Genomic DNA, 56,156 nt, shown 5'->3' with positions numbered 1-56,156 from the left:
TAAGACAACAACCCCCGAAACGGGGGGAGGGGAAACAGTGCTGAGCTTCATCCTTCGCCGCCTCGGTGTCATGGCGCTGACGATGCTGTGCCTCTCGCTGGTGGTGTTCTTCCTGATCAACCTGGAGCCCAACCTGAAGAAGCTGGCCATCAGCCAGCTCGACATGCGCTCCTCGGCGGAAGACCTCGAAAGCTGGCTGCAGCGGAACGGCTACCGGCAGAACTTCTTCGTACGCTACGGCCAATGGCTCGGCGTGATGCCGAAACAGCCCAACATCGACCCGCAAACGGGGGTGGCGAGCCCCCGCTTCGCCTATTGCCGCGAGCCGGCGGAGGCGCGTTTCTCCGGCGTCCTGCAGGGCGATTTCGGCTGTTCGACCAAGTTCAAGGTGCCGGTGGCGCAGAGGCTCGTCCCGGCGCTCGGAGCGACCGGCATACTGATGTTCTGGGTGATGGCGGTGATGGTGCCGGTGTCGCTCCTGATCGGGGTGCTCGCCGGCATGCGCGAGGGCAGCCGCACGGACCGAAGTCTCTCGATCGCCTCTATCACCACCACGGCGACGCCGGAATACATCTCCGGCGTCATCTTCACCGTCGTCTTCGCCTCATGGCTCGGCTGGCTCAACGGCTCTGCCGCCTCGGCCACCAACCAGGGCGTGACCTTCTACAATTTCACCCTGCCGGTGATGACCATGGCCATCTACGGCATCGGCTACATCGCCCGCATGACGCGGGCCTCGATGGTCGAGGTGATGACGCAGCAATATATCCGCACCGCCCGGCTCAAGGGGTTGGGCTTCAGCGCGGTGGTGGTGAAGCATGCGCTGCGCAACGCGCTGATCGCGCCGTTCACCGTCATCATGCTGCAGTTTCCGTGGCTCTTGACCGGCGTCGTCATCGTCGAGGTGATGTTCCGCTACCAGGGCTTCGGCTTCACGCTGGTGGAGGCGGCGGCCAACAACGACATCGACCTGTTGCTCGCCTGCTCGCTGGTGTCGGTGCTCGTGGTGCTTTCGACGCAGCTCATTTCCGACATCGGCTATGCGCTGCTCAACCCGCGCATTCGCGTGCAGTAGGAGGGACGACGGATGGAATTCGAGACCATCGGCGTCTTCGGCATCGTCATCGGCGTGATCGCGCGCTTCTGGCCGGTGTGGCTGGCGCTCGGCATCATCCTGGCGTTCAGCCTGCGCTACAAGAAAGTGCTCGGCCTCTACGGGCACCTGTTCGACACGGGCGTGGGGATCGCCGGGCTGATGATCTGCCTGTTTTGGCTGTTCACGGCGATCTTCGCCGACGTGATCGCCCCCTTCGACCCGTTGCAGCAGGTGGCGATCCTGAAGAACGCGACCCCCGGCACCGTCGACCCCGGCAGCGGCCTGACGTTCCTTTTCGGCGGCGACAGGCTGGCGCGCGACGTGTTCAGCCGCATGGTGTTCGGCAGCCAGATCGTGCTCGTCATCGCGCCGGCGGCGACGATGTTCGCGCTGATGGTGGGCACGACGCTGGGCCTGCCGGCCGGCTATTACGGCGGGCGGATCGACAATTTTCTGTCTTTCCTCGCCAATCTGGTGCTGGCATTCCCGGTGATCCTGCTCTTCTACCTGCTGGTCACGCCCGGCATCCGCGAGACCGCCATCCCGCAATGGCTCGCGGGCGTCTTCTTCATCTTTCCCGTCATCTTCTTCGGGACGCTGTTCTATACGCGGTTCAAGAGCCGGCCGGGATTGCTCGCCGTGCAGCTTGCGATCACGGCGCTCATCGGCGGCTGGGTCTATATCGGGCTCGTCTTCAATAGGGATCCGCTCGGCATCATCTCTATCCGGCCGAACGAATTGAACATCTTCGTGGCCGTGGTCTTTGCCTCCTCGCCGGGCGTCTTCCGCATCGTGCGGGGGCTGACCATGGACATCAAGACGCGCGACTACGTGGCGGCCGCCCAGACGCGCGGCGAGAACCCCTGGTACATCATGCTGTGGGAGGTGCTGCCGAACGCGCGCGGGCCGCTCATCGTCGATGCGTGCCTGAGGATCGGCTACACGACCATCCTTCTGGGAACGCTCGGCTATTTCGGCCTCGGGCTGGCGCCGGAAAGCCCGGACTGGGGAACGGGCATCAAGGAATCGAGCCGGCTGTTGCGCGCCTATATCCATCCCGCCCTGCCGCCCGTCTTCGCGCTGATGTCGTTCGTGCTGGGGCTCAACCTGCTTGCGGATGCGCTGCGCGAGCAGTCGTTGAAGGATTGAGGGTGACGACGATGATGCGACACCACCACCGCGTCATCCCGGAAGCCGGAGCGATAGCGGAGGCTGTCCGGGACCCATTCTGGAACGTGGAGGGGTCACGGAATGGGTCCCGGACAAGCCTTCGGCTTTCCGGGATGACGGCGGTGGCGCCTGAAACACGAAGGCGCCGCATCGATCAGCGCGGGAGCCAGCCATGAACGAAGCCATCAGCACCAACCGGGTTCAGAACGCCGGCCAACCCATCCTGGAGATCGAGAACCTCTCCATCTCCTTCTTCACCCGCGCCGGCGAGATTCCCGCGGTGATGGACTTCTCCTGCGAGGTGATGCCGGGGGAGGCGATGGGGATCGTCGGCGAGTCGGGCTGCGGCAAGTCCACCGTGGCGCTCGGCATCATGCGCGACCTTTCCAATGTCGGCAAAATCGTCGGCGGCCGCATCAAGTTCAAGGGCCGCGACATGGCGGAGATGAGCGAGGAGGAGCTGCGCCATATCCGCGGCAACGAGATCGCCATGATCTACCAGGAGCCGATGGCGAGCCTGAACCCGGCCATGAAGATCGGCCGGCAGCTCATGGAAGTGCCGCTGATCCACGAGAAGGTGTCGAAGGAGGAGGCATGGAACCGGGCGCTGGAGATGGTGCGCGCGGTGCGCCTGCCCGACCCCGAGCGCATCATGCGCGCCTACCCGCACCAGCTTTCCGGCGGCCAGCAGCAGCGCATCGTCATCGCCATGGCGCTTCTGTCGAAGCCCTCGCTGCTTCTGCTCGACGAGCCGACCACCGCGCTCGACGTGACGGTGGAGGCGGGCATCGTCGAACTGGTGAAGGGGCTGGGCAAGGAATTCGGCACGTCGATGATCTTCGTGTCGCATAATCTCGGGCTGATCCTGGAGACCTGCGACCGCATCACGGTGATGTATTCGGGCGAGGCGGTGGAGACGGGCCGGGTCAAGGACGTGTTCGACCGCATGCGCCATCCTTATACGCAGGGGCTGTTCCGCTCCATTCCCTTGCCCGGCGCGGACAAGAATGCGCAGCCGCTGATCGCCATTCCGGGCCAGTTGCCGCTGCCGCACGAGCGGCCGAGGGGCTGCAATTTCGGCCCGCGCTGCCAGCATTTCGTGGAAGGCGTGTGCGATGCGGCGGAAATCCCCATGATCGCCGTGAAGGAGCACAAGAGCCATCACTCGCGCTGCGTGCGCTTCGAGGAGATCGACTGGAAGAAGCTGCCGGAAGGGGCGAAGACGGCGCGCGAGCCGGTGAAGCCGGGCGCGCCGATGCTGAAGATCGACGACCTGAAGAAATATTATCACGTCGCCGCCAACGCCATCTTCGGCGGGGCGGAGACGCGCACGGTGAAGGCCAACGAGGCTGTCAGCTTCGAGGCGCGCGAATCGGAGACCGTGGCGATCGTCGGCGAATCCGGCTGCGGGAAGTCGACGCTCGCCAAGGTGCTGCTCGGCCTCGAGACGGCGACGGAAGGGACCGTCACGCTGGGCAATACGGAGATCCAGGGAACGCCGGTGGAGGAGCGGGATACGGACACCGTGGCCGGCATCCAGATGGTGTTCCAGAACCCGTTCGACACGCTGAACCCCAGCCACTCGGTGGGCGCGCAGATCATGCGCACGCTCGAAAAGTTCAAGGTGGGGAAGACGGTTGCGGAACGCAGGAGCCGCATGCTGGAGCTGCTCGACCTCGTCAAGCTGCCGCGTGCTTTCGCTTCGCGCATGCCGCGCCAGCTTTCGGGCGGGCAGAAGCAGCGCATCGGCGTGGCGCGCGCCTTTGCCGGCAATGCCAAGGTGGTGGTGGCCGACGAGCCGGTTTCGGCGCTCGACGTTTCGGTGCAGGCGGCGGTGACCGAGCTTCTGATGGACATCCAGCGCAAGAACAAGACGACGATGCTGTTCATCAGCCACGATCTCTCGGTGGTGCGCTATCTGGCCGACAGGGTGGTGGTGATGTATCTCGGCCATATCGTCGAGCAGGGGACGACGGACCAGATCTTCGCGCCGCCCTACCATCCCTATACGGAGGCGCTCTTATCGGCGATCCCCATCGCCGACACCTCCGTGCGCAAGAAGCATATCGTGCTCGAGGGCGACATCCCCTCGGCCATGGACCCGCCGTCCGGCTGCCCCTTCCAGACCCGCTGCCGCTACAAGCACCTGGTGCCGGACAATCTGTGCGAGCGCGAGCTGCCGCCCTTCGCCGACCTCGGCGAGGGCCACCGCAGCCTGTGCTGGCTGGGCGAGGAGGTGCTGAAGACGATGGAGCCGGTCATCAGCTTCGACGAGAAGCGCGGGGAGGGGGCGGCGAAGCCCGCGCGGGCGAAGCCCAAGGCCGGTGTGCGATCCGCTCGCGCCAAGGGCGGGATCAAGCGCAAGGCGAAGGCCGCTCCGGTCGAAACGGCCTCCGCGGTTCCCGGCTTCTCCGCGCCCAAGAAGGTGCAGACGGAAGTCGGCGGCGGACGCCAAGCGGCCTCCGCGCGCGTGAAGCCGGGCTTAACGGGTGCCGACAAGAACCGTCCGCCGAAGATGCGCACGCCGCGCACGCCGGACGATCTGAAGCTGATCTCCGGCGTCGGGCCGAAGCTGGAGGCGATGCTCAACGGCCTCGGCATCTACACCTACGCGCAGATCGCCGCCTGGAAGAAGGCCGAGCGCCAGTGGGTGGACGAGCACCTGAAGCTCAAGGGCCGCATCGAGCGCGAGGACTGGGTGAAGCAGGCGAAGGCGCTGGCGAGGAAGAAGTAGTACCAGCGGCTTGGATGTTTGACCGCTGGTGGCGCGTCGATGTTCCGGCATGGATCCTCGGGTCAAGCCCGAGGACGACGACGGGAGGGGTTGCTTGCGCCAGTCGCCGGCGTTGGAGAATTGCGGCAGACACTTCCACTTCGTCATCCTCGGGCTTGACCCGAGGACCCATGCCGGAACCGCTCCAATAGACAAAACGGTCAAAGCTAACGCGCGTCATCCCGGCCGAACGAAGTGAGGGCCGGGAGCCATTCCGTGACGGAGACGTTTCGGAATAGGTCCCGGACAGCCTCCGCCCTGCGGGCTCCGGCTTCCGGGATGACGCGCGTTGGGATGCCCTGGCCTAATCTCTCCCGCTCTAAGGGCCGTTGAGAAGGGCGCTTGGCGCCCTATCTTTCCCCTTTTTTCCGAGAGAGCCCGGCTGCTCTCACCGCTTCGGCGCGGACAAGGCGAAGGCTGCGCCCTGCGGGTCGAGGCACTGCACGATCCAGCCTCCGCCAGGCACCTCCATGGGCCCCATCAGAAGCTTGCCGCCATTCGTCTTCACGCGCTCGGCGGCCTCGTCGATGGCGGGGACGTTGAAATAGAACTGCCAGAAGGGGACGGGGATCTGCTCGGGCTTGTTCATCATGCCGCCGACCGGCTCGCCGCCGGCCGCGAATAGCTGATAGACCCCCATCTCCCCCATATCCATCGCCTCTCCCTTGGTCCAGCCGAACTGGCCGGAATAGAAGTCGAAGGCCTTTTGCCAGTCTGTCGTGTAGAGCTCGTGCCAGCCGATGTGGCCGGGCGTTCCGGCCGGTACGGGCGGCTGGTCCGGTCCGTCGGGTTGCAGCAGCATGAAGGTCACGCCCTGGGGATCGGCAACGACGGAGAAGCGGCCGACGCCGGGAATGTCCGCCGGCGGACGGTGGACGGTGCCGCCGGCCTCCTTAACGCCCTTTGTTGCCGCATCGGCGTTGTCGGCATGAATGTAGCCAAGCCACGCCGGCTGGCCGCCCGACTGGCGATATTCCTCCGGCAGGTCCATGATCCCGCTGACGCCTCGCTCGCCTGCGTTCATGACGGTGTAGGGCGGCGTGCCGGGCTCGGTCCAGGGCTCGGCGCGCCAGCCCACGACGGCCGTGTAGAAGGCTTCGGCCGCCTTCATGTCGGAGGTCATCAGCTCATACCAGAAGAAGGATTTGGGAGAGGTCGGCATCGTCTTTCTCCTCTGTCGCGGGCGGCATAGCCGCGTGAAGACCGTATGGGATGAACAGTGCCATCATAGGACGATCGAGGAGGGACAACCAGACAGACAATCGCCTGAACGAGGCGGGAAAACTTGATAATATAAGTCTACTTTTTGAAGCAAAATCGACTGCTTGGAAGAAATTTGACCGATTGATAAAAAAACGAAACTGCGTTAGTTTTCCCCAAGAACAAAAAGGGGCCCTAATTAAAAAAGGGGAATGGCATGGTTCAACGCCAATACGAGGACGGCATCGTCCCAGGCCGCCTTTCGCCGGGGGACTACGCGCAGAACTTCGCGGACCTGCATCCGCCGCTCGAAGAGCACGAGGCGCGGGTGGAGGCGGATCGCTGCTACTTCTGCTACGACGCGCCCTGCATGCACGCCTGCCCGACGTCCATCGACATCCCGCTGTTTATCCGCGAGATCGCCACGGGCAACCCGCTCGGCTCGGCCAAGACCATCTTCGACCAGAACATCCTCGGCGGCATGTGCGCACGCGTGTGCCCGACGGAGACCCTGTGCGAGGAGGCCTGCGTGCGCGAGGCGGCGGAGGGTAAGCCGGTGCAGATCGGCCGGTTGCAGCGCTATGCCACCGACGCGGCGATGGGCGAGGGGAGGCAGTTTTATGGGCGGGCGGCGCCCACCGGCAAAAGGGTTGCCGTCGTCGGCGCCGGGCCGGCGGGGCTTGCCTCAGCGCACAGGCTCGCCATGCACGGGCACGATGTGACGGTCTACGAGGCGCGGCCGAAATCCGGCGGGCTCAACGAATACGGGATCGCCGCCTACAAGACGCCGGAGAATTTCGCGCAAGCCGAGGTCGATTATGTGACGGCCATCGGCGGCATCGCCGTCGAACATGGCAAGGCGTTCGGGCGCGACCTTTCGCTTTCCGGCCTTGCCGGGGCGTTCGATGCCGTCTTCCTCGCCATGGGGCTTGGCGGCGTCAACGCGCTCCGCGCCGAGGGGGAGGAGGCCGAGGGCGTGGAGAACGCCGTCGACTACATCGCCAATCTTCGACAGGCTCGGGATATGGCGCAACTTCCAATCGGCCGGCGCGTCGTCGTCATCGGCGGCGGAATGACGGCCATCGACGCGGCCGTGCAGGCGCGGCTCCTGGGCGCGGAGGAGGTGACGATCTGCTATCGCCGCGGGCGCGAGCACATGAACGCCTCCGAATGGGAGCAGGATCTGGCGGCCTCCAAGGGCGTCGCCATCCGCCATTGGCTGCAGCCGAAGCGGGTGCTCGCGGAGGGCGGCAAGGTGGCGGCGGTCGAACTGGAATACACGCAGCTTTCCGGCGGGCGGCTCACCGGCACGGGCGAGACGCTGACCTTGAAAGCCGATCAGGTCTTCAAGGCCATCGGCCAGACCTTCGAGCCGGCCGTTCTGAACGGCAGCGGCGTGGGAATAGCGCTCGAATCCGGCCGCATCAGGGTCGATGGAGAGGGCCGCACATCCATGCCCAAGGTATGGGCGGGCGGCGACTGCATCGCCGGCGGCGACGATCTCACCGTCTCGGCGGTGGCGCAGGGGCGCGACGCGGCCGAGAGCATTCATCGCGCATTGATGGGCTGAGGAGCAAACCCCATGGCTGACATCCGCTCGAATTTCGTCGGCATCAAATCGCCGAACCCGTTCTGGCTGGCCTCCGCGCCGCCCACCGACAAGGCCTACAATGTCGAACGCGCCTTCAGGGAGGGCTGGGGCGGCGTGGTGTGGAAGACGCTGGGCGAGGAGGGGCCGCCGGTCGTCAACGTCAACGGCCCGCGCTACGGCGCCATCTGGGGCGCCGACCGCCGGCTGCTCGGCCTCAACAACATCGAACTCATTACCGACCGCGATCTTTACCTCAATCTCAGGGAGATCAAGCAGGTGAAGAAGAACTGGCCGGACCGGGCGCTGGTCGTCTCGCTGATGGTGCCGTGCGAGGAGGACGCCTGGAAGGCCATCCTGCCGCTGGTAGAGGAGACGGAGGCCGATGGCATCGAACTCAACTTCGGCTGCCCGCACGGCATGAGCGAGCGCGGCATGGGCTCGGCCGTCGGCCAGGTGCCCGAATATGTCGAGATGGTGGTACGCTGGTGCAAGCAATATACGCGCATGCCCGTCATCACCAAGCTGACGCCGAACATCACCGACGTGCGCAAGCCCGCGCGTGCGGCCCACGCAGGCGGCACAGACGCGGTGTCGCTCATCAACACGATCAACTCCATCACGGCGGTCGATCTCGACAATTTCGCCCCGGAGCCGACCATCGACGGCAAGGGCTCGCACGGCGGCTATTGCGGGCCGGCGGTCAAGCCGATCGCGCTCAACATGGTGGCCGAGATCGCCCGCGACGCTGAGACGCGGGGCCTGCCGATCTCCGGCATCGGCGGCGTGACGACGTGGCGCGACGCGGCGGAGTTCCTGGCGCTGGGCGCGGGCAACGTGCAGGTGTGCACGGCTGCCATGACCTACGGCTTCAAAATCGTCCGGGAGATGATCGAGGGGTTGAACAACTGGATGGACGCCAAGGGGCACGCCTCGCTCGACGACGTGATCGGCCGGGCGGTGCCGAACGTGACGGACTGGCAGTACCTCAACCTCAACTACGTGACCAAGGCGAAGATCGACCAGGACCTGTGCATCAAATGCGGGCGCTGCCACATCGCCTGCGAGGACACCTCGCATCAGGCGATCACGGCGATGGTGGACGGCGCGCGGCGCTTCGAGGTGATCGAGGAAGAGTGCGTGGGCTGCAATCTGTGCGTCAACGTGTGCCCGGTGGAGGGCTGCATCGACATGGTGCCGCTTGCGGCGGGAGAGATGGACCGGCGCACGGGCAGAGTGGTGGAGGCCGACTACGCCAACTGGACCACACACCCGAACAACCCGATGAAGGCGGCGGCGGAGTAGGGCCTGTGCCGGCGGAGACGTAGGTGCGTGCCTTCACCCTTGTGGTTCGACAAGCCCGGGAGGCTCAGGATGAGGCAAAGGCGCAACGCCCGCGACTCCCCTCCCCCTTGTGGGGTGAGGGGTGGGGGTCGTGGCGACATGAGCCGGCGTATCCCTGATAGGCGGGGATAGGCCAATCGCCGGCGACGGCACGCGAACGCCTTGACCCCCACCCCTCACCCCTCCCCACAAGGGGGAGGGGAGTCGCGGGCGTTGCGCCTTGCATTCCTATCAGGCGGCCGCCCTGTCCAGCCGCACGAGCACGCCGCCCTTCTTGTCGAGAAAACGGTGCAGGCGGTCGTTGTAGTCGGGCGCCACGACCTCGCGCACCGAGGGACGCGCGGCCAGTGTCTTGCGCCACGCCTGCACCTTCGGAAGGCCGTCGAAGACGCCGAGGTCGGCGATCGTGTCGATGACGTCGAAATAGCGGAAGGCGGGGGCGAAGACGGCGTCGACGATGGTGAAGGCCTCGCCTGCAAAATACGGACCGTCGCCGAGTTCGGCCTCGATGCGCGAGAACTTCTCCTTCAGCGCCGCAACGGCCGCGTCGAAGGCCGCCCGATCGCCCGTCGTCTCGATGGTCCAGATGTCGGAGAGGGCGGCGGAGCCGAACTCCATCCAGGCGCGATGGCGGGCACGGGCGATGGCGTCTTCCGGGTGCAGCCGCGGGGCATACGTCTCGTCCAGGTACTCGACGATGGCCGCGCTCTCGAACAGCACCTCATCGCCCACCTTCAGGAGCGGCACCTTGCCGCGCGGGGAGATTTTCAGGAACCAGTCGGGCTTGTTTTCGAGATCGATGTCGATGCGCTCGAAGGGGACGCTCTTTTCCTTGAGCACGATCGCCGCGCGCTGCACATAGGGGCACAGGTCGAAGGAGACGAGGGTGGGGTTTTGTGGCATTGAATGCTCCTTGGATATGGGTCGGAGTGGAAAGTTGATGCAATTGCATCTATATTGGCGATAAGACGACGAATGTCAATCTCGATGCAATTGCATGAAATAAATTGTTGGTGAACAATGACCGCAAAACCCGATGAAACCACCGTCGCTGCATGGATCGCGCTGGCGCGGGCGGGGCGGCTTAGCATGGCGGGGATCGAGGCGCGGCTGAAGGCGGCGGAGCTGCCGCCGCTTTCCTGGTACGACGCGCTGTGGGAGCTGGAGAAAGCGGGCGAGAAGGGCCTGCGCCCCTTCGAGCTGGAGAAGGCGCTTTTGTTCGAGCAGTACAATCTCTCGCGGCTGGCCGACCGGCTGGCGGCGGCGGGGCTCGTCGAGCGCTGCACCTGCCCGGAGGACCGGCGCGGGCAGGTGCTGAGGATCAGCGCCGAAGGCCGCGCCTTGCGCCGGCGCATATGGGAGACCTATGCGCAGGCCATTCAGGAGGCGGTGGGGGACAAGCTGGCGGGCGGAGAGGCGGAAGCGCTGGCGGCCTTGCTGAAGAAGCTCGGCTGAGGGAGGCAGGCTATCGAGTTTTATTCCTGTCCGACCCACCCTCAATCCCTCCCCACAAGGGGGAGGGGGACGTCAGCGTTGGGCGATTGGCGTTAACCATGGCGCCGGGCACGAAAGCTTCCCTCCCCCTTGAGGGGAGGGATTGAGGGTGGGGGTCAGGCGAAGCCGAACAAAGATGCGTTACCCTTCCCTCTAGGGGAGAGGGACGAAAGCCAAACCGCGCGCTTTTCAAGTGCAACCGCAATCGTAGCCGGCCGTCACCGACCGTCGGTCTTGCGCGCGGTGAAGGAGATGCCGCCCGCAAGCTCGGTGGCGAGCCTGAGTGCCGCCCCCGTCGCCACCACCATCTGCGGCAGGAGCATCCATTCCAGTGTCCAGGCGGCGCCCGAGCGTTCGTTCTCGTGCACCAGCGCGTGGTGCATGCCGGGGAGAAGCGTGGCGTTGAAGCGGGCGAGGGTGAGGAGGGTCTCGGCCTTCACCGGGTTCTGCTTGTGCGGCATGGCGGACGAGCCGCCGCCTTGCGCAAGCTTCACTTCGCCCATCTCGCTCTGCGCCATCAGCGCCACGTCCTGCCCCATCTTGCCGAGGCTTCCGGTGGTGAGCGACAGGAAGGAGGCGAGGTCGGCGATGCCGTCGCGCTCCGAATGCCGGGCACGGGCGACGAGATTGAGGCCGAGTGCCTTGGCAAGGCGTGCGGCAACGGGCGGGCCCTTGTCGCCGAGCTTGTCGAGCGTGCCGGCCGCGCCGCCGAAGGTGAGGACGGCGGCTGACTTGGCGACGCTCTCCAGGCGGGCGCGGTGGCGCATCAGGGGCTCGCGCCAGGAGCGGATTTTCCGCGCAGCAAGGACGGGAATGGCCGCCTGCATGCGCGTGTGCGCCATGACGGGCGTGGCGCCGTCGCGCCTTTCCAGCGCGTCGAGCGCTTCCACCAGACGGTCGAGGCGTGCTGCCACAAGGCCCATCGCCGTCGACAACCTGATGGCAAGGCCGGTATCGATCGCGTCCTGGCTGGTGGCGCCGAAGTGAAAATGCGCAGCGTGCTTGGCGCCAAGCTTCTCTCGCACCTGGGCAATGAGGGCGGGCATCACCACACCGTCGCTCGCGACACCGGTTCGCAGGGCGGAGACGTCCGGGCTGAAGCTCTCCAGCATCCCGGCGATAGCGCGCGCGGACGCGGCCGGGATGACGCCTTCCTCGGCTTGAGCCTCGGCAAGCGCCGCTTCGAAGCGCAGCAGCGCGTCGATCTCGGCCCTGGCCGAGAAGAGCTGCGCCAGCTCCTCGTCGCCCAGGAGGCCGGAGAGGATCGGGTGATCGAAGACTGAGATGGTCATCGGTCTGTCTCCGGTGAGAAGTGCGGCGATGTGGAGCTTATCACAATCACTTCGTCATTCCGGAAGCCGGAGCGATAGCGGAGGCTGTCCGGAACCCATTCCGGGATATCGAGTCACGGAGTGGATTCCGGCCTTCGCTTTGCTCAGCCGGGATGACGGCGCTCCTCCTTCCGGTGCGCCATCGGCGTAGCTACACATCGAAAAACACCGTCTCCTTCTCACCCTGGAGGTGGATGTCGAAAGTGTAGGTGTCGCCATCCCGTGGGGCAACCAGCGTGGCGATGCGGCTTTGGTGCTCCAGGCGGGAAAGCACCGGGTCTTCCGCGTTCGCCTTCTCCTCGTCGGCGAAACACATGCGCGTCTGCAGGCCCAGATTGATGCCGCGGGCGACGATCCACAGCGAGATGTGCGGCGCCTGCGGGCGGCCGTCGGGGAAGGGGACGCGGCCGGGCTTGATGGTCTCGAAGGTGAAGACGCCGGTCTCCACATCGGAAGCCTGCCGCCCCCAGCCGGTGAAGTTGGGGTCGGCTTTCCCGCGCGGCTCCGAGGGCGAATTGTAGAGCCCGTCGGCATCGGCCTGCCAGATCTCGATCAGCGCATCCTTGATGACGGAGCCGGTGCCGTCGAAGATGCGCATCTTCACCGTGATGCGCTCGCCCTTGGTCTTGTCGTCGACCATGCGGGTGCCGAGGTCTTCCGGATAGACGCCGGAAATCTCGCAGATGTTCGGCGTCAGCCCGATATGGACGTACGGCCCTGCCGTCTGGGAGGGGGTCTCCTTCAGTCTTGTCAGCGACTGCGCCATGATCAATTGCCCTCCAGCTTGTTCTCGAACATGGTCGAGCGGCGCCCGCGCAGGACGATGTCGAACTTGTAGGCGCGCGCGTCCATGGGCACCGTCGCCTCCATGTCGAGCGCGGCGATGAGCGTCTCGATGGCGCGCTTGTCGGGGATCGTGCGGACGATGGGGCACTGCCAGATCATCGGGTCGCCCTCGAAATACATCTGCGTGATCAGCCGCTGCACGAAGCCGTGGCCGAAGATTGCGAAGTGGATGTGGGCGGGGCGCCAGTCGTTGATGCCGTTCGGCCAGGGATAGGCGCCGGGCTGGATGGTGAGGAAGGAGTAATTGCCGTCCTCGTCGGTGATCGTGCGCCCGCAGCCGCCGAAATTAGGGTCGAGAGGGGCGAGATAGCCGTCCTTCTTGTGGCGGTAGCGGCCGCCGGCATTGGCCTGCCAGAACTCGACCAGAACATTGGGCACCGGGCGGGCGCGCTCGTCGAGTACCTGGCCGTAGACGATGATGCGCGGGCCGATGGCGCTCTCGCCGGGCCTGGCGTAGTTGAGCGTCAGGTCGTTGTCGAGCTCGCCCAGCATGGCGCGGCCGAAGACCGGGCCGGTGATCTCCGACAGCGTATTGCCGAAGGAGACGGGCGCGCGCTGCGGCGAGCGCACGACGGTGCTCTTGTAGCCCGGCGCGAAGGCCGGCGGGTGCCAGTTTCGCTGGCGCTGGAAAAAGCCGCCCGTCTCGGGTCTTGCGTTCCTCATTTTTCTCCTCCGCCTTCCATCTCGGAAAGTGTCTGTTTGATGATCTTGATGGCGTGGTTTGCAGCCGGCACGCCGGCGTAGATCGCCACGTGCAGCATGGCTTCGCGCAGGTCGTCCGCGGTGGCGCCGGTCTTGCCGGTGGCGCGCACGTGCATGGCGAGCTCTTCGTGATGGCCGAGGGCGGCGAGCAGGGCGATGGTGACCATGGAGCGCTCGCGCTTGGTCCATTCCGGGCGCGACCAGACGTGGCCCCAGGCGGCCTCGGTGATCAACTCCTGGAAGGGCGCGTCGAACTCGGTCTTGCCGGCCTCCGCACGGTCGACCCAATCGTCGCCCAGCACGCTGCGACGCGTCGCCATGCCTTCCTCGTAGCGCTTGGACTTCCCGCTCATTCGTTCCTCCGGGGCCTCTTCAATAGGGCAGGCCGACATAGTTTTCCGCCAGCATGGTCAAGGCGGCGCGCGATTGGAAGAGATAGTCGAGCTCGGCGTGCTGGATCTTCTGGCCGAAGGCGCCTCCGTCGGGGAAGCGGTGCATGGTGCCCGTCATCCACCAGGAGAAGCGCTCCGCCTTCCAGACGCGGGCGAGTGCTTTTCCAGAATAGGCGTCGAGGCCGGCGCTCGATTTCTCGGCGTAATATTCGTGAAGCGCATCAAAGAGATAGCGCACGTCGCTCGCAGCCAGATTCAAGCCCTTGGCGCCCGTCGGCGGCACGATGTGGCCGGCGTCGCCGGCCAGAAACAGGCGGCCGAAGCGCAGGGGCTCGGCGACGAAGGAGCGGATGGGGGCGATGGATTTTTCGATCGAGGCGCCGGTGGTCATGGCTTCAGCCGTCTTGTCGGGCAGGCGGCGGCGGATCTCGTCCCAGAAGCGCTCGTCCGACCAGTCTTCCACCTTCTCGCCCACCGGCACCTGCACATAGTAGCGGCTGCGGGTGTGGGAGCGCATGGAGCACAGGGCGAAGCCGCGCGGATGATTGGCGTAGATCAGCTCGGAGCTCACCGGCGGCACGTCGGCGACGATGCCGAGCCAGCCGAAGGGAAAGGTGCGCTCGAAGGTCTCGATTGCCGCTTCCGGCGCCGATTTGCGCGCGATGCCGTGGTAGCCGTCGCAGCCGGCGATGAAGTCGCAGTCGATGCGGTGCGTCTTGCCGTCCTTCTTATAGGTGACGTAGGGCCGGTCTGTGTCGAAATCCTGCGGAAGGACGTCGGCCGCCTCGTAGACGGAAAGGCCGCCGCTCGCCGCCCGCTTGTCCATCAGATCGTGCGTGACTTCCGTCTGGCCGTAGACCATGACGCGCTTGCCGCCGGTCAGGCCGAAGAGGTCGACGCGGTGGCGGCGCCCGTCGAAGGCGAGGTCGAAGCCGTCATGGGGCAGGCCCTCGGCGCGCATGCGTTTGCCCGCACCCGCCTCCTGCATCATCATGGTCGTGCCTTCCTCCAGTACGCCGGCGCGAATGCGCGAGAGCACATGCTCCTGCGTGGCGCGCTCGAGGATGACGTTGTCGACGCCGGTGTTGGTCAGGAGCTGGCCGAGCAGAAGCCCGGCGGGGCCTGAGCCGATGATGGCGACCTGGGTGCGCATGAAGCTGTCGATCCTCCCGATGACCACACCAAATTGGCGCATGGACGGTGGGCCGGCAATGGACATTTGCCGCGCGCGATTGCATTTTCAGAACATATCAGGGAGGCGAGATGCACAGTAGAAGCGTTCCAAACTATTGGCTTTATCGTGCGAAAACAGGGGAATCGGAAGATTTCTGGCTGCACAGCGAGACGCTTCCCGAGCGCAGCCGGCTGCACGATTGGGAGATATCGCTGCACCGCCACGAGGCGCTGTTCCAGCTTTTCGTGGTCAAGGAGGGGGAGGGCGAGCTTCTGGGCCCCGTCGGGCGCGTGCTGCCGTTCAAAGCGCCTTGCGCCATCTACATCGCGCCGGGTTCGGTGCACGGTTTCCGCTACTCGCACGATGCCGACGGGCTGGTGATCACGGTGCTGGCCGACCGGCTGTCGTCGCTCGGTGCGTCCGATCCATCGATCGCCGCCTATCTGGCGACGACACGGGTAACCGCGCTGGAGCCGAACGAGACGGACTGCGGCCGGCTTGCGGCACTCGCATCGGGCATCCACGAGGAACTGCACGCGGCGCGGCCGGGCGGCGAGATTATTCTCGACGCCATGGTGACGGAGGCTGTGCTGAGGCTCGCGCGCACGGGGGCGAAGACGGACCGCCGGGACGATATCCCGGCCTCGCGCGAACGCGACCGGCAGCGTACGAGCGCGCTGGAGGCGCTCGTCGCCGCGCATTGCCGCGAACACCGGCCGGTCGGCTTCTACGCCCGGAAACTCGGCCTGTCCGCCGGTCACCTCAACCGCCTCGCGCGGCGCGAGACCGGGGCCAGCGTGCAGGAACTCGCCACCCGCCACCTCCTGCGCGCCGCCCGCCGCGACCTCGTCTTCACGCCGACACCGGTGCAGGCCATCGCCTACTCGCTCGGCTTCCAGGACCCGGCCTACTTCAACCGCTTCTTCAAGCGCCGGACGGGCATGACGCCGGGGGCGTTCCGGGAGGCGGAGCGGGGGAAGCTGGTGGGGTGAGGAGGAGGCAGACCTCATCATGCGTCATCCTCCCGGAAAGCCCGAGCGCAGCGGGGGCTTATCCGGGATCCATTCTCGCCTCGCTGAAGCTCCGGCGAAGCGGGCCGGAACGTCGAAGTCACGGAGTGGGTCCCGGACAGCCGCCTTCGCTACGCTCAGGCCGGCTTCCGGGATGACGCGCGCCCTGGTTGCAAGCGTCGGCGCCGCGCTTCGTATCGGCAGCCCTTACAGCGCCTTCTCGGTGATATCATGCGTGTAGGCGCCTTCCGGCTCCTCGGTGATGACCGGGTCGGAGCCGCCGGAGAGGAGCGATTCCACCGTGCGCTGGTAGTCCTCCTCGTCCAGCGTGCCGTCGGAGCCGGCCGTCAGCTTGGCGATCTCGCCCATCATGCGCTTCTGGTGCTCCTCGGTCTGGGCGCCGGTGGCGTCGTTGTCGAGGACGATCATGGCGGCCTCGTCGGGGTTCTCCTCGGCCCATTTCCAGCCCTTCATGGAGGCGCGCACGAAGCGGACCATCTTGTCGGCGAACGCGGGATCCTCGAGGCTTTCTTCGAGCACGTAGAGGCCGTCCTCGAGGGTCGCCACGCCCTGGTCCTCGTATTTGAAGGTGATGAGGTCCTCCTCGGCGATGCCGGCGTCGATCACCTGCCAGTACTCGTTGTAGGTCATGGTGGAGATGCAGTCGGCCTGCTTCTGCAGGAGCGGGTCGACGTTGAAGCCCTGCTTCAAGACCTCGACGCCGTCATCGCCGCCCTCGGTGGGGATGCCGAGATGGCTCATCCACGACAGGAAGGGATACTCGTTGCCGAAGAACCAGACGCCCAGCGTGCGGCCGCGGAAGTCCTCCGGCGTCTCGATGCCGCTCTCCTTGAGGCAGGTGAGCATCATGCCCGAGGACTTGAAGGGCTGGGCGATGTTGACGAGCGGCACGCCGCGCTCGCGGGCGGCGAGTGCCGCCGGCATCCACTCGACGATGACGTCGGCGCCGCCGCCGGCCAGCACCTGCGGCGGGGCGATGTCGGGCCCGCCGGGCTTGATCGTGACGTTCAGATCTTCCTCTTCATAGAAGCCCTGGTCGAGCGCCACGTAGTAGCCGGCGAACTGCGCCTGGGTCACCCATTTGAGCTGTAGCGTGACGTCGTCCGCCGCAAGGGCGGAATATGCAGTGAGCGACATGGCGCCGGCGAGCATGGTTGTCATCAGTCTTTTCATTTCGCTTCCCACTGTGGTTGGGCCGTGCTCCCCACGGCCGTTTAGCTGCCCTATTCTACGCAATTCCGGACGGAAAACCGGTTCCCACCTTTCCTGGAATTGCCCTATCCACCGCGGATGGACGGATGCCAGAACGTGACGGTCCGCTCGATCTGGGCAACAAGGCCGTAGAAGAGCGAACCCGCCAGGGCGGCGACGGCGATCTCCGCCCACACCATGTCGATGTTCATCCGTCCGACTTCTGTGGATATCCTGAAGCCCATGCCGACGATGGGCGTGCCGAAGAACTCCGCCACGATGGCGCCGATCAGCGCCAGGGTGGAGTTGATCTTCAAGGCATTGAAGATGAAGGGGGCGGCCGCCGGCAGGCGCAGCTTGAAGAGCGTCTGCCAGTAGGAGGCCGCATAGGTGCGCATCAGGTCGCGGTCGATGGCCGAGGAGGCCGAAAGGCCCGCCACCGTGTTCACCAGCATCGGGAAGAAGGTCATGACGACGACGACGGCCGCCTTCGAGGGCCAGTCGAAGCCGAACCACATGACCATGATGGGGGCGATGCCGATGATGGGGAGCGCGGAGACGAAATTGCCGAGCGGCAGGAGCCCGCGCTTCAGGAAAGGCGAGCGGTCGATGGCGATCGCCGCCAGGAAGCCCGTGCCGCAGCCCAGCGCATAGCCGATGATCACCGCCTTCAGGAAGGTCTGGCGGAAGTCGGCCCAGAGCGTGGGGACGGAGCCGACGATGCGATCCCAGATCATGGAGGGCGGGGGAAGGAGCACCGTCGGCACGTTGAGCCCGCGCACGAGGCCTTCCCAGACGACCAGCAGCGTGACGCCGAAAATGGCCGGGACGAGGAGGGAGAGGATGCGGCGGGCGAGCGCGGTGCGCGGCTTCATCCGCACCAGCCACTCGTTGAGCGCCCAGGCGCCCGCCCAGAAGATGAGAGCGCCGGCGACCGCCGCGTTCATGGCCGCGCCCCCATGCGCGCCATGACGAGGCGCTGGGCAAGGCCGACGAGGGCGACGAGGATCGCCGCGAGTGCCGCCGCCATGAAGAGGGCCGCCCATATCTGGATCGTCTGGCCGTAATAGGAGCCGGCGAGGAGGCGGGCGCCGAGGCCGGCCACCGCGCCCGTCGGCAATTCGCCGACGATGGCGCCGACGAGGCTGATGGCGACGGCCACCTTCATGGACGTGAAGAGGAACGGCAGGGCGGACGGCCAGCGCAGCCTGAAGAAGGTCTGCGTGCGGCTGGCATTGTAGGTGCGCATAAGGTCGAGCTGGATCGCTTCGGGGCTCCTGAAGCCCTTCACCATGCCGACGACCACGGGGAAGAAGGAGAGATAGGTGGAGATCAGCGCCTTGGGCAGGATGCCAGAGAGGCCGATGGCGTTGAGGACGACGATGATCATCGGCGCTATCGCAAGGATGGGGATCGTCTGGCTGGCGATCACCCAGGGCATGACCGACTTGTCCATGGCCCGGTTGTGGACGATGCCGACAGCGAGAAGCACCCCCAGCGTGGTGCCGATGGCAAAGCCGAGGAGCGTCGAGGAAAGGGTGATCCAGGCGTGGTTCAAAAGGCTGCGGTTGGAGGTGGGGCGGGTCTCGACGGTGGTCTTCCACATCTCGGCCACCACCTGATGCGGCGCCGGCAGCACGGGGCGCTCCTGGGCCATGGTGTCGCGCACGAGGTCGGAGGCCGTCCACTCGGCGCCGGCGCGCTGGTAGAGGCCGATCTGCCAGGGGGCGTTGAGGTAGACGGTGAAGCCGTACCAGATGAGGACGATGGAGGCGACGACGATGGCGATAGGGAGCGCCTTGCCGTCGGTGAGGCGGCGGAGGGTGGCGGGGCTTGCGGTGGGGCTGGCGGCGATGGGGGCGGAGGCGGTCATATCGCATACCTCCAAGGTCTACGCCCCTTGGCGCCCCCCTCTGGCCTGCCGGCCATCTCCCCCACAAGGGGGGAGATCAGCCGTCGCGGCGGCCTCCGCCAATCGCCGACGTTGCAGAACAGGCGCCGGAGCAAGCGGCCGGCTGATCTCCCCCCTTGTGGGGGAGATGGCCGGCAGGCCAGAGGGGGGCGTGCAAGAGCGCCGGCGCCAGCAACGTTTAGCGACAATTCACTCATCCGCATGCCCCGCCCTCAAGCCCTCGCGCACACGATGCGCGATCTCAAGAAACTCCGGCGTCTCGCGGATATCCAGCGGGCGCTCCTTCGGCAGCGTGGATTCGATCACGTCCGTCACGCGGCCGGGCCGCGGCGACATCACCACGATGCGGGTCGAAAGATACACCGCCTCGGGGATCGAGTGCGTGACGAAGCAGATGGTCTTGTTGGTGCGCGCCCATAGCTCCAGCAACTGCTCGTTCAGATGGTCGCGCACGATCTCGTCCAGGGCGCCGAAGGGCTCGTCCATCAGAAGCAGATCGGCGTCGAAGGCGAGCGCGCGGGCGATCGAAGCGCGCTGCTGCATGCCGCCGGAAAGCTGCCACGGGAATTTGCGCTCGAAACCGGAGAGGTTGACGAGGTCGAGCGTGCGCGCCACGCGCTCCTGTCTCTCCCGGCTGGAATAGCCCATGATCTCCAGGGGCAAGGCGACGTTCTTCTCGATCGTGCGCCAGGGAAAGAGACCGGCCGCCTGGAAGACGTAGCCATAGGCCCGCGCCCGGCGGGCGGCCTCCGGCGTGAGCCCGTTGACGCGGATGTCGCCCGCCGTCGGCCGCTCCAGGTCGGCGATGACGCGCAGGAAGGTGGTCTTGCCGCAGCCCGACGGGCCGATGAAGGAGACGAACTCGCCGCGGCCGACCGAAAGATCGACGTTTGCGAGCGCCTGGACCGGGCCGTCGGCGGTGTCGAAGGTGAGGCCCAGACCCCGCGCCTCGACGACGGGCGCCATTGCTTCACGTCCCCCTCCCCCTTGAGGGGAGGGGTTAGGGGTGGGGGTATGGGTCACGACGTTCAATGCACTATCCCCAGCTCTCGAAGTATCTCTTCGATGCAGCCGTCCAAAGTTTCATCCAATTCTCCCGTTCGGAAGCGTAGAACCCTGTAGCTCGCTTGGTGAAGCCATCGATCCCTAGTGGCGTCTGATGCCATCCTTTCTGGCTCGGTATGAAACTGGCCGTCGACTTCAATCACGAGTCTTGCGGAATGAATCGCGAAATCAGCCACGTAGGGGCCAATCGGAACTTGCCGCCTGACGTGGACGCCATAGAGTTTCCTGAATTCTTTCAGTTCGCGCCAGAGACGTTTTTCTCCTTCCGTCGCGTGTCGGCGGAGCTGGCGTGAGCGCTTGATGGCGTTCTTTCTAACGATCGTGGGCATCGCGGCGGTACCCCCACCCCTAACCCCTCCCCTCAAGGGGGAGGGGGATCTGCCTGCGCTTATCATACCCCGCTCGCCGGGATGCCGGCCCGCTCGACCTTGCGCGGTGCAGTCACCTCTTTCCACTTCGACAGCGCCCGGTTGACGGGGGCGTTGGCTTCGCGCGCCACGAACTCGCCATGGCCGGGCTTCGGCCTGACCACCCCGTCCTCGACGACGATCTCGCCGCGCGACAGCACCGTCTTCGGCAGGCCCTTGACGTGCAAGCCTTCGAAGACGTTGTAGTCGATCGCAGACTGCTGGTTCTCGGCGGAGATGGTCTTTTCCGCATTGGGGTCCCACACCACGATATCGGCGTCCGCCCCTTCGACGATGGCGCCCTTCTTCGGGTACATGTTGAGGATCTTGGCGCTGTTGGTCGAGGTGACGGCGACGAACTCGTTCATGGTCAGCCGGCCGGTGTTGACGCCATAGGTCCACAGAACCGGCATCCGGTCCTCAAGGCCGCCCGTGCCGTTGGGGATCTTGGTGAAGTCGCCCACACCGAAGCGCTTCTGCTCGGTGGTGAAGGCGCAGTGGTCGGTGGCCACCACCTGTAGGGAGCCCGCCTGCAGGCCGGCCCAGAGCGAATCCTGGTGCAGCTTGTTGCGGAAGGGGGGCGACATGACGCGGCGGGCGGCGTGGTCCCAGTCGGGGTTCGCGTATTCGCTCTCGTCCAGCACCAGATGCTGGATCAGCGGCTCGCCATAGACGCGCATGCCCTTCTGGCGGGCGCGGCGGATGGCTTCATGCGCCTGCTCGCAGGAGGTGTGCACCACGTAGAGCGGGCTGCCGGCCATGTCGGCGATCATGATAGCGCGGTTGGTGGCCTCGCCCTCCACCTCCGGCGGACGGGAATAGGCGTGCGCCTCCGGGCCGTCGTTGCCGGCGGCCATGAGCTTTGCCTGGAGCCCTGCCACCACGTCGCCGTTTTCGGCGTGGACAAGGGGAAGGGCGCCAAGCTCGGCGCAGCGCTGGAAGGACGCATACATCTCGTCGTCGTCCACCATCAGCGCGCCCTTATAGGCCATGAAGTGCTTGAAGGAGGTGATGCCGCGGTCCACCACCTCGGCCATCTCGTTGAAGACCTCTTCGCTCCACCAGGTGATCGCCATGTGGAAGGAGTAGTCGCAGGTAGCCTTGGTGGACTTGTTGTCCCACATCTGGATCGCCTCGAGCAGCGACTGGCCGGGCGAGGGGAGGCAGAAATCGACCACCATGGTGGTGCCGCCGGAGACGGCAGCGCGCGTGCCGCTCTCGAAATCGTCCGAGGAGTAGGTGCCCATGAAGGGCATCTCCAGATGCGTGTGCGGGTCGATGCCGCCGGGCATGACATAGCAGCCGGTGGCGTCGATCTCGTGGTCGGCGTGAAGGTCCGGGCCGATGCCGACGATCTTGTCGTGCTTGATGAGGACGTCCGCCTTCCACGTGCGGTCGGCTGTGACGATGGTGCCGTTCTTGATGACTTTGGACATTGTTTTTGTTCCCCTTATCGCCCTCGCCGTGGCGTCGGTGCATCAAGCTGGGCAGCCAAGCCCAGATGCACCAGCAATCCGATATCCACGGCGCGCATTTGCAGTTGATCGAGCTGGCCGATTGGACCTCTCACCTTGTCGCGTGGGAACGTCATCAGCTTCTCGACCTGAACTTGCGATTTTTGACGAAGACCGTTCAGGGCATCCGGCCCGATGTCGACCCGCAGGACGCCGTTTTCGTCCGTCAGATCCGTCGTCAGAAAGCAAACAGTGATGCTGCCGATGATCTTTTCCATCCGCGTGTCCTGCACGATAACGGCAGGACGGGGTTTCCCATAATCCCCCTTTGCCGAAACAAGCACCACGCTGCCACGGACCATCAGTCGAGATCGTCCCAGACGTCTTCGAGGAATGCCTCAAGGACCTTGTCCATGTGCGACCTCCGGTCGGACTCGCGAATAGCCTCTCCTTCCCTTTCCAAGGCCTTCCAAAATGCCTCGGAGTCGACGTCCGGCACCCAAATCTCCACCGGCTTGTAACCCTTGGCCAGCAGCTCTTCGCGCTCTTCCTTCGTCAATCCTCTCGGTCGGCCCATGGTGGCCTCCTGTTGAATGCTTTTCAGCCCATTATCCGACCTTATGCACCCTCATTCAACAATCTCCGCCGTCTCCACCACCGCGTGAAACAGCACGTCCGCGCCCGCCTGCGCCCATTCCTTGGAAATCTCCTCCGCCTCGTTGTGCGACAGCCCATCCACGCAGGGGCACATGACCATTGCCGTCGGGGCCACGCGGTTGATCCAGCAGGCGTCGTGGCCGGCGCCGGAGACAATGTTGCGGTGGGAGTAGCCGAGGCGTTCGGCGGCGTCGCGGATCGCCTTCACGCAGGTCTCATTGAAGGCCGGCGGGTCGAACCGGCCGGCGATGGTGCTTTCGAAGCTGCAGCCGAGGGCCTCGCAGATGCCGGGCGCCTTTTCCTCAAACTCGGCCACCATGGCCTCCAGCGTGTTGATCAGGTGGCTGCGGAAATCGATGGTGAAGACCACCTTTTCCGGGATGATGTTGCGCGAGTTGGGGTAGACGTCGATCTGGCCGATGGCGCCGACGGCGTTCGGCTGGTGCTTCATGGCGATCTCGTGCACGAGCTCGGTGATCTGCGCGAGGCCCCGGCCGGCATTCTTGCGCATGGGCATGGGTGTCGAGCCGGTGTGGCTGCCCTTGCCGGTCACGGTGCACTCGATCCAGCGCAGGCCCTGGCCGTGGGTGACGACGCCGATGTCGATCTCTTCCGCCTCGAGGATCGGCCCCTGCTCGATGTGCAGTTCGAAGAAGGCCTTCATCTTGCGGCCGCCCACCGGCTCCTCGCCCTTCCAGCCGATGCGCTCCAGTTCGTCGCCGAAGCGCTTGCCCTCCTTGTCCCGCCGGTCATAGGCCCAGTCGCGGTCGATGACGCCGGCGAAGACGCCGGAGGCGAGCATGGCGGGCGCGAAGCGCGTGCCCTCCTCGTTGGTCCAGTTGGTGACGATGATGGGGTGCTTCGTCTTGATGCCGAGGTCGTTCAAGCTGCGCACGATCTCCAGCCCGCCGAGCACGCCCAGAACGCCGTCGTAACGGCCGCCGGTCGGCTGCGTGTCGAGGTGGGAGCCGACATAGACTGGCAGCGCGTCCGGGTCCGTCCCCTCGCGCCGGGCGAACATGGTGCCCATCTCGTCGACGGCCACGCTCATGCCGGCTTCCTCGCACCAGCGCTTGAAGAGGTGGCGGCCTTCGCCGTCCTCGTCGGTCACGGTCTGCCGGTTGTTGCCGCCGGCGACGCCGGGACCGATCTTGGCCATCTCGTGGATCGCATCCCAAAGACGATCCGCGTTGATCCTCAGGTTTTCGCCCGGTGCAGCCATGTCCGTTCCCCTATTCGATTTCGTTCAGCACGCCGCGCAGGCAGTCGACGATCTCGTCGATCTGGCCCTTCTCGATGATGAGCGGCGGCGAGAGCGCGATGATGTCGCCCGTGGTGCGGATGAGCACGCCCTTCTCGAAGGCCTTCAGGAAGGCGGAGAAGGCGCGCTTGGTCGGCTGGCCGGGGATCGCCTCCAATTCGACGGCGCCGACGAGGCCGATGTTGCGGATGTCGATGACGTGCGGCGCGTCCTTGAGCGAATGGAGCGCGTCTTCCCAGTAGGGGCCGAGCTCGGCGCCGCGGGTAAGAAGGCCCTCCTCCTTGTAGGTCTCCAGCGTGGCGATGCCGGCGGCAGAGGCGATCGGGTTGCCCGAATAGGTGTAGCCGTGGAAGAACTCGATCAGGTGCTCCGGCCCGGCCATGAAGGCGTCATGGATCTCCTTCTTCACGAACACCGCGCCCATCGGGATGACGCCGTTGGTAACGCCCTTGGCGGTGGTCATGATGTCGGGCACGACGTCGAAATAATCGGCCGCAAAAGGCGTGCCGAGGCGGCCGAAGCCGGTGATCACCTCGTCGAAGATCAACAGGATGCCGTGCTTGTCGCAAATCTCGCGCAGGCGCTTCAGGTACCCCTTGGGCGGGATCAGCACGCCCGTCGAGCCGGCCACCGGCTCGACGATGACGGCGGCTATCGTTGAGGCATCGTGCAGCGTGACGATGCGCTCCAATTCGTCCGCCAGGTCCGCGCCGTGCGCAGGCTCGCCGCGGGTGAAGGCGTTCTTGGCCGGCAGGTGGGTGTGCGCCAGGTGGTCGACGCCGGTCAAAAGCGTGCCGAACATCTTGCGGTTGGAAACGATGCCGCCGACGGAGATGCCGCCGAAATTCACCCCGTGATAGCCGCGCTCGCGGCCGATGAGGCGGAAGCGGGAGCCGTCGCCCTTCGCCCGGTGGTAGGCAAGCGCGATCTTCAGCGCCGTGTCGACCGACTCGGAGCCGGAATTGGTGAAGAAGACATGGTCCATGCCTTCCGGCGCCATGTCGACCAGCCGGTTGGCGAACTCGAAGACGATCGGATGGCCCATCTGGAAGGCCGGCGCATAGTCGAGCTCGGCCGCCTGGTGCTGGATCGCTTCGGTGATCCTCGGCCGGCAGTGGCCGGCGTTGACGCACCACAGCCCCGCCGTGCCGTCCAGTATCCTGCGGCCGTCATCGGCTGTATAATGCATGTCCTTCGCCGCCACCAGCATGCGCGGTGCCTGCTTGAACTGCCGGTTCGCCGTGAACGGCATCCAGAATGCACTGAGATCGTTCGGCTTTACGCTAAGCCGGTTGGACATGACCAAGCCTCCGTTATATTCCCCTTGTCCCGGTCAAGCTTGGTATTCTTGGCGAAGGTGTGATACGCAATTTTTGACCGTTTGGACAAACGTTAACACCGCCATTCGGGCGGTCAAGACCATTCTAGGGTTTTCAGCCCACGGCTTGGCGCTCCAGCCTCCGGCGATGCGCTGGGCCAGGGAGGGGCGAGGAAGGCGGGGCCGAGACGATGGATAAGCCGACGAAGCCGAGGAGCACGCGCATCCAGCGCGAGAAGCGCGAACTCATCCTGGAAGCGGCACTGGAGGTCTTCGCCCAGCACGGTTTCCGCGGCGCGACCATCGACCAGATCGCCGAGGCCGCGGGCATGTCGAAGCCCAACCTCCTCTACTACTTCAAGAGCAAGGAGGCGATCTTCGTCACCCTCATCGACCGGCTGATGGAAGCCTGGCTCGCCCCCTTGCGCGAGATGGACGCGGACGGGGACCCGGTCACCGAAATCCGCTCCTACATCCGCCGCAAGATCGAGATGGCCCGCGACTTCCCGCGCGAAAGCCGCCTCTTCGCCAACGAGATCCTGCAAGGCGCCCCGCGCATCCTGCCGCTGCTGGAGGGGGAACTGAAGGAACTGGTGGACGAGAAGGCCGAGATCATCCGCGAATGGATCCGCCAGGGGCGGCTGAAGAAAACCGACCCCCACCACTTCATCTTCGCCATCTGGGCGACGACCCAGCACTATGCGGACTTCGACGTGCAGGTGCGCGCGGTGCTGGGGCCGGACAAGGGCGGGGAGGGAAGGTTCGAGGACGCGGCGACGTTTCTGGAGGGGTTGTTTCTGGGGTGAGGGCGTTTCGTTCGGCGCACGCCGTGCTATGTTTTCGTGAGCCTGGGACCACTGATCATGACGAAGCTGGAAAGAATTGAAAAAGAGATCGAGGCGCTCGACGCGCAGGAATTGCGCCGCTTTCGTGAATGGTTCGAAGCGTTTGATGCCGCGCGCTGGGATTCGCAGATTGAGGCCGATGCGGCCTCCGGTAAGCTGGACGCCCTCGGTGAAAAGGCGATTACCGCCCACCGTGCCGGGCGTACCAGACCGTTGTGACGCATTTTTGCTGCACTCGAATTCTGGGAAGCATATGGAAGCCTGCCGAAGGCGGTCAGCACAATCGCCGAGAGAAATTTCGCGCGCTCAGGAGCGTAGCAGTTTTTCCAATTCAGCGATAAGGCTAAACGAGTTTTCAAAATACTGCTTAAGGATATTCGGTCCTAGCGATTGCGTTCCACCATGAGCTATAGAGTTTCTTATAGCATAGCATGATAAAACACCACTTTTTATTTGATCATTTTTGGCAATAAATTCTTTGAATTTGTGGCCCCAGCTACTGTCGAATTTGTATAGAAGCTCTAAAATCTCCTCGCAGTGATAATTCGTGCCGCGTTTGAAAAATGATTTTAGAAAGGAGTTGACCTGCGGCGCAGACCTGTTGCCTACGCGCTCGGTAATAAGAATCTCAACCGAACGCTCGACCGCACCACAGATCATCACGCATCCAAGCTTGCAGTAGTAGGCTGCGACCTCGGGATCCAAACCCTTGGCTTGCGCTGCGACGACAAGCTTCTCCACCTCGCGGAAACGGCTTTCGATTGCCAAAGACATTTAGGTGCTCGCAAATGCCTCTACAGCCAAACGCTGGCGCGTCTTGACCGACTCCTCGGTGGCCGTAGCGCTGTTTGACGCCTTCATAAAATCATTGTTAAGCAATAGCTTGTCATATTCCGCTCCGACTTTAACTAAGTCGGGATCCTGTCCGCCTGCACGAACACGTTCCGCGATGCCGACCACGACCGCCTCAAAGACAGCAGCGTTCAGCGCGCGGATTGGTCGAAAAGCCGATTTCCCCTTGGCCTTGTTGATAATCTCCATCGAGACTTTGAAAAGCCTTTCCAACTCCTCAAGAATAACTGACGTCACTTTCTTTTCTTCGTCATAGGCAAAGTCGTTTAAGAAATCGCGCATTGGCGCAGAATAGTTGGACCGGTCGTGGATCATCGCTAATGCTCGCAGGACTAGCTCTTGGTCCTTGAGGCGGCTGTTCCTCTTTTCGCCAAAGATTGCCCGCCAGTTGACGTCGTCGTTCAACACACGCACAACGTCAAGCACCGCACTTTCGCTAATACAATTGCGGATTTCCTGCGGTGATAAGCGGATGCCGCCAGAGTTGATACGCTCGAAAACGAAATAGAGGCTCTTGAGCGAGTTTTTAGGCTGGTCCTGTTGAAAGACCGTCGCATGCACAATGGAGTCATCAAGCTTCAATTGCTCATTGGTCTCTAGCTCTTGATAGCTTTTGCCTTCCCACTCCTTTCTTACACCTACGAGGCGAAACGCCTTCTCGAGAAAGACGCCGCTATAGAAGTACTGGAGCGTGCGTAAACGCTGCTGACCATCAACAACAAGGTGTCTTCCGGTCTCAGCCTCTTTATAGAGGAATATCCCCGGCACCGGCAGCCCCATCAGCAGCGATTCGATGAAACGAGAAGCGTGCCTTTGCGACCAGACGAAATTGCGCTGGAACTTCGGGATGAAAAACGCCTCACCTTTCATTCGTTTGACCAGCGTATCAACGGGATAGTCAGCGCCGTAGCTGGTGATGGTAAAGCTGGCGCTGGTCGCTTCTTCCGCGCTCTCGTCGTCCACGCCAGCCTCGAGACCGAGTTTATACTCGTCCTCGATTTCTATCGGCTGGTCGACTTCTGTCTGCTGGTCTTCGGTTGACTGGCTCATATTAGGCGTTCTCTTTGGGACAGGGATAGAGCTGTCTAGGTTGTCGTCTGGTGGTGCGGCAATGCTAGCGAGCAACTCCTAACGAAGCAGGATTAGTTCCCGCAGTCGAGCCCATTTCATCTAAGAACCGGCATGCCTTGTGGTTGTCTGCTTTTTGGGGTCCATGGCTTGTCGTAGGACTTCGCCCGACGAAGGGCGGCTCAGGATCAAAAGGCCGACAATCTACCCACCCTTCGGTCGCCATCGGAGCGGCGTGTCACACGAGGAAGGGCGGGTAGCTTCCGGTAGGCTTCGCGTCACCAATGCCGCCTACCGCCCCTCCCGTATCTCCGTCAGCGTGTTCGTCGGCGTAATCGCCTCCGGGTCCAGCTTCACCTCGATGATCGCCGGCTTGCCGCTCGCCGGCGCGCGTTCGAAGGCTCCCGCAAACTCCTCCGCCCTCTCCACCGTCTCCCCGTGCCCGCCATAAGCGCGGGGGAAAAGCTCGGTTCCCTTGGCAAGGTGATAGGCCAGGAGCCCAATCCATTCGTGGGCGGCTATATCCGCAAGGTACAGCCCAACGGATATCGAAGGTGCCGGGCGCTTCATGTCGGACCGCCGGACGAGATAATCCACGGGATAGGGGGTTGCTGAAAAGCCGGCGGCGCGGAAACAGGCGACTGCCCTTGGCATATGAAAGGCGGATGTGACGAGCAACCATGTCGCCCCTGGCTCGGGCTTTGCCACAACCTTGCTCTCGACTGCATTCTCACAGGTGTTTCGCGAGCGCTCTTCGAGTTCGATCCGCTCCCGCGGAACACCGATTTCAACAAGAAGGTCGCGTGCAAGGGCGGCTTCCGATTTCCCTTGCTCAAGCAACAGGTCGCCGATCCCGCCCGAAATGAGAATCCTGGCATCGGGATGGAGGCGGCTTAATTCGGCCGTTTTCGTGAGCCGCTCGGCTGCATCGGTCAAGGCGACCGTCTGGCGGTCTTGCGAGATGTCGGTATCGATTTGTCCGCCGAGAACGATAATGCCCGTCACGGAACCCTCGATGGCGGGCCGTGGAAACCTGTTTTCCAGCGCGAGCAAGGCGAGGCTTCCGATAGGCGACCATCCAATGACGAGCAGCAGAACGGCCGCCGTGACCAGGAGAAATCCCCCCGCCTTCCTCCAGCGGAACGCAAGGAACACAAGGCCCAGGAGTGCCGTCAGACCAATCAGATTGGATGGGAACGTCAAGGCCGAGAAAAGCTTTGAAAGAACGAAGAACACGTGCGGGTCCGAGGGTACGCTGTCGACAGCTCCGTGAGCGGATCGCGGCATTTCGTTGGAGGACAAATCGCCCGGTCCGATGAGCATGCCAGAGCCGGTGCGACCGGGTAACCTGACCATACGGTCGAGCCGAGTACCCACTCGGGTCGATTTGGTATAAGCCGGAGCAGCGAGCGCCGCTGCCGGTGGGGCCTCGCTCGAAGCGGATCCGGGCCCCTTCCGGTTCGCGTTCTCTCCTTGTTTGTCGCAATTGCGGACGGGAAACCGGTTCCCACTTTTCCTGGAGTTGCTCTACCGCCCCTCTCTAATCTCCGTCAGCGTCTTCGTCGGCGTGATCGCCTCGGCGTCCAGCTTCACCTCGATGATCGCCGGCTTGCCGCTCGCCCGCGCGCGCTCGAAGGCTCCCGCAAACTCCTCCGTCGTCTCCACCGTCTCCCCGTGCCCGCCATAGGCGCGGGCCAGCGCCGCGAAATCGGGGTTATGCAAGTCCGTGGCGGAGACGCGGCCGGGGTAGTTGCGCTCCTGGTGCATGCGGATGGTGCCGTAGGTGCCGTTGTTGACGACGACGACGATGATGGGCAGGCCGTATTGCACGGCGGTGGCGAATTCCTGGCCGTTCATGAGGAAGCAGCCGTCGCCGGCGAAGGCGATCACCTCGCGCTCCGGGAAGAGGTCCTTCGCCGCCACCGCCGCCGGCGTGCCGTAGCCCATGGAGCCCGAGGTGGGTGCCGCCTGGCTGTTGAAGCGGCGGAAGCGGTGGAAGCGGTGCAGCCAGGTGGCGTAGTTGCCGGCGCCGTTGGTGAGGATCGCGTCTTCGGGCAGGTTTTCTTCCAGCCACGCCATGATCGGGCCCATCTTCACCGGGCCGGGGCCGGTGGAAGGCGGGGTCGACCATTCAAGGTAGGATTGGTGCAACTCCTCCGTCAAAGGCGCCCAGGCCGGGCCGGCGGGCGGGGGGAGCTGTGCGAATGCGGCGGCGAAAGACGCGGGAGTGGCGTTGATGGCGAGCGTGGGGCGGTAGACCCGTCCGAGCTCGTGCGGGTCGGGATAGACGTGGACCAGCTTCTGGTCGGGGTAGGGGCTCTTTACCAGCGTGTAGTCGGAAGATGGCATTTCGCCGAAGCGGCAGCCGACGAGAAGCACGAGGTCGGCCTCCTTGATGTACTGGCCGAGCTTGGGATTGATGCCGATGCCGATGTCCCCGGCATAGCAGGAATGCAACTGGTCGCAGAGCGTCTGGCGGCGGAAGGAGCAGCCCGCGGGAAGCGCCCAGCGCTTGAGCGCCGCGCACATCTCTTTCACCGCCTCCTCGCTCCAGCGCGTGCCGCCCAGGATGACGAAGGGCCGCTCGGCGTCGGCCAGAAGCGCCGCCAGCCTTTCCATCTCTTCCGCGCCCGGCCGTGTCTCGACCGGCGTGAAGGGCAGGGCGGCGGGCGCCTCCACCGCGTCGGTCAGCATGTCCTCGGGCAGCGAGACGACCACCGGGCCGGGGCGGCCGGAGGTGGCGACCGCGAAGGCGCGGGTGACAAGCTCGGGGATGCGGGCGGCATCGTCGATCTCCACCACCCACTTCGCCATGGAGCCGTAAAAAGCCTTGTAATCCACCTCCTGGAAGGCTTCGCGCTCCTTGATCCCGCGCGCCACCTGGCCGATGAAGAGGATCATCGGGTTGGAATCCTGCATGGCGATGTGGACGCCGGCCGACGCGTTGGTGGCGCCGGGGCCGCGGGTGACGAATGAGATGCCGGGCCGGCCGGTGAGCCGGCCGTGGCAGTCCGCCATCATCGCCGCGCCGCCTTCCTGGCGGCAGACGATGGTGCGGATATCGGAATCGTGGAGCGCGTCGAGCACGGCGAGATAGCTTTCGCCCGGCACGCAATAGAGCCGGTCGACGCCGTTCGCCTCAAGTGCCTCGACGATAAGCTGTCCGCCCGTCTTCATGGCTTCCTCTCTTCCAGTTCGCGCAGGATTTCTTGGCTGTGCTCCCCCAGCCGCGGGGAAGGCCGGTCGTAGACAAGCGGCGTTCCCGACAGGCGCATGGGCGCGCGCACCGAGGGCAGGGTATTGCCGTGCCCGTCGTCAAGGTCGATGTGCATGCCGCGCGCAATGGTCTGCGGGTCGGCGAACATCTCCTCGATGGTGTTGATCGGGCTTGCCGGCACGCCGGCCGCGTCGAGCTTTTCGAGCAGCGCCTCGCGGGCGAATGTCTTCAGCCTCGGTGCGATCTCGCCGCGCAGGCGCTCGCGGTTGGCGACGCGCGCCGCGTTGGTCGAAAAATCCGTATCGCCCGTCAGATGTTCCGCGCCGATGACCGCGCAGAAGCGGGCGAACTGCGCGTCGTTGCCGACCGCAAGGACGAAATGGCCGTCCGCCACCTCGAACACTTCGTAGGGGCAAATGTTGGGGTGGGCGTTGCCCATGCGGGTCGGCGCGTTGCCGGAGACCAGGTAGTTCAGGTTCTGGTTGGCGAGCACGGAGATCTGCGCATCGAAGAGCGCCATGTCGATGAACTGGCCTTCGCCCGTCCGCTCGGCGTGGCGGAGCGCGGCCTGGATGGCGATGACGGCGTAGAGGCCCGTGAAGATGTCGGAGACGGCCACGCCCACCTTCTGCGGCTCGCCGTCGGCGGGGCCGGTGATCGACATCAGCCCAGACATGCCCTGGATGATGAAGTCGTAGCCGGCGCGCGGGGCATAGGGCCCGTCCTGGCCGAAGCCGGTGATGGAGCAGTAGACGAGGCGCGGGTTGAGCGCCTTCAGGCTGTCGTAGTCGAGGCCGTATTTCTTCAGGCCGCCGAGCTTGAAGTTCTCGATCAGCACATCCGCCGAGGCGATGAGCTTCAGGAGCGTGGCGCGGTCGTCCGCTTCCGCGAAATCGAGCGCGATGGAGCGCTTTCCCCGGTTGGTGGCGTGGTAATAGGCGGCCGAAAGGTTCTCGCCGTCCCTGCCCGTCACGAAGGGCGGGCCCCAGCGGCGCGTATCGTCGCCGCCGTTCGGGTTTTCCACCTTGATGACGTCGGCGCCGAGATCGGCGAGCTGTTGCCCGGCCCAGGGGCCGGCAAGGATGCGCGCCAGTTCGACGACGCGAATGCCTTTGAGCGGGGGTTCGGCCATGAAAGGGGATGCTCCTGTGACGACGACCGGTGCCTAGCAGAACTTGCCACGCCCTGGAAGGCATGTCGGAGTCGAGCGGCAATCTGCGGCGGATGTCGGGGCGGTTTGCCGGAAAAGCGGCGCCCCTTCGTGCCCCCCTCTGTCCTGCCGGACATCTCCCCCACATGGGGGGAGATCATCCCTTCATTGATATCTCGCCTCTTCTGCAGCGTTGGAAGATTGGCGGAAGCGACGATGACAGCCAATCTCCCCCCTCGTGGGGGGATGTCCGGCAGGACAGAGGGGGGCGCGAAGCGGCGCGGCGGTAAATCGCAAACTAGGCTGGAGCAACAGCCCGACCCACCCAGCGCGCGAAATCCTCCATGATGATCTCCCGGTTCAACTCGTTGAGCGATTCGTGCCGGGTTTCGGGATAAATGCTTGTTTCCAGATTCGAAAAGCCGGCTCGCCGGAGGCGCCGTTCGAGCCTTTTCAGTGCTATGCCACCGGCGGTGGCGGGGTCGGCGGCGCCGCCGACGAGTTGGATGGGCAAGGGTTTGGGAATTGAAGCGAGCGCCCGGTCGTCGGCGGCCATCAGGTTGAAGTCGAAGACCCCGCGCCACATGCCCACCGTGGCGTCCCAGCCGCAGAGCGGGTCGGCGATGTATTTTTCCACTTCTCCTGAGTCCCGCGACAGCCAGTCGAAGGGCGTGCGGGCATCGGGAAAGGCCTTCGCCCAGGCGCGGAAAGTGAGGCGCGGCATGAGGCGGGAGGGCACGTCGGAGCCAAGCCGGAAGCGCTCCCAGGCGAGTAGGAGCTTTGCCGCGCGCGCCTCCGGCCGGCTGGCGAGCGGCATGTTCCACAGAGCGGCGGCGGCTATGCGATCGGCGTGGCGCATGAGGAAGGTAAGCGCGATCATGGCGCCCATGGAGTGGCCGAAGAGGATGACGGGCAGGCCGGGATAGTCGGCAGCGATGCGTTCGTTAACGGCCAGAACGTCGGCAAGCACCTTGTCCGCCGCTGGCTCCGGCCCGAAGGAGCCGAGCGGCGCTCCCGGCGCCTTCGTGCGGCCATGGCCACGGTGATCGTGCGCGTAAGCTGCGAAGCCGCGGCCGGCGAGGAAGGCGGCGAAGCGGGCGTAGCGGGCGGCGTGTTCGGCAAGACCGTGGTTGATCTGGACGATACCCCGCGGCTCGCCCTCGGGCCGCTGGACGTAGAGGCGGAGGGCGGCACCCGTCGGTGTCTCCAGCGTCGTCGCGGCGTCGAATTGTATCCCCATCCCCTTGGCCCCTTCGCCGCGTTTCCCGCATTGCCCCGCGGCCGCGTTTCGCCTAAATACGCGGGCGAATTCATCTTTCCCAACCCACACCTTAACGGAGCGCGACGGCCCTCATGGCACGCCAATTCATCTACCACATGGCCGGCCTCAGCAAGGCCTACGGAGCCAAGAAGGTTCTCGAAAACGTCCACCTTTCCTTCTATCCAGATGCCAAGATCGGCATCCTCGGGCCGAACGGCGCCGGCAAGTCGACCGTGCTCAGGATAATGGCCGGCCTCGACACGGAGTTCACCGGCGAAGCGTGGCTGGCCGAGGGGGCGACGTGCGGATACCTGCCGCAGGAGCCGCAGCTCGACCCGGCGCTCGACGTGATGGGCAACGTCATGGAGGGCGTGGCGGCCAAGAAGGCCATCCTCGACCGCTACAACGAACTGATGATGAACTATTCGGACGAGACGGCCGACGAGGCGGCCGAGCTCCAGGACAAGATCGACAGCCAGAACCTGTGGGACCTCGATTCCCAGGTGGAGATGGCGATGGAGGCCTTGCGCTGCCCGCCGGGCAATGCCTCGGTCGACAACCTGTCGGGCGGCGAGAAGCGGCGCGTGGCGCTGTGCCAGCTCCTCCTGCGCCAGCCGGACCTCTTACTCCTCGACGAGCCGACCAACCATCTGGACGCCGAGACGACGGCGTGGCTCGAAAAGCACCTGCGCGAATATCCGGGCGCCGTCCTCATCATCACCCACGACCGCTACTTCCTCGACAACGTGACGGGCTGGATCCTCGAGCTCGACCGCGGGCGCGGCATTCCCTACGAGGGCAACTACACGGCCTATCTTGAGGCCAAGGCCAAGCGCATGGCGCAGGAGGGCCGCGAGGAGGCCACCCGCCTCAAGGCGCTGTCGCGCGAGCGCGAGTGGATCGCCGCCAGCCCCAAGGCGCGGCAGGCCAAGTCCAAGGCGCGCATCAGGGCCTATGACGAACTGGTGCAGTCGGCCTCCGAGCGGCGGCCGGGCGACGCGCAGATCATCATTCCGGCCGGCGAGCGGCTGGGCAATCAGGTGATCGAGGCCGAGGGGCTTTCCAAGGGCTATGGCGATCACCTTCTGATCGACGGCCTCTCCTTCAAGCTGCCGCCCGGCGGCATCGTCGGCGTGATCGGCCCCAACGGCGCCGGCAAGACGACGCTGTTCCGCATGCTGACGGGGCAGGAGGCACCCGACGGCGGCGAAATCCGCATCGGCGACACGGTCAAGCTCGGCTATGTCGACCAGAGCCGCGACACGCTCAACCCCGAAAAGACCGTGTGGGAGGAGATTTCCGGCGGCAACGACATCATCAAGCTCGGCAGGCACGAGGTGAACAGCAGAGCCTACTGTTCCTCGTTCAACTTCAAGGGCGGCGACCAGCAGCAGAAGGTGGGCACGCTTTCCGGCGGCCAGAGGAACCGCGTGCATATGGCCAAGCTCCTGAAGGAGGGCGGCAACGTCATCCTGCTCGACGAGCCGACCAACGACCTCGACACCGAGACGCTGGCGGCCCTCGAGGACGCGCTGGAAAACTTCGCCGGCTGCGCCGTCATCATCTCGCACGACCGCATGTTCCTCGACCGCCTGGCAACGCATATCCTTGCCTTCGAGGGCGATAGCCACGTGGAATGGTTCGAAGGCAACTTCGAGGACTACGAGGCCGACAAGGTGCGCCGGCTGGGGCCGGAAAGCGTCAACCCGAAGCGGGTGACGTATAAGCCCTTGACCCGGTAGGCGCTGCGGGGCGGGCGTCGCCCGCCCGCTTCGGCGTCTTCCGGTCAGAATAACGCCGTATTCGCATTCCCTTAGTTATTCTTTCATAGTATCGATTGCCCCGGGAGGAAGCGGGGACTGCCGCCTCGTCGGCTCCGCGCGTGAAGATGTAACGCAAGAAGGCAGGCCGAAACCATGCTACGGCGGACGAGCGAGCGCGAGGCGACGGATTTCGCGGTGATGACTGCGCGCAGGACGTTCAGCCGCGTGGCGATCGGCGGCATCGGCGTCGAAATCCCTCCGGCCTCCATTTCCAACGAAGAACTGGTCGACACCTACAATACCTGGGTGGAGGCGGAGAACGCCAAGCGGGCGATGCGCGGCGAGGAGCCGTTGCCGCGCTCGGATGCCGATTTCATCGTCCAGGCCTCGGGCATCCGCCGCCGCCATGTCTACGAGCGCGAGGGCATCCTCGATCCGAACCGCATGGCGCCGCACATTCCCGCACGCGGCGACGACGAATTGTCGGTGATGGCCGAGTTCGGCCTCAAGGCGGCCCAAAAGGCGCTCGCCCATGCCGAGGTGTCCCCAGGCGACGTCGACCTCGTCATCTGTTCCGCCGCGCACCACCAGCGGCCCTATCCGGCTGTCGGCATCGAGATCCAGCAGGCGCTGGGGACGCAAGGCGCGGCCTTCGACATGGGGCTCGGCTGCTCCTCGGCGCTGGCCGGGCTGCATGTGGCGACAAACCTTGTGCGCACCGGCGCGCACCGGCGGGTGCTGGTGATCACGCCGGAGCTGATCACCGGGCTCCTGAACTTCCGCGACCGGCAGACCCACTTCATCTTCGGCGATGCATCCGTCGCCGTGCTCGTCGAGGGCATGGAGGAGGGGGAAGAGCGGCCGGGCCGCTTCGAGATCGTCGACACGCGCAGCTGGACCCAGTTCTCCAACAACATCCGCACCAATTTCGGCTTCCTTGCCCGCCTCTCGCAGGACAACCCTTCCGTGCTCGAGATGGAAGGCAACATGATCAAGCAGGTGGGCAACAAGGTCTTCAAGGAAGTGACGGTGGCCGGTCATCAGTTCATCGTCGACTTCCTGGCCGAGCACGGCCACACCCCGCGCACCATCCGCCGCTTCTGGCTGCACCAGGCCAACGCCCGCATGAACGCCATGATCCTCAAGCTCGCCTTCGGCAAGGAAGTGGGCCAGGACCGGGCGCCGACCGTGCTCGAACGCCTCGGCAACACGGCCGCCGCCGGCGCCATCGTGGCGCTCAAGGAAAACCACGAGGACATGCACGCCGGCGATTTCGGCCTCCTGTGCGCCTTCGGGGCGGGCTACTCCATCGGCGGTGCGCTGCTCAGGATGATGTGAGAGATCGCTTGGGAATTCTACTGCGGCGGACACCTGTCGCGGCGAATTCCCGAACAGTCTCTGAGGGCGCTCAGGCGAGGGCGCGCAGGTCGAAATCGGCGTGGATGACCTCGAAGGGCACTTCCACCTTGCCGTCCTCGGTGCGTTCCACCAGGCCCCACTCGATCAGGGTCGTGACATCCTCGTGCACGCGCTTGACGTCGCGCTCCAGCGCGCGCGCCAGGCCGCGGATGGAGGAAGGCCCGATACCCTGCAGGCGCTCGATCAGCTCCCAGCGCTTCGGCGTGATGACCGAGAAGAGCTGCGCCGGCGAACTGAAGGTGAGGGTGAGAAGAGGATCGGCGGGCTTGCCGCTGTGCCAGGTTTCCACAAATCTCTTGCCCATCTCCTCCATTTCGGCATCGATATCCATTCCGTGCCGGATGCGAATGGCTGCACGCTTCATTTCAGCCTCCTCTTTCGAACCTCGGCGAAAAAGTCCTCCATCAGCTTTTCCGCGGTGGTAAAAACATAGGGATATTCAACACCGTCCAAATGGCAGTGATCCCCTTTTCCCCGCTCATTGTCGAAGCCGACGATCCGCCTGCCGTCACGGCCGAAGAACAAGCGATACTTGTAGAAATGGTTGCTCCCGACCACGGGACGAGGCACTTCCCATATGACCATCTCGATGATCGAGCCGTCCGGAAAGTCATTCTTCTCGCTGCGGACGAGCTTCGCCTTCATGTTGGCATATATGCCATCACCCCGATCTGTTGTCAAATACGCCAACGCCCATGTCGCCCTCATCCTTCTCCGCATCGAGTAGCCGTGTCGCCCGCCAGCCCGTCAGAACGTCGTTGATCCGGTCGACCACGAAGAAGCGCGCCGCGTCGCGGTCGTAGCCTTCGGCCAGAAGATCGTCGTAGTCGCTGTGCTCGTGGCGCACATGGGCGACCGTTGCCAGCCACACGGCGATCGAGGGTGGCAGGGCGCGCAGCTTGCGGTCGCCCGCCAGGGCGCGGATTTTCTCCGTGTCGGAATAGGGCGCCTGGGGCAGGAGCGCCGTCAGCGCCTTGTTCACCGCGCGCTGGCGGGCGGTCGAGACCTTCATTGCGCTCTCTCCTTGCTGCCGAACGATTCGTGCATTCTGCTTTCCCGTCGGCCAAGCCCTATTGAAACGCATCTGCTCTTTGACGTGCCGCGAAGGGTTTCACAAGCGCGCGGGCTTGCCAATTCGATGCAATCCATATAAACATATCTTTATATCTTTGTTGGAGAGGCGCATGCTGACACGCCCGACGATACGGCTGGACGCGATGGTGGATATCCTGAAGGCGGCGGCCGAGCCGAGCAGGCTGCGCATTCTCGTCCTCCTGTCGCACGCGGATCTGACCGTTTCCGACCTGACCGAAATCCTCAACCAGTCGCAGCCGCGCGTCTCGCGCCACCTGAAGCTCTTGCTCGATGCCGATCTCATCGCCCGCTACCAGGAGGGCTCGTGGGCCTTCTTCCGCCTGTCGGAGGCGGATGCGGCACGCGAGTTCGTCGACGGCGTGGTGGCCCGCATCGACCGCGCGGACCCGGTGACGGACCGCGATCTGGAGCGGCTCGAAGCCATCAAGCGGCGCCGGCAGGAGCGGGCGGCTGAGTATTTCGCCAAGAACGCGGCGAGCTGGGACCAGATCCGCTCCCTGCACGTGCCTGATGCCGCCGTCGAGGCGGGGCTGAAGGCGCTGGTGGGGGAGCGCTCGTTCCAGTCCATGGTCGATCTCGGCACCGGCACGGGGCGGCTTCTGGAGCTGTTCGCGCCGCTTTACCGGCGCGGCGTCGGCATCGACCTGTCGCGCGAGATGTTGGCCGTGGCGCGCGCCAATCTGGAGCGCGCCGGCGTGGGCCAAGCGCAGGTGCGCCTCGGCGACATCTATGCGCCGCCGGTGGAGCGCGACGCGCACGATCTCGTCACCATCCACCAGGTTCTGCACTACCTGGAGGACCCGGCGTTGGCGATCCGCGAGGCGGCGCGCCTTCTGCGCCCCGGCGGGCGGCTGCTGATCGTCGACTTCGCGCCGCACGGGCACGAATTCCTGCGCGAGGAGCATGCGCATCTGCGCCTCGGCTTCACCGACCGGCAGATCGCCGAATGGCTGGGCGAGGCCGAACTCGACCTTGAGGAGACGCGCGCTTTCGCGCCCCGGGGCGAGGCTACCGACGGACTGACGGTGAAGCTGTGGCTGGCGCGCGACCGGCGCATCCTGATTGCCGGCAACGAAACAGAAACCAAGGCGCGCGAGGAGATTGCGTGATGTCCCGGTACCGCTTTTCCCGCCGCACGGACAAGGGCGAGAAAATCCGCGTCTCCTTCGAGTTCTTTCCGCCCAAGACGGACGAGATGGAGCGCCGGCTGTGGGAGACCGTGAGGCGGCTGGCGCCGCTCGATCCCGACTTCGTCTCCGTCACCTACGGTGCCGGCGGCACGACGCGGGAGCGCACGGCGCGCACGGTGCGGCGTATCCTGGAGGAGACGGCGCTGACGCCGGCCGCGCACCTGACCTGCGTCGACGCGGACCGCGATGCGGTCGATGCCGTCATCCGCGAGTTCGCCGGGATGGGCGTGAAGCGCTTCGTGGCGCTGCGCGGCGATCCGGCCGAAGGCGTGGGTGCCAACTACCGGCCGCACCCGAACGGCTACACCAACGGGGCGGAGCTGGTGGGGGCGCTTTCGCGCCACGGCGATTTCGACATCTCCGTCTCCGCCTATCCGGAAAAGCATCCCGAAAGCCCGGATTTCGCCACCGACATCGAGATGCTGAAGCGCAAGGTGGACAACGGCGCCACGCGCGCCATCACCCAGTTCTTCTTCGACAACGACGTCTACGAGCGCTATGTCGAGCGGGCGCGGCGCGCCGGCATATACATCCCCATCGTGCCGGGCATCCTGCCGGTGCACAATTTCACGCAGATGACGCGCTTTGCCGGGCAGTGCGGGGCGCATGTGCCGGCGTGGCTGGCCGAGCGCTTCCAGGGGCTGGAAGACGACCCGGCCACGCACCAGCTCGTCGCCGCGGCGGTAACGGCGGAACAGGTGCTCGACCTCGTCGAGCGCGGCGTGGAGGATTTCCACTTCTACACGATGAACCGCGCCGACCTCGTCTTCGCCATCTGCCACATGATCGGCATACGGCCGGTGATGGAGAGGATCGGCGTGCAGCCGGCGGCCGCCTAGATCGTGATGCCTTTTCGTGGAATCGGCGTCACGATCTATCTCTTTGTTTTAGCATGATCTTATCCGAAAACCGGTATCCACTTTTCGGGATCATGCTCTAAGTCGTTGAATCTAGGCATCGGCCCGAAATTTCGATTCCGGTTTTCGGGCCGATGCCGCTGCGCGCAACAGAAAAGGCCGGGTCGCCCCGGCCTTTCCTGAACTGTTTCAGTTTCTTCCCGTCTTTTCTTATTCTGCTGCTTACGGAAGGACCCCCATGATGACTGCGCCGATGAATGCGAAAGCTGCACATATCACGAGCGCGTTTAGTGGCCGTGTCAGTCCCATAAGCGAATGCCTCCTCTGCAGACTGAAGCCGGATTCTACGGTTTCTCACGCGGCATTGCCAAGAGCTTTCTATGCTGCGCTGCAGCAGCTTTGTGAAAAACGCTTCTCCCGACCTTGCATTGCCGCTTGAATTTCCTGCGCAAACGCCTCCCTTCACGTTGTGTTAATAACTTCACAGACGCGCGCTTTGGCGCGGTCTGAGAAGGCGCCCGTCTATGGTGATCAGCCCGAGCCCGATCAAAAGCATGCCGGCGATCTCGAACGTCTCCAGCCTCTCGCCGAGAAACAGGGCGCCGAGCAGGATGGCGCTGACCGGCACGATGAGGGTGACGAGCGAGGCGTTGGTGGCGCCGGCGGACGCGATGATGCGGAAATAGAGGATATAGGCGAAGGAGGTGGCGAGCACGGCGAGCGCGACGACCGCCGCCCAGACATGCGCGCTTGCCGAGAACAGGCCCTCCGGCCCGTGCACCAGCATCACCAGGGGGACCATGACGACGGTCGAGGCGGTGAGCTGGCCCGTCGCCACCACGGGCGGCGGGATGGCGCGGAAGCGGCGGGCGAAGATGAAGGCGAAGCCGTAGGAGACGGCGGCGCCGACGAGGGCGAACTTGGCCCAGATCGGCCCGCCGATGCCGGCAACGAGGCCTGGGCCGATCATCACCGCCGTGCCGGCGATGCCGAAGCCGATGCCGGCAAGCTTGTTCAGGGAGAGTTTCTCGTCCTTGGTCAGCATGTTGGCGAGGATCGCCGTCCAGAACGGGGTGGTGGCGTTGAGCACGGAGGCAAGCCCCGCGCCGAGCTCCGTCTGGCCGAGGAAGATGAGGGAGAAGGGGATGATGTTGTTGAGCGTCGCCATGACGAAGAAGCTGCCGGCCATGGGAAAGGCGAGGCGGAAGCTCGGGCCGCGCAGGGCGAGCCAGAGCTGCAGCACGAGGGCGGCGATCGCCACGCGGAACATGACGAGCGCCAGCGGCGCGATCTCGGCCACCGCGATGCGGGCAAAGAAGAAGGACCCGCCCCAGATGGCGCCGAGCAGGATCAGCAGCGCCCAGTCCTGCAGCGACATCGGGCGGGCGGTCGCAGCGCTGGTCCCGGCGGCCATGGCGTTCTCCCTCGTGAAAGGGCATCCTTAACACCGGCACCATCCGCCACCACCCGTTTTCGACGCTGGCACAACGGCGATCGCCGCCGTGGCACGAGGCTGCGGCGAGGCGTGGGGCGAGTGCACGGGTAACGCGGGTTGCGTTTGGGTGCTGGAAGCCTGGAGATGCCGGCGCCCCTTCGCGCTGGGCTACAAATTCGAGAAAAGCGTCGCCGTGGGCCAGCCGTCCGCCGGCAGGCCAAGGCGCAGCTGCTCCAGGCGTACCGCCTCGCGGGTGTTGAAGCCGAGAATGCCGTCGATGCCGCCGACGTTATAGCCGCGGTCGGCGAGCTTCTGCTGGAGCTGCTTGACGACCTCCGGCGCCAGGCCGGGCTCCGGGCTGCGCGGGTCGAAGGCGGGCGCGCCGTCGAAGCGGGCGGCAAGGTGCGCGGCGGTCAGCGTGTAGACCAGCGACTGGTTCCATTCGAGGTAGATGTCGAAATTGTCGTAGGCCAGGAAGGCGGGCCCCTTATGGCCCATGGGCAGGATGAGGCGGGCGGGAAGGGCGTCGGCCGGCAACGGGCTGCCGTCGCGGCGGGTGACGCCGAACCCAGCCCATTCACCGCGCGGCAGCTTGTTCGTCAGCCCGGCCTCTCCCCAGGGAAGGTCGCCCGGCACGCGCACCTCGTCGAGCCACGGCTCGCCGGCCCTCCAGCCGAGCGCGCCGATGGCCCTTGCCGCCGTCAGGATGGCGTCGGGCGCGCTGCCCTTGAGGTCGACGCGGCCGTCGCCGTCGCCGTCCACGCCCTTTTCAAGGTAGTCGCTCGGCAGCATCTGCAACTGCCCGATTTCCCCCGCCCAGGCGCCGGTGACGTCGGCCGTCACCGCGCCCTGGTCGATGAGCTTCAGAAGGGCGATCAGCTCGGGACGGAAGATCTCCGGCCGCCGGCAGTCGTGGGCCAGCGAGGCGAGTGCGTTGAGGGTGGAGAAGTCGCCCTGCACGGCGCCGAAATCCGTCTCCAGCGCCCAGAAGGAGGCGATGACCGGCCCTGGAACGCCGAATTCCCGCTCGGCGCGGGCAAAGGTGTCGGCGTATCTGTCAAGGTTCCGCCGGCCGTGGGTGAGGCGGTAGTCGTTGATCATGCGGCTGGCGAACTCGCGGAAGGTCTGCGTGAAGACGCCCTGCGCCCGGTCGCTGTTGATCACCCGCTGGTCGAAGGAGGCGCGGCCGAGCGCTGAAAGCCCGGCGGCGCCGACGCCCTGGCTTGCCGCCTCCGCCTCGACGCCGGCGCGCCAGGCGGCGAAATCACCACCGCATTCTTGGGCGGCGGCCGTCGTCGTCATTGAAAGGGCGGCTACGGCCGCGAACAAGGGGCTTCGCAAATACATGCCTTTCTCCCTCCATATGACCACGGGCACCATCAGCTGGTGTAGGCCTTCAACCATTCCCGCCAGGCTTTGGCGCTGCCGTGGAAAACGTTGATGTCGGCGTTTCCCTCGATGCCGGGCAAGACGCCCGTTCCCGTATATTGCCAGAAGGCCCAAGGGTGATTGCCATATTTGTCATCCGGATGACCGGCCACCGAGCGCAGCCAGAAAGGATAGCCCTTGAAGTGCGAGAGGCCGTTTTTGTCAAAGAAATCGACGGATGTGTAGATTATGGGGCGCTTTCCGTAGTGCCGCTCCACCGCGTCGAGGAAAACCTGCATTTCCTTGCGCACTACCTCGGGGCGCGGGCGCAGCTTGCAGGAGGGGGAGCGGTGGTTCCACTCCATATCCAGCACCGGCGGCAGGGCTGACGCATCGCGCGGCACGTGGCGGATGAACCAGCGTGCCTGCTCGATCGCCGGGCCGCAGAAATAGTAGAAATGATAGGCGCCGCGGGCGATGCCGGCGGCCCTTGCGCCCTGCCAGTTCGCGTTGAAGGTCTCGTCGAAGCGGTCGCCGCCTTCCGTCGCCTTGATGAAGGCGAAGGAGATGCCGCTCCGCGCCAGGCGGCTCCAGTCGACCTTGCCCTGGTATTTGGAAACGTCGGTGCCGTGGACGGGATAGGTCCAGGGCGGGCGCTTCTCCCATTCATGGGGATCGTTGTCGGCAAAGCGCAGCCCGCCGCCGCTGAGTGCGGGTGCCGGGGCTGAAGGCGAGGGCGCGAGGTCCGAGAAGTCGTAGCTCACCCGCGAACAGGCCGTCACCGACATGAGCAGCAGCAAAACCGTCAACAGGCGCATTTTTGCGGGAGCCTCCCCGGCGGCGAATCGCTATCGTGCGTGTGTTCCTCCGGGGATAAGCCATGCAGATCGTTCTTTCCATCGTCAAATGGTTCGCGGGCCTTCTCGTCGTTGCGGTTCCGGCGCTGGCGCTGTGGCTGGCGCCGCCGGCGCTTATCCGCGTCGGCGCGAGCTATACCGCCAAGATCGTCTGCTCCAACGTCTTCCTGGCCGGCCGCGAGGCCGAGAGCGTTCTGGCCGAGGACGTGCAGGCGCCGGGCCATCCGCTCCTGAGGCTGATGCAGGTGCGGGTGGACGGGGAAGAAAGGACCGTGCGGACGGGGCTTTTCGGCGTGTTCGGCGAGGGGCTCGCCGTCTTCCGCGACGGCACAGGCTGTGCCGCTGTGCCGGACGGCGACGTTGCGGCGGCACGCGGCGCGGCAATTAAGGCGCCGACGGCGGCCTCCCGTGACGACGCGGCGCCGTGGCCGCAGGGGGAGCGGGCGGATACCGGCGGCTATCCCGAGATCGCCGCCCTTCTCGACGATCCGGCGATCGTCGGTCCCGGACTGCGCGCCGCGGTGGTGGTCAGCGACGGCCGCATCGTCGGCGAGCGTTTGGGCGTGGGCGATGCCGGCCCCGAACGGCGGCTTCTCGGCTGGTCCGTGACCAAGACCGTCAACGCTGCCATCGCCGGCACGCTGGTGGGGGCGGGCAGGCTCTCGGTCGAGGAGAAGAACCTTCTGCCGGAATGGGCCGGCGACCGGCGTTCCGAGATCACCGTCGCCCATCTCCTCGGCCTCGAAAGCGGCCTTGCCTTCAACGAGGATTACGGCGGGGTCAGCGACGTCACGCGCATGCTCTACCTGGAGCCGGACATGGCGCGTTTCGCCGCCGACATGCCTCTGCGCTACCGGCCCGGCGAGCACTTTTCCTATTCCAGCGGGACGAGCGTCATCCTGTCGCGCGTCTGGCAGAACACATTCGCCGACGCGGAGGAGGCGCTCGCATGGCCACGGCGGGCGCTGTTCGATCCCTTGGGCATGGAGACGGCGGTTTTCGAGACCGATGCGCGCGGCACCTTTACCGGCTCCTCCTATCTTTATGCCTCGCCGCGCGACTGGGCGCGCTTCGGCCAGCTTCTCCTGCAGGACGGCGTATGGGAGGGGCAGCGCGTCCTGCCGGAAGGCTGGGCGAAATGGATGCGCACGCCGACGCGGGCCTCCGACGGCGAATACGGCCGCGGTGTGTGGATGCAAGGCCCGCGCGTGACGACGCCGCGGGACAGGCACCAGGACGAGGGTTTCGACCTGCCGGAGGACGCCTACTGGATGATCGGCCATGACGGGCAGACCATCACCATCATCCCCTCGCGCCGCCTGGTGGTGGTACGCATGGGCCTGACGCCGAACGTGCTGGCCTACAAGCCGCAGACGCTGGTGGAGGCGGTGGTGAAGGCGTTGGATGGGAGGGATTAGGGAGTAGTGGTAGAGGTGGAATCAAAAAATCAGAGATGCCGGTACTCGTTGGCGCCCCCCTCTGTCCTGCCGGACATCTCCCCCGCGAGGGGGGAGATTGCGCCGGCCGCTCGCTCAAACGCCTTGCCTGCAACGTTTGCGGTTGGCGAAACCATCCGTGACGGCCAATCTCCCCCCGTGCGGGGGAGATGTCCGGCAGGACAGAGGGGGGCGCGAAGGGGCGCCGAGCTACCCGGAAAACTCACGCCTAGAGGCGACGCCGTCGTCTTTAGCCCGGCACCCTCACCACCGCCTGAACCGCATACCCGCAAAAACGCGAGTCGAACGAAAGGCTTGCGCCGCGCCTCTCGCACTCCGATTCAAGCACCTCGCGCAATGAATCACGCGGCGCCACGTGGAAGGCGGCGAGCCAGTGGGTGAGGCCGGTGCGGAACCAGCCGGGAAGCCGCTCCTGGCGGCCGAAATCGACGATATGCAGCGAGCCGCCGGGGGCGACGCAGTCCAGCGCGGCGGCGATGGTGCGTTCCCAAGGGGGGATCATGGAGAGCGCGTAGGAGAGGAAGACGCGGTCGAAGCGGCGGCTGCCGAAGAGTTTTTCGGCATCGAAGGCGGAGGCGTCGGCCTCGGCGAGCCGCACCTTGCCGGCGATCTTCTCGCGGCGCATCCGCTTTTCGGCGGTCTCCAGCATGACGCGGGAGATGTCGAGGCCGAAGAACCGGGCTTGCGGGTAGCGCTCGGCGGCGAGCGCCAGGTTGCGCCCGGTGCCGCAGCCGAGTTCGAGCACGCTGCCGCCCGGCGGCACGGCAAGGCCGGCGATGAGGCCGTCGCGGCCAAGCAGGTAGAACTTGCGGGTGAGGTCGTAGATGTGGCGCTGACGGCGGTAAACGCCGTCCATCAGCCGCGCATGGGCAGGGCTGTCGGCGACGGCCATCAGGCGTCCTTCCTCACATAGAGGTGGAAGCCGCCATAGATGGCCGAGCGGTCGCGCGCGGAATAATCGCGCGAGCGGGCGAATTCGTAATGCCACTGGTCGAGCAGCGCCTGCGGGACGCGGCCGGGCAGGAGCGTCGGCTGGGCGGCGGTGCGGAAGATGACGCGGGCGCCGGGGGCGGCGGTGCGGGTGATCTCGCTCCATAGCGCGTTCAGCTGCCGGTCGCTCATCCAGTCCTGGGCGTCGAGCAGCACGAAGCGGTCGACGCTCGCCGCGGGCTTTATGGCGAGCAGCTCGATGAAATTGGCGTGGTGGACGGCGACGCGGCCGGCGTTGGCGCGGATGGTCTCGAAGTTGGCGCGCTGGAGATAGGCGGGAAGCGTTGCTTCGCCCTCCTTCGGATAGCCCCGGGCGAAGGCGGCCCAGGCGAAGTAATTGTCCTTCAGCGGGAAGTGGCAGGCGAGCTTTTCCAGCCGCGCGGACAGCACCTCGGCCATGGAGCCGCCGGAGCCCAGAAGCGCGTCATATTGTGCCGGCGGGATGCCGAGGCCGAAGAGCGAGGCCTTGCGCGAGGTGGCCCAGCGCACCAGCGTCTTGTCGAACAGGGGCTTCAGCCGCTCCTCGAAGAAGCGGCGCTGCTCGCGGATGTTTTTCGCGCGCATGATCTCGGAAGGGTCGACGCCGTGCAGGCGGGCGATGCGGTGGCCCGTGGCGATGAAAAAGCCGAGCAGGCCGGTGCGGTAGAAATCGCGGTCGAAAGCGCCGATGCGGCGCCGACCCAAAAGGTCGCGTGTCTCCCAGTAGCGGCGGCTCGTCGCGTCGAGCCTCAGTGCGATGAAGCGGTCGTATGCCTCTTCGTTGGCCGTCTCGCCGGGCCGGCCGAAGAACCGCAGGAGGTCGCCGTAGGCGGGCAGCGCGGCGAAGGCGGCAAGCTTCAGCCGGTTGAGGGCCACGTGGGCGGCGTTGAGGTCGACCACGTCGATGCGGGCGGGCGCGCGCGTCAGATAAGCCAGCATGTTGCAGCCGCCCGAGGCGATGGTGACGACGCGGTGGCCCTCGGCAAGCGCCATCGCCTCCATGTCGACCTCCGGGTCTTCCCAGATCTGCGGGTAGACGAGGCCGGAAAAGAGAAGGGCGAACAGCCGCTCCGAAAGGCCCGCCTTCGTCAAGGCGGCGTTCTGGTAGACGGCGCTGCCGATGCGGCGGCGGGAGGAGAGGCCGATATCGGCGGAAAGGTCAGTCATGGGAGAATCCCCCTTGGACACTGTCCAAGGGGCTAGCGGAGGCGCGTGACAGGCGGGTGAAGGCGATGTGACGGTATGTGACGGGGCTGTGGATGGGAGGGCGCCCAGCCGGCCATGGCGATATCCGCGGGTAGCCTGGAACATGTCGCCGGAGCCTGGGTTAGAGCCGAAAGACCGGGCCTCCGGCGGTCCGCAAGCGGGAAGACAAGGAGATGGCAATGGATGCGAACACCACGCTGCCGCTGCATACCGGCAACAGGATGCCGGCATTCGGTCTCGGCACCTGGCAACTCACGGACGATACGGCAGGAACGGTCGCCGCGGCCCTGGAACTCGGCTATCGCCTGATCGACACGGCCGTGGATTACGGAACGCAGCCGGGTGTCGGAGAAGGCATCCGCCGCAGCGGTATCGAGCGCTCGGATTTCTATCTCGTCACCAAGGTGGAAGAGACGGACGATGCCTACGAGGCGACGCGCGCCTATCTGGGCGAGCTCGGCCTCGACCACGCCGATCTCATGCTCATACACCGCCCGCCGTCGTCCGGGCCCGGCGAAGAGCTGTGGCGCGGCCTGATCCGGGCGAAGGAAGAGGGCCTTACGCGAGACATCGGCGTCAGCAACTACTCCACCGACCTGATCGACCGCCTGATCGAGGCGACGGGCGAGGTGCCGACCGTCAACCAGATCGAGTGGAGCCCGTTCGGCCACAGCGACGACATGCTGCGCTACGCGAACGAGAAGAGGATGATCATCCAGGCCTACAGCCCGCTGACGCGCGGCAAGCGGCTCGACGACGCGAGGCTTGGGGAGATCGCCGCCAAGCACGGCAAGTCGCCCGCCCAGGTGCTGATCCGCTGGAACCTGCAGCGCGGCACGGCTGCCGTGCCGAAGGCCAACTTGCCCGCGCACCTGGCGGAAAATATCGACGTGTTCGATTTCGAACTTGGCGAGGACGACATGGCGCGGCTCAATGGGTTGAACGAGCGCTTTTCGTCGCTTGGGAAGCTTCCGTACGCTTAGGGATGGGGGCTGTTTCGCCGGCGCATCCTAACATTAAATTGGAAATCAAGATGGTCGGCACCCCTTTCGCGCCCGCCTAACTTTAAAGGCTTATCGAAGGGTGGATACCCCACCCCTCACGCCTGACCGAGGAGACCTCTCACCCCCGCCCGAATCCGCCCGCCGTTGGCGTCGTCACGATCACCGCTTCGCCGGCCTCCACCACGGTCTGGTCGCAGCCCTTCAGCCGCTCGATGCGGCCGTCCTTGCGGCGCACCTCCGTCTTGCCGAGTTGGCCGTCGCCGCCGCCGTTGATACCGCGCGGCGGCACGGTGCGGTGGGAGGAGAGGATGGCGCATTCCATGGTTTCCAGGAAGCGCAGGGTGCGCCGCGTGCCGTTGCCGGCGTTCCACCTGCCCTTGCCGCCGGAGCCCTCGCGGATGTGGAAATCCTCGAGAAGCACGGGGAAGCGCAGCTCCAGGATCTCCGGATCGGTGAGGCGGGAGTTGGTCATGTGGGTGTGGACACCGCTCGTGCCGTTGAAGCCGCGGCCGTCGTTCATGCGGCCGGCGGGAGAGCCGGAGCAGATGGTCTCGTAATACTGGTAGGTCTCGTTGCCGAAGGTCAGGTTGTTCATCGTCCCTTGCGCGTTGGCAAGCGCCCCCATGGCGGCGAACAGCGCGTTGGTGACGTGCTGCGAGGTCTCCACGTTGCCGGCCACCACGGCGGCCGGGTAGGCGGGGCGCAGCATGCACCCTTCCGGGATGACGATCCTGATCGGGCGCAGGCATCCGGCGTTCATGGGGATGGAGCCCTCCACCATGACGCGGAAGGCGTAAAGCACGGCAGCGCGGGCGACGGGCTCCGGCGCGTTGAAGTTGTTCTTCATCACAGGCGAGGTGCCGGTGAAATCGACCGTCGCCTCGCGCTTTTCCCGGTCCACCGTGATCTTCACCTTGATCACCTGGCCCGTGTCGGTCGGGTACTCGTATTCGGAGACGTCGGGCAGGCGTTCCAGCACGCGGCGCACGCTTTCGGCGGCGTTGTCCTGGACATGGCCCATATAGGCCTCGACCACGTCGAGGCCGAAGTCGGCGACCATTTTCCTCAGTTCCGCCACGCCCTTTTCGTTGGCGGCGATCTGCGCCTTCAGGTCGGCGATGTTCTGGTGCGGGTTGCGGGCGGGGTAGGGGTGGTCGGTGAGGAGGTGGTGCAGTTCCTTCTCGCGGAAGCGGCCGCGTTCGACGAGGCGGAAATTGTCGAACAGCACGCCCTCCTCGTCCACATTGGTGGCGAGCGGCGTCATGGAGCCGGGCGCCGTGCCGCCGACATCGGCGTGGTGGCCGCGCGAGGCGACCCAAAAGAGTATGTTGCCCGGCCCTTCGCTATGGCTCCGGGCGTTCGTCGTTTCGATCGACAAATCGTTGTCGATCGATCGGCCGTCGGCCGACCACTCCTCACCATCGAACACCGGCGTCACGACGGTGATGTCGGGCAGGTGCGTGCCGCCGTTATAGGGGGCGTTGAGCGCGAAGACGTCGCCGGGGCGGATGTCGCCTTCGTTGAGGCGGATGATGGTCTCCACCGAGCGGTCCATGGAGCCCAGATGCACCGGCATGTGCGGGGCGTTGGCAACCAGCGCGCCGTTACGGTCGAAGACGGCGCAGGAGAAGTCGAGCCGCTCCTTGATGTTCACCGAATAGGCGGTGTTCTGGAGCGTCACGCCCATCTGCTCGGCGATCGACATGAAGAGGTTGTTGAAGACCTCCAGCATGACCGGATCGGCCGCGGTGCCGAGGGCTGCCTGGCGCGGCTTCTTCTCGACGCGGCGCATGAGCACGTGATTGCGCGCCGTGATCCCGGCCTGCCAGCCGGGCTCGACGACGATCGTCTGGTTGTCCTCGATGACGAGCGCAGGGCCGTCGATGCGGTTGCCGGGGGACAGGTCGGCGCGGCGGAAGATGCCGGCTTCGCGCCATTCTCCCTCGCAGAAGATGCGGCGGGTGACGTGCGGTTCCGGCGCGGTGTCGTTGACGGCAAGGGACGGCTCTTCCGGCCCCGCCGCGCGGGCGTCCACGCCCTCGACATTGACCGCCTCGACGACCATCGGCTTGTCGTCGTAGACGAAGCCGAACTGCGCCTTGTGGGCGCTCTCGAAGGCGGTTCTGGCGGCGTCGATGGAGCGCTCGTCGAAGGGGACGGAGAGCGTCGTATCGGTGCCGTCGTAGCGGACCTCGAGGCGCAGGCGCCACTCGGTGGTCGCGGCCGCGATGCCCTGGTCGGCGAGTTCCTTCCCCACCTCCTCGCGCAATTCGGCGATCAGCGCCTCGATCTCGGGGAGGGCGGCCTTAGACAGCGGCTTGATCAGCGCCTTCTGGCGCGAGGCCGAGACGGTGGCAAGGCCGATGCCGTAGGCCGAGAGAAGGCCGGAGAGGGGGTGGATGAGGACGGATTCCATGCCCAGCGCGTCGGCCACCAGGCAGGCGTGCTGGCCGCCGGCGCCGCCGAAGCAGTTGAGCAGGTAGCGGGTGACGTCGTAGCCGCGCTGGACGGAGATCTTCTTGATGGCGTTGGCCATGTTCTCGACGGCGATGGTGACGAAGCCCTCGGCCACGACCTCCGGGCGGCGGCCGTCGCCGACCCTTTCCGCCAGGGCGGTGAAACGCTCGCGCACGGTGTCGGCGTCGAGCGGCTGGTCCTGGCCGGGGCCGAAGATCGCCGGGAAGAAATCCGGCTGCAGCTTGCCCAGCATGAGGTTGGCGTCGGTGACGGCGAGGGGGCCGCCGCGGCGGTAGCAGGCGGGGCCGGGGTTGGCGCCGGCCGAATCGGGACCGACCTTAAGGCGGCCGTCCTCATAGTGCAGGACGGAGCCGCCGCCGGCGGCCACCGTGTGGATGCGCATCATCGGCGCGCGGATGCGCACGCCGGCCACCTCGGTGTCGAAGGCGCGTTCATATTCGCCCTCGTAATGGGCGACGTCGGTCGAGGTGCCGCCCATGTCGAAGCCGATCACCTTCTCGAAACCGGCGATGCGCGCCGTCTCCACCATGCCCACCACGCCGCCGGCGGGGCCGGAGAGGATGGCGTCCTTGCCCTGGAACATGTCGGCCGCGGTGAGCCCGCCGGACGACATCATGAACTTGAGGCGGGGGAAGGGGGGATCGCGGTCGGCTTTGTCGGCGCCCGTCTCGCCCCCCTCTGTCCTGCCGGACATCTCCCCCACGAGGGGGGAGATTGCGCCGTCATCAGCCGTTCGTCCCTTCCTAAGAGATGTGCCGTCATCACCACCACCAATCTCCCCCCTCGTGGGGGAGATGTCCGGCAGGACAGAGGGGGGCGAGACGCGCGCCGACGTATCATGCGATTGGATTCCAAGCTCGCCCGCCACTAGCCGCACATAACGCGCAAGGATGGGGGACAGATACGCGTCGACCACCGCCGTGTCGCCGCGGCCGACGAGCTTTATCAGCGGCGACGTCTCGTGGCTCGCCGAAACTTGCGAGAAGCCGAGGGCGCGGGCAAGTTCGGCGGCCTCCTTCTCGTGCTCCGGGTATTTCCAGGCGTGCATGAAGACGACCGCCACGGCGTCGATGCCGTCCTTTCTCGCCGCCTCCATCTTAGCGCGCACCGCTGCAAGATCGAGTGCCGTCTCCACCGTGCCGTCGACGCGCACGCGCTCCGGCACCTCGACGACGCGCTCGTAGAGCTGTTCGGGCAGCACGATCTCCTTGGCGAAGATGTCGGGGCGGGCCTGGTAGGCGATCTTCAGGGCGTCGCGAAAGCCTTTGGTGACGAGCAGGAGAACGCGGTCGCCCTTGCGCTCCAGAAGCGCGTTGGTGGCGACCGTGGTGCCCATCTTCACCTCGCCGATCAGGTGCGAGGGCATGGGCTCGCCGGCCTTAACGCCCAGGAGCTCGCGGATGCCCTGGATGCCGGCGTCGCGGTAGGCTTCGGGGTTTTCCGACAGCAGCTTGCGCGCATGAAGCCGGCCTTCGGGGTCGCGGCCGATGACGTCGGTGAAGGTGCCGCCACGGTCAATCCAGAAGTCCCATCTGCCGGCAGTCATGCGCTCGCTCCTTTTTGCATCGGCCACTGCCTCAGCAAAACCACGTCAGGAATAAAACGTCAATAATTTATTGACAAATTATCTCAACGTGCCACCCTCGCGCCGTCGCATTGTCTTCGAGGTGATCATGACTGAGGAGAACAAGGGAATAGGGCCCATCGTTGCCGCCGCGCATCTTGCGGCCGGGGGCATGCCGGCGCTGTCGGAAATCGAGTATGCCATGACGCTGATGCACCACTCGTTCGAGCGATGGATGGTGCGCTGCATGGCGGCGGCCGGCGTATCGGGGCTGCAGCCGGTCGCCGTGCACCTCTTGCACGCCGTCGCCCACCGCGGGCGCGAGAAGACGCTGTCGGAACTGTGCATGATGTTCAACATCGAAGACACCCACGTCGTCACCTACGCCATCAACAAGCTGGCGGCGCTCGACCTCGTAAAGAGCAGCCGGCGCGGCAAGGAGAAGACGGTGAAGGCGACGGAAAAGGGCGTCGAGGCCTGCCGGCGCTATCACGAGGTGCGCGAGGGCCTGCTGGTGGACAGCATGAAGCGGCTCAACCTGGATGAAAAGGCGCTGTCGGGCATCGCCGCCACCATGCGCAGTATCTCCGGCCAGTACGATCAGGCCGCCCGCAGCGCCACCATTCTGTGAGAGGCGGCGGCGCGGCCGATCACCCAACCGTGACCGCTCTTCACGAAATGTGAGGAAACCCCCGAACGATGGTGCGCATTCCTGCCGCGGCTGCCCGACGTGGGGCTTGTGCCCGCCGTCAGGCTTGCCTGAAAAGGAGACGTGAAATGAACAAGGTTTTCATCGGGCTTTTGTCCGCGGCGGCCCTTGTGGGGCTTGCGGCATGCGGCGAGGGCGGTGATACGGCTGCGCCGGGTGGCGACACTGGCGGTGCCGAGCAGACGGCGCCGCTGGAAGAGCCGGCGGAGGGAACGGACGATACAACGACACAGGGCCTTGAGCCCGATACCGGCGGGACGGGCGGAGACACGCAGCAGTAACGCTTTCCCAACAGTTCGAGGTCCGCACCGAAATCCCCCTCCGATGGCGTTTGTCTCTAGTGGTCCGACCCAAACGGATGGTACCCATCCGTTTGGAAAGGTCAGCCCACAAGCTATTGGTCTGGTGGGGCGATTTGTCCTGACAGATGGGTACCATCTGTCAGGATCGCACCACTAGTCGCCAGGGGAGACGGGTTTCGGCTGGGCTTCCATGAGAAAGGCCGGGTCACCGGCCTTTCTTTTTTGCGCGCGCGGGCGGTTGGAGACGGGCTTTCCCGTCACGGCCGGGCATGGCGAAAATCCAGCCTCGAATTCGACGGCAAATCGTTTTAAAAGTGCCGGCGATGAGCATCCTTGTCCGCATCTCCGAACTCCTGACCCGCGCATCCGGCGGCGTTTCGGCGCTGGTCGAGGCGGTGCGCACGGCTTTCAAGGGCGATCCGGAGCTGCGGCGGCGAGTGGCCTTTTCCATCGCGTTGATCGCGCTGTCGGCAAAGATGGCCAAGGCCGACGGCATCGTGACGCCGGACGAGGTGCGTGCCTTCCATGAGATATTCTCCGTGCCGCGCGAGGAAATGCGCAATGTCGCCCGCCTCTACGACCTCGCCAAGAAGGACGTGGCCGGCTTCGAGGCCTATGCACGGCAGATGGCCGGGCTGTGCGGCTCGGGCAGGCCCAACTGCGCGATGCTGGAGGACATTCTCGACGGGCTGTTCCACATCGCCAAGGCCGACGGCGTGCTGCACGATGGGGAGCAGGCGTTTCTCGCCCGCGTGGCGGAGATCTTCGGCATCAGCGAGAGGCACTATGCGCAAATCCGCGCCAGGCACGTGGCGGCGGGGGAGGGCGATCCGTACATCCTGCTCGGCGTCGGGCGCGATGCCCCCTTTCAGGAGATCAGGCGCCGCTATCGGGAACTGGTGGCCGAAAGCCATCCCGACCGCCTGATCGCGCGCGGCGTGCCGGAGGAGTTCATCGCCATCGCCAACACCCGCGTCGCCGCGCTCAACGCGGCCTACGAGCAGCTCGAGAAAAGCCGGCGGCCGGCATGATCGGCTTCACCGCCGAATACGCGCCGGCGCACGTGCGCGTCTCCCCCAATTTCGGCGCGCGGCGCAGCGGGATGCGGCCCGACGCGCTGATCCTGCATTATACGGGCATGGAGAGCGGCGAGGCGGCGGAGCGCCGGCTGTGCGATCCCGAAAGCGAGGTCTCGGCACACTATCTCGTGCATGAGGACGGGCGCGTCGTGCAGATGGTGCGCGAGGGCGCGCGCGCGTGGCACGCCGGCAGGGGCTCCTGGCAGGGGGTAAGCGACGTCAACTCTTTTTCCATCGGCATCGAGATCGTCAATCCCGGCCACGAGCTCGGCTATCCGGATTTTCCCGCCCAGCAGATCGCCGCGGTGATCGCCCTGTGCCGCGATTTGTGCCGGCGGCATCCAATTGCGCCGCAAAGGGTGCTTGCCCATTCGGACGTGGCACCTGGTCGCAAGGTCGATCCGGGCGAAAAGTTCCCCTGGGATCTCCTGGCGCGCGAGGGGGTCGGCCATCATGTCGTGCCGGCGCCGCTGACGGACGGTCGGGTGCTCGCCGAGGGAGACCGGGGCGAGGCGGTGGAGACGCTGCAGACGATGCTGGCGCTCTATGGGTACGGCGTTGAGATAACGGGCTTATTCGATGCCGCGACAGCGACCGTGGTGAGCGCCTTCCAGCGCCATTTCCGCCCGGCGCGGGTGGACGGCGCCGCCGATCCCTCGACCCGCGACACGCTTGCGCGGCTCCTGTCCGCGCTGCCGAAGAACGCTGTCGGCTGAATCGCTAAATATTTCAAAGTGTTAATTTTATTGAGTGAGTAAGCCCTCATTGGCGCATTTTTGCCTGCGACACGCCCCGCTGGGTCGGCGGCGGGGTTTTTCCACGCCGTGCAATCAACAAAACACGCTGCGCCCGCAGCGGCAAAATAAACGGATTACAATGCACATCAAAATTCTTGTTGCGGCAACGCTCGTTGTCGGCATGACGACGGGCGGCTCCGAGGCCGCGGACGATTCTCCCAACACGCCTGCCACTGTGAAAGCCAATGCAAACGGCACCAACAAGGGGTCGCTCGCCCCTTTGATCAAGCAGGTTATACGAGGTGGAAAGACCGCGCCCACGGCCAAAGACGAGGAAAAGATAGCTCGCCTGGAAGAGTTCGCCGGCGGCACCGCCAAGAAGGTGAGCGTAGCCAAACAGCCCGACGCCAGACACGCCTACCACACGATTGTTTCGCGCTATGCCAGCGAATACGGCGTGCCGGTGGCGCTCGCGCATGCCGTCATTTCGGTGGAGAGCAATTACCGCGCCTCGGCGCGTGGCAGGGCGGGCGAAATCGGCCTGATGCAGATCAAGCCGTCCACCGCTCGGGGCATGGGCTACCGCGGATCCGTCAAGGCGCTCTACGACCCCGAGACGAACATCAAATACGGCATGAAATATCTCGCCGGCGCTTATACGCTGGGAGGCGGCGACACCTGCGGCGCCATCCTGCGGTACAATGCCGGCCACGGCGCCAAGCGCATGAACCCCGTCTCCTCGGCCTACTGCGCCAAGGTGAAGCGCATTTTGGGTGGCAGCTAGTTGTTTGATCCCGCATTTTGATGGTGCATTGTTTTCCCAGGAATGGAAGGATGCACTATGGGACAGGTTCTTCACGGCAGCGCC

52 protein-coding genes are annotated in these 56,156 nt (G+C 65.3%); 20 read left to right on the top strand and 32 right to left on the bottom strand.

From position 1 onward, the window contains the following. The first annotated feature begins 37 nt into the window (after positions 1–37). From GM910_RS16865 to GM910_RS16855, 3 genes are all read left to right on the top strand, one after another. Positions 38–1,075 (top strand): ABC transporter permease, encoded by a 1,038-nt coding sequence (locus GM910_RS16865; protein ID WP_159589287.1) that lies wholly within the window; start codon positions 38–40, stop codon positions 1,073–1,075. A 12-nt stretch (positions 1,076–1,087) separates the two neighbouring features. Then, complete coding sequence (locus GM910_RS16860) at positions 1,088–2,245, top strand: ABC transporter permease (RefSeq protein ID WP_159589285.1); 1,158 nt, start codon at positions 1,088–1,090, stop codon at positions 2,243–2,245. Positions 2,246–2,438: 193 nt separating this feature from the next. Next, complete coding sequence (locus GM910_RS16855) at positions 2,439–5,000, top strand: dipeptide ABC transporter ATP-binding protein (protein ID WP_159589283.1); 2,562 nt, start codon at positions 2,439–2,441, stop codon at positions 4,998–5,000. Between the two features lie 427 nt (positions 5,001–5,427). Here the strand turns inward: GM910_RS16855 and GM910_RS16850 are convergent, their stop codons facing one another. Beyond that, positions 5,428–6,201, bottom strand: a complete 774-nt coding sequence (locus tag GM910_RS16850) for a VOC family protein (protein ID WP_159589281.1) — start codon at positions 6,199–6,201, stop codon at positions 5,428–5,430. A gap of 255 nt (positions 6,202–6,456) precedes the next feature. On the opposite strand from GM910_RS16850, the gene GM910_RS16845 reads away from it, so the two are divergent. Then, the gene (locus GM910_RS16845; RefSeq protein WP_159589279.1) at positions 6,457–7,809 is read left to right on the top strand and encodes an NAD(P)-dependent oxidoreductase; all 1,353 of its coding nucleotides are present in this window, start codon (positions 6,457–6,459) and stop codon (positions 7,807–7,809) included. Positions 7,810–7,821: 12 nt separating this feature from the next. After that, a complete protein-coding gene (gene preA / locus GM910_RS16840) occupies positions 7,822–9,132 on the top strand; it encodes an NAD-dependent dihydropyrimidine dehydrogenase subunit PreA (protein WP_159589277.1) in 1,311 nt (436 codons plus the stop codon). Positions 9,133–9,402: 270 nt separating this feature from the next. Here the strand turns inward: preA and GM910_RS16835 are convergent, their stop codons facing one another. Then, positions 9,403–10,074 carry a glutathione S-transferase family protein gene (locus tag GM910_RS16835; protein WP_159589275.1) on the bottom strand — a complete coding sequence of 224 codons (672 nt, stop codon included), beginning with the start codon at positions 10,072–10,074 and terminating at the stop codon, positions 9,403–9,405. A gap of 117 nt (positions 10,075–10,191) precedes the next feature. Between GM910_RS16835 and GM910_RS16830 the strand changes: the two genes are divergently transcribed. Then, positions 10,192–10,626, top strand: coding sequence for a MarR family winged helix-turn-helix transcriptional regulator (locus GM910_RS16830; RefSeq protein ID WP_159589273.1), 435 nt, complete (start codon positions 10,192–10,194; stop codon positions 10,624–10,626). A 257-nt stretch (positions 10,627–10,883) separates the two neighbouring features. On the opposite strand, the gene GM910_RS16825 is transcribed toward GM910_RS16830, so the two are convergent. From GM910_RS16825 to pobA, 5 genes are all read right to left on the bottom strand, one after another. Beyond that, complete coding sequence (locus tag GM910_RS16825) at positions 10,884–11,957, bottom strand: 3-carboxy-cis,cis-muconate cycloisomerase (RefSeq protein ID WP_159589271.1); 1,074 nt, start codon at positions 11,955–11,957, stop codon at positions 10,884–10,886. Between the two features lie 190 nt (positions 11,958–12,147). Next, positions 12,148–12,762 carry a protocatechuate 3,4-dioxygenase subunit alpha gene (gene pcaG / locus GM910_RS16820; protein ID WP_159589269.1) on the bottom strand — a complete coding sequence of 205 codons (615 nt, stop codon included), beginning with the start codon at positions 12,760–12,762 and terminating at the stop codon, positions 12,148–12,150. Between the two features lie 2 nt (positions 12,763–12,764). Beyond that, positions 12,765–13,505, bottom strand: a complete 741-nt coding sequence (gene pcaH / locus GM910_RS16815; protein WP_159589267.1) for a protocatechuate 3,4-dioxygenase subunit beta — start codon at positions 13,503–13,505, stop codon at positions 12,765–12,767. Then, positions 13,502–13,897, bottom strand: a complete 396-nt coding sequence (gene pcaC, locus GM910_RS16810) for a 4-carboxymuconolactone decarboxylase (RefSeq protein ID WP_159589265.1) — start codon at positions 13,895–13,897, stop codon at positions 13,502–13,504. Before pcaC ends, pcaH begins: the two co-directional genes overlap by 4 nt. 19 nt (positions 13,898–13,916) lie before the next feature. Further along, entirely contained in the window at positions 13,917–15,089 is a 1,173-nt protein-coding gene (pobA, locus tag GM910_RS16805) for a 4-hydroxybenzoate 3-monooxygenase (protein ID WP_159589299.1), read from the bottom strand. A 110-nt stretch (positions 15,090–15,199) separates the two neighbouring features. Between pobA and GM910_RS16800 the strand changes: the two genes are divergently transcribed. Beyond that, the gene (locus GM910_RS16800; RefSeq protein WP_159589263.1) at positions 15,200–16,102 is read left to right on the top strand and encodes a helix-turn-helix domain-containing protein; all 903 of its coding nucleotides are present in this window, start codon (positions 15,200–15,202) and stop codon (positions 16,100–16,102) included. Positions 16,103–16,327: 225 nt separating this feature from the next. On the opposite strand, the gene GM910_RS16795 is transcribed toward GM910_RS16800, so the two are convergent. The 10 genes from GM910_RS16795 to aptA all read right to left on the bottom strand — a co-directional run bounded on the left by GM910_RS16795 (position 16,328) and on the right by aptA (position 25,388). Beyond that, the gene (locus tag GM910_RS16795; protein WP_159589261.1) at positions 16,328–17,314 is read right to left on the bottom strand and encodes an ABC transporter substrate-binding protein; all 987 of its coding nucleotides are present in this window, start codon (positions 17,312–17,314) and stop codon (positions 16,328–16,330) included. 104 nt (positions 17,315–17,418) lie between these two features. Next, the gene (locus GM910_RS16790) at positions 17,419–18,279 is read right to left on the bottom strand and encodes an ABC transporter permease (protein WP_159589259.1); all 861 of its coding nucleotides are present in this window, start codon (positions 18,277–18,279) and stop codon (positions 17,419–17,421) included. Continuing rightward, on the bottom strand, positions 18,276–19,205 hold the full coding sequence (locus GM910_RS16785; RefSeq protein WP_159589257.1) for an ABC transporter permease: 930 nt from the start codon (positions 19,203–19,205) through the stop codon (positions 18,276–18,278). Before GM910_RS16785 ends, GM910_RS16790 begins: the two co-directional genes overlap by 4 nt. Before the next feature lie 228 nt (positions 19,206–19,433). Next, on the bottom strand, positions 19,434–20,210 hold the full coding sequence (locus GM910_RS16780) for an ABC transporter ATP-binding protein (protein WP_159589255.1): 777 nt from the start codon (positions 20,208–20,210) through the stop codon (positions 19,434–19,436). A 62-nt stretch (positions 20,211–20,272) separates the two neighbouring features. Then, positions 20,273–20,638, bottom strand: coding sequence for an endonuclease domain-containing protein (locus tag GM910_RS16775; RefSeq protein ID WP_159589253.1), 366 nt, complete (start codon positions 20,636–20,638; stop codon positions 20,273–20,275). Positions 20,639–20,700: 62 nt separating this feature from the next. Beyond that, positions 20,701–22,152: a dihydropyrimidinase gene (gene hydA, locus GM910_RS16770; protein WP_159589251.1), complete on the bottom strand. Its 1,452-nt coding sequence runs from the start codon at positions 22,150–22,152 to the stop codon at positions 20,701–20,703. Positions 22,153–22,166: 14 nt separating this feature from the next. Further along, positions 22,167–22,532 carry a type II toxin-antitoxin system PemK/MazF family toxin gene (locus tag GM910_RS16765; RefSeq protein ID WP_159589249.1) on the bottom strand — a complete coding sequence of 122 codons (366 nt, stop codon included), beginning with the start codon at positions 22,530–22,532 and terminating at the stop codon, positions 22,167–22,169. Continuing rightward, the gene (locus tag GM910_RS16760; RefSeq protein WP_159589247.1) at positions 22,532–22,747 is read right to left on the bottom strand and encodes an antitoxin MazE-like protein; all 216 of its coding nucleotides are present in this window, start codon (positions 22,745–22,747) and stop codon (positions 22,532–22,534) included. The genes GM910_RS16765 and GM910_RS16760 overlap by 1 nt, the downstream gene beginning before the upstream one ends. Positions 22,748–22,798: 51 nt before the next feature. Continuing rightward, positions 22,799–24,049 (bottom strand): Zn-dependent hydrolase, encoded by a 1,251-nt coding sequence (locus GM910_RS16755; RefSeq protein WP_159589245.1) that lies wholly within the window; start codon positions 24,047–24,049, stop codon positions 22,799–22,801. Positions 24,050–24,059: 10 nt separating this feature from the next. Continuing rightward, positions 24,060–25,388: an omega-aminotransferase AptA gene (gene aptA, locus GM910_RS16750; RefSeq protein ID WP_159589243.1), complete on the bottom strand. Its 1,329-nt coding sequence runs from the start codon at positions 25,386–25,388 to the stop codon at positions 24,060–24,062. A 209-nt stretch (positions 25,389–25,597) separates the two neighbouring features. Here aptA and GM910_RS16745 point away from each other — a divergent pair, with 209 nt between their 5' ends. Continuing rightward, positions 25,598–26,212, top strand: coding sequence for a TetR family transcriptional regulator C-terminal domain-containing protein (locus tag GM910_RS16745; protein ID WP_159589241.1), 615 nt, complete (start codon positions 25,598–25,600; stop codon positions 26,210–26,212). 57 nt (positions 26,213–26,269) lie between these two features. After that, positions 26,270–26,470, top strand: a complete 201-nt coding sequence (locus GM910_RS16740; protein WP_159589239.1) for a hypothetical protein — start codon at positions 26,270–26,272, stop codon at positions 26,468–26,470. An 87-nt stretch (positions 26,471–26,557) separates the two neighbouring features. Here GM910_RS16740 and GM910_RS16735 read toward each other — a convergent pair whose 3' ends face one another. The 6 genes from GM910_RS16735 to GM910_RS16710 all read right to left on the bottom strand — a co-directional run bounded on the left by GM910_RS16735 (position 26,558) and on the right by GM910_RS16710 (position 33,772). After that, positions 26,558–27,025, bottom strand: coding sequence for a HEPN domain-containing protein (locus tag GM910_RS16735; RefSeq protein ID WP_159589237.1), 468 nt, complete (start codon positions 27,023–27,025; stop codon positions 26,558–26,560). Further along, the gene (locus GM910_RS16730) at positions 27,026–28,153 is read right to left on the bottom strand and encodes a DUF262 domain-containing protein (protein ID WP_159589235.1); all 1,128 of its coding nucleotides are present in this window, start codon (positions 28,151–28,153) and stop codon (positions 27,026–27,028) included. A 309-nt stretch (positions 28,154–28,462) separates the two neighbouring features. After that, on the bottom strand, positions 28,463–29,407 hold the full coding sequence (locus GM910_RS16725) for a YdcF family protein (protein WP_159589233.1): 945 nt from the start codon (positions 29,405–29,407) through the stop codon (positions 28,463–28,465). Positions 29,408–29,698: 291 nt separating this feature from the next. Beyond that, positions 29,699–31,348, bottom strand: a complete 1,650-nt coding sequence (locus GM910_RS16720; protein ID WP_159589231.1) for a thiamine pyrophosphate-binding protein — start codon at positions 31,346–31,348, stop codon at positions 29,699–29,701. Continuing rightward, entirely contained in the window at positions 31,345–32,520 is a 1,176-nt protein-coding gene (locus tag GM910_RS16715) for a CaiB/BaiF CoA transferase family protein (RefSeq protein WP_159589229.1), read from the bottom strand. The genes GM910_RS16720 and GM910_RS16715 overlap by 4 nt, the downstream gene beginning before the upstream one ends. Positions 32,521–32,836: 316 nt before the next feature. Beyond that, positions 32,837–33,772, bottom strand: coding sequence for an alpha/beta fold hydrolase (locus GM910_RS16710; RefSeq protein WP_425482699.1), 936 nt, complete (start codon positions 33,770–33,772; stop codon positions 32,837–32,839). Between the two features lie 119 nt (positions 33,773–33,891). On the opposite strand from GM910_RS16710, the gene ettA reads away from it, so the two are divergent. Beyond that, entirely contained in the window at positions 33,892–35,541 is a 1,650-nt protein-coding gene (gene ettA / locus GM910_RS16705; RefSeq protein ID WP_159589225.1) for an energy-dependent translational throttle protein EttA, read from the top strand. Positions 35,542–35,760: 219 nt separating this feature from the next. Further along, the gene (locus GM910_RS16700; RefSeq protein ID WP_246226195.1) at positions 35,761–36,900 is read left to right on the top strand and encodes a beta-ketoacyl-ACP synthase III; all 1,140 of its coding nucleotides are present in this window, start codon (positions 35,761–35,763) and stop codon (positions 36,898–36,900) included. 70 nt (positions 36,901–36,970) lie between these two features. Here GM910_RS16700 and GM910_RS16695 read toward each other — a convergent pair whose 3' ends face one another. The 3 genes from GM910_RS16695 to GM910_RS16685 are packed head-to-tail and all read right to left on the bottom strand — an operon-like array spanning position 36,971 to position 37,993. After that, the gene (locus tag GM910_RS16695) at positions 36,971–37,345 is read right to left on the bottom strand and encodes an HVO_A0114 family putative DNA-binding protein (protein WP_159589221.1); all 375 of its coding nucleotides are present in this window, start codon (positions 37,343–37,345) and stop codon (positions 36,971–36,973) included. Further along, positions 37,342–37,626, bottom strand: coding sequence for a toxin-antitoxin system TumE family protein (locus tag GM910_RS16690; protein ID WP_159589219.1), 285 nt, complete (start codon positions 37,624–37,626; stop codon positions 37,342–37,344). The genes GM910_RS16695 and GM910_RS16690 overlap by 4 nt, the downstream gene beginning before the upstream one ends. Before the next feature lie 16 nt (positions 37,627–37,642). Then, positions 37,643–37,993 (bottom strand): DUF2293 domain-containing protein, encoded by a 351-nt coding sequence (locus tag GM910_RS16685; protein ID WP_159589217.1) that lies wholly within the window; start codon positions 37,991–37,993, stop codon positions 37,643–37,645. Positions 37,994–38,165: 172 nt separating this feature from the next. On the opposite strand from GM910_RS16685, the gene GM910_RS16680 reads away from it, so the two are divergent. Together GM910_RS16680 and metF are read left to right on the top strand one after the other, a co-directional pair. Then, positions 38,166–39,185 (top strand): ArsR/SmtB family transcription factor, encoded by a 1,020-nt coding sequence (locus GM910_RS16680; RefSeq protein ID WP_159589215.1) that lies wholly within the window; start codon positions 38,166–38,168, stop codon positions 39,183–39,185. Next, positions 39,185–40,105, top strand: coding sequence for a methylenetetrahydrofolate reductase [NAD(P)H] (gene metF / locus GM910_RS16675; RefSeq protein ID WP_159589213.1), 921 nt, complete (start codon positions 39,185–39,187; stop codon positions 40,103–40,105). Before GM910_RS16680 ends, metF begins: the two co-directional genes overlap by 1 nt. A 499-nt stretch (positions 40,106–40,604) precedes the next feature. Here the strand turns inward: metF and GM910_RS16670 are convergent, their stop codons facing one another. The 3 genes from GM910_RS16670 to GM910_RS16660 form a co-directional block, all read right to left on the bottom strand. Further along, the gene (locus tag GM910_RS16670; RefSeq protein ID WP_159589211.1) at positions 40,605–41,537 is read right to left on the bottom strand and encodes a DMT family transporter; all 933 of its coding nucleotides are present in this window, start codon (positions 41,535–41,537) and stop codon (positions 40,605–40,607) included. 189 nt (positions 41,538–41,726) lie between these two features. Beyond that, positions 41,727–42,905: a lytic murein transglycosylase gene (locus GM910_RS16665; protein ID WP_159589209.1), complete on the bottom strand. Its 1,179-nt coding sequence runs from the start codon at positions 42,903–42,905 to the stop codon at positions 41,727–41,729. Positions 42,906–42,937: 32 nt separating this feature from the next. Continuing rightward, complete coding sequence (locus tag GM910_RS16660; RefSeq protein ID WP_159589207.1) at positions 42,938–43,744, bottom strand: glycoside hydrolase family 25 protein; 807 nt, start codon at positions 43,742–43,744, stop codon at positions 42,938–42,940. Positions 43,745–43,806: 62 nt separating this feature from the next. Here GM910_RS16660 and GM910_RS16655 point away from each other — a divergent pair, with 62 nt between their 5' ends. Further along, positions 43,807–45,201: a serine hydrolase domain-containing protein gene (locus GM910_RS16655; protein ID WP_159589205.1), complete on the top strand. Its 1,395-nt coding sequence runs from the start codon at positions 43,807–43,809 to the stop codon at positions 45,199–45,201. A gap of 268 nt (positions 45,202–45,469) precedes the next feature. On the opposite strand, the gene GM910_RS16650 is transcribed toward GM910_RS16655, so the two are convergent. Next, positions 45,470–46,132 carry a class I SAM-dependent methyltransferase gene (locus GM910_RS16650; RefSeq protein ID WP_159589203.1) on the bottom strand — a complete coding sequence of 221 codons (663 nt, stop codon included), beginning with the start codon at positions 46,130–46,132 and terminating at the stop codon, positions 45,470–45,472. Further along, the gene (locus GM910_RS16645; protein ID WP_159589201.1) at positions 46,132–47,376 is read right to left on the bottom strand and encodes a BtaA family protein; all 1,245 of its coding nucleotides are present in this window, start codon (positions 47,374–47,376) and stop codon (positions 46,132–46,134) included. The genes GM910_RS16650 and GM910_RS16645 overlap by 1 nt, the downstream gene beginning before the upstream one ends. 218 nt (positions 47,377–47,594) lie before the next feature. On the opposite strand from GM910_RS16645, the gene GM910_RS16640 reads away from it, so the two are divergent. Next, on the top strand, positions 47,595–48,398 hold the full coding sequence (locus tag GM910_RS16640) for an aldo/keto reductase (protein ID WP_246226193.1): 804 nt from the start codon (positions 47,595–47,597) through the stop codon (positions 48,396–48,398). 139 nt (positions 48,399–48,537) lie between these two features. On the opposite strand, the gene GM910_RS16635 is transcribed toward GM910_RS16640, so the two are convergent. After that, positions 48,538–52,443: a hydantoinase B/oxoprolinase family protein gene (locus GM910_RS16635; protein ID WP_159589199.1), complete on the bottom strand. Its 3,906-nt coding sequence runs from the start codon at positions 52,441–52,443 to the stop codon at positions 48,538–48,540. A 127-nt stretch (positions 52,444–52,570) separates the two neighbouring features. Here GM910_RS16635 and GM910_RS16630 point away from each other — a divergent pair, with 127 nt between their 5' ends. The 5 genes from GM910_RS16630 (at position 52,571) to GM910_RS16610 (ending at position 56,072) form a co-directional block, all read left to right on the top strand. Then, on the top strand, positions 52,571–53,092 hold the full coding sequence (locus GM910_RS16630; protein WP_159589197.1) for a winged helix DNA-binding protein: 522 nt from the start codon (positions 52,571–52,573) through the stop codon (positions 53,090–53,092). A 146-nt stretch (positions 53,093–53,238) separates the two neighbouring features. Beyond that, a complete protein-coding gene (locus GM910_RS16625; protein WP_159589196.1) occupies positions 53,239–53,451 on the top strand; it encodes a hypothetical protein in 213 nt (70 codons plus the stop codon). Positions 53,452–53,795: 344 nt separating this feature from the next. Continuing rightward, complete coding sequence (locus GM910_RS16620; RefSeq protein ID WP_159589195.1) at positions 53,796–54,503, top strand: J domain-containing protein; 708 nt, start codon at positions 53,796–53,798, stop codon at positions 54,501–54,503. Further along, entirely contained in the window at positions 54,500–55,267 is a 768-nt protein-coding gene (locus tag GM910_RS16615) for a peptidoglycan recognition protein family protein (RefSeq protein ID WP_159589194.1), read from the top strand. Before GM910_RS16620 ends, GM910_RS16615 begins: the two co-directional genes overlap by 4 nt. Positions 55,268–55,427: 160 nt before the next feature. Then, a complete protein-coding gene (locus GM910_RS16610) occupies positions 55,428–56,072 on the top strand; it encodes a lytic transglycosylase domain-containing protein (RefSeq protein ID WP_159589192.1) in 645 nt (214 codons plus the stop codon). The last annotated feature ends 84 nt before the right edge of the window (positions 56,073–56,156 follow it).

Origin of the sequence: Chelativorans xinjiangensis, assembly GCF_009812055.1 — a bacterium.
Lineage (GTDB): Bacteria > Pseudomonadota > Alphaproteobacteria > Rhizobiales > Rhizobiaceae > Chelativorans > Chelativorans xinjiangense.
Note: the sequence above shows the minus strand (reverse complement) of the source record. Positions and strands in the feature narration are given on the sequence as shown.

Coding starts and splice junctions, on each gene's coding strand:
- GM910_RS16695 (WP_159589221.1), bottom strand. CDS start 37,345: ATGAAGCGTGCAGCCATTCGCATCCGGCACGGAATGGATATCGATGCC.
- pcaH (WP_159589267.1), bottom strand. CDS start 13,505: ATGAGGAACGCAAGACCCGAGACGGGCGGCTTTTTCCAGCGCCAGCGA.
- GM910_RS16620 (WP_159589195.1), top strand. CDS start 53,796: ATGAGCATCCTTGTCCGCATCTCCGAACTCCTGACCCGCGCATCCGGC.
- GM910_RS16760 (WP_159589247.1), bottom strand. CDS start 22,747: ATGGGCCGACCGAGAGGATTGACGAAGGAAGAGCGCGAAGAGCTGCTG.
- GM910_RS16625 (WP_159589196.1), top strand. CDS start 53,239: ATGAACAAGGTTTTCATCGGGCTTTTGTCCGCGGCGGCCCTTGTGGGG.
- GM910_RS16795 (WP_159589261.1), bottom strand. CDS start 17,314: ATGAAAAGACTGATGACAACCATGCTCGCCGGCGCCATGTCGCTCACT.
- GM910_RS16755 (WP_159589245.1), bottom strand. CDS start 24,049: ATGGCTGCACCGGGCGAAAACCTGAGGATCAACGCGGATCGTCTTTGG.
- GM910_RS16630 (WP_159589197.1), top strand. CDS start 52,571: ATGACTGAGGAGAACAAGGGAATAGGGCCCATCGTTGCCGCCGCGCAT.
- ettA (WP_159589225.1), top strand. CDS start 33,892: ATGGCACGCCAATTCATCTACCACATGGCCGGCCTCAGCAAGGCCTAC.
- GM910_RS16735 (WP_159589237.1), bottom strand. CDS start 27,025: ATGTCTTTGGCAATCGAAAGCCGTTTCCGCGAGGTGGAGAAGCTTGTC.
- GM910_RS16655 (WP_159589205.1), top strand. CDS start 43,807: ATGCAGATCGTTCTTTCCATCGTCAAATGGTTCGCGGGCCTTCTCGTC.
- GM910_RS16650 (WP_159589203.1), bottom strand. CDS start 46,132: ATGGCCGTCGCCGACAGCCCTGCCCATGCGCGGCTGATGGACGGCGTT.
- GM910_RS16700 (WP_246226195.1), top strand. CDS start 35,761: ATGACTGCGCGCAGGACGTTCAGCCGCGTGGCGATCGGCGGCATCGGC.
- GM910_RS16860 (WP_159589285.1), top strand. CDS start 1,088: ATGGAATTCGAGACCATCGGCGTCTTCGGCATCGTCATCGGCGTGATC.
- GM910_RS16640 (WP_246226193.1), top strand. CDS start 47,595: ATGGATGCGAACACCACGCTGCCGCTGCATACCGGCAACAGGATGCCG.
- GM910_RS16660 (WP_159589207.1), bottom strand. CDS start 43,744: ATGCGCCTGTTGACGGTTTTGCTGCTGCTCATGTCGGTGACGGCCTGT.
- pobA (WP_159589299.1), bottom strand. CDS start 15,089: ATGCGCACCCAGGTCGCCATCATCGGCTCAGGCCCCGCCGGGCTTCTG.
- GM910_RS16670 (WP_159589211.1), bottom strand. CDS start 41,537: ATGGCCGCCGGGACCAGCGCTGCGACCGCCCGCCCGATGTCGCTGCAG.
- GM910_RS16690 (WP_159589219.1), bottom strand. CDS start 37,626: ATGAAGGCGAAGCTCGTCCGCAGCGAGAAGAATGACTTTCCGGACGGC.
- GM910_RS16685 (WP_159589217.1), bottom strand. CDS start 37,993: ATGAAGGTCTCGACCGCCCGCCAGCGCGCGGTGAACAAGGCGCTGACG.
- GM910_RS16850 (WP_159589281.1), bottom strand. CDS start 6,201: ATGCCGACCTCTCCCAAATCCTTCTTCTGGTATGAGCTGATGACCTCC.
- GM910_RS16765 (WP_159589249.1), bottom strand. CDS start 22,532: ATGGTCCGTGGCAGCGTGGTGCTTGTTTCGGCAAAGGGGGATTATGGG.
- GM910_RS16855 (WP_159589283.1), top strand. CDS start 2,439: ATGAACGAAGCCATCAGCACCAACCGGGTTCAGAACGCCGGCCAACCC.
- GM910_RS16635 (WP_159589199.1), bottom strand. CDS start 52,443: ATGACTGCCGGCAGATGGGACTTCTGGATTGACCGTGGCGGCACCTTC.
- GM910_RS16825 (WP_159589271.1), bottom strand. CDS start 11,957: ATGACCATCTCAGTCTTCGATCACCCGATCCTCTCCGGCCTCCTGGGC.
- GM910_RS16835 (WP_159589275.1), bottom strand. CDS start 10,074: ATGCCACAAAACCCCACCCTCGTCTCCTTCGACCTGTGCCCCTATGTG.
- preA (WP_159589277.1), top strand. CDS start 7,822: ATGGCTGACATCCGCTCGAATTTCGTCGGCATCAAATCGCCGAACCCG.
- GM910_RS16785 (WP_159589257.1), bottom strand. CDS start 19,205: ATGACCGCCTCCGCCCCCATCGCCGCCAGCCCCACCGCAAGCCCCGCC.
- metF (WP_159589213.1), top strand. CDS start 39,185: ATGTCCCGGTACCGCTTTTCCCGCCGCACGGACAAGGGCGAGAAAATC.
- GM910_RS16665 (WP_159589209.1), bottom strand. CDS start 42,905: ATGTATTTGCGAAGCCCCTTGTTCGCGGCCGTAGCCGCCCTTTCAATG.
- GM910_RS16745 (WP_159589241.1), top strand. CDS start 25,598: ATGGATAAGCCGACGAAGCCGAGGAGCACGCGCATCCAGCGCGAGAAG.
- GM910_RS16790 (WP_159589259.1), bottom strand. CDS start 18,279: ATGAACGCGGCGGTCGCCGGCGCTCTCATCTTCTGGGCGGGCGCCTGG.
- GM910_RS16730 (WP_159589235.1), bottom strand. CDS start 28,153: ATGAGCCAGTCAACCGAAGACCAGCAGACAGAAGTCGACCAGCCGATA.
- GM910_RS16740 (WP_159589239.1), top strand. CDS start 26,270: ATGACGAAGCTGGAAAGAATTGAAAAAGAGATCGAGGCGCTCGACGCG.
- aptA (WP_159589243.1), bottom strand. CDS start 25,388: ATGTCCAACCGGCTTAGCGTAAAGCCGAACGATCTCAGTGCATTCTGG.
- GM910_RS16610 (WP_159589192.1), top strand. CDS start 55,428: ATGCACATCAAAATTCTTGTTGCGGCAACGCTCGTTGTCGGCATGACG.
- GM910_RS16645 (WP_159589201.1), bottom strand. CDS start 47,376: ATGACTGACCTTTCCGCCGATATCGGCCTCTCCTCCCGCCGCCGCATC.
- GM910_RS16680 (WP_159589215.1), top strand. CDS start 38,166: ATGCTGACACGCCCGACGATACGGCTGGACGCGATGGTGGATATCCTG.
- pcaG (WP_159589269.1), bottom strand. CDS start 12,762: ATGGCGCAGTCGCTGACAAGACTGAAGGAGACCCCCTCCCAGACGGCA.
- GM910_RS16780 (WP_159589255.1), bottom strand. CDS start 20,210: ATGGCGCCCGTCGTCGAGGCGCGGGGTCTGGGCCTCACCTTCGACACC.
- GM910_RS16715 (WP_159589229.1), bottom strand. CDS start 32,520: ATGGCCGAACCCCCGCTCAAAGGCATTCGCGTCGTCGAACTGGCGCGC.
- GM910_RS16720 (WP_159589231.1), bottom strand. CDS start 31,348: ATGAAGACGGGCGGACAGCTTATCGTCGAGGCACTTGAGGCGAACGGC.
- GM910_RS16615 (WP_159589194.1), top strand. CDS start 54,500: ATGATCGGCTTCACCGCCGAATACGCGCCGGCGCACGTGCGCGTCTCC.
- GM910_RS16845 (WP_159589279.1), top strand. CDS start 6,457: ATGGTTCAACGCCAATACGAGGACGGCATCGTCCCAGGCCGCCTTTCG.
- GM910_RS16800 (WP_159589263.1), top strand. CDS start 15,200: ATGCACAGTAGAAGCGTTCCAAACTATTGGCTTTATCGTGCGAAAACA.
- GM910_RS16830 (WP_159589273.1), top strand. CDS start 10,192: ATGACCGCAAAACCCGATGAAACCACCGTCGCTGCATGGATCGCGCTG.
- hydA (WP_159589251.1), bottom strand. CDS start 22,152: ATGTCCAAAGTCATCAAGAACGGCACCATCGTCACAGCCGACCGCACG.
- pcaC (WP_159589265.1), bottom strand. CDS start 13,897: ATGAGCGGGAAGTCCAAGCGCTACGAGGAAGGCATGGCGACGCGTCGC.
- GM910_RS16775 (WP_159589253.1), bottom strand. CDS start 20,638: ATGCCCACGATCGTTAGAAAGAACGCCATCAAGCGCTCACGCCAGCTC.